The sequence below is a fragment of the Actinomadura nitritigenes genome (genome assembly GCF_017573545.1).
GTDB lineage: Bacteria > Actinomycetota > Actinomycetes > Streptosporangiales > Streptosporangiaceae > Spirillospora > Spirillospora nitritigenes.
Genome location: NZ_JAGEOK010000006.1, coordinates 57,504 through 114,053 on the forward strand (window position 1 = coordinate 57,504; position 56,550 = coordinate 114,053).

Consider the following 56,550-nt stretch of genomic DNA (forward strand, 5'->3'; position numbering starts at 1 on the left):
CGGGTGCTGGCGGCGGCGGATGCCGAGGATGCTGACGAACAGCGACGCGAACATCACCTGGAAGCTCATGACCAGCGCGGTCGCGGACGGCACGACGATGCGCAGCGAGTCGCGCGGGTCCAGCTCACCGAAGCTGTGCCCCCGCCAGTGCAGCAGCGAGGCGACGAGGCCGGCGAGGCCGGCGATGGCCAGCAGCCCGCCGGTCAGCAGGCCGCGCTCCAGGCCCCACCAATCGATGATCTTCTGCACCCGGCGGTCGTGCGGCAGGAACCCCTCCTGCATCGCGTACACCTTCGTGAGCAGCGCGAACAGCACCGCCTGGAAGCCGATCACCAGCGCGGCGGACGCGCCGACGAGGGTGTCGACGTCGAAGGCGATCGCGCCGATCCGCACCGGCCCGGTGGAGATCGCGATGCCGGCCAGCAGGCCGAGGGTCATGAAGACCAGGCCGGGGATGAGGAACAGCCAGCGCGGGCTGTACAGCATGAGGAACCGCAGGTGCCGCCAGCCGTCCCGCCAGGTGTTCAGGTGCGGGGCGCGGGTCCGGCCGTCCGGCGACAGCGTCGTCGGGACCTCGCGGATGTCGTACTTCTGCAGGGTCGCCTTGACGACCATCTCGCTGGCGAACTCCATGCCGCCGGTCTGCAGGCCGAGCCGCAGGATCGCGTCCCGGTCGAACGCGCGCAGCCCGCAGTGGAAGTCGCCGATCTTGCTGCCGAAGAACAGCCGGCCGACGAAGCTGAGCACCGGGTTGCCGAGGTAGCGGTGCAGCGGCGGCATGGCGCCGGGCGCGATCCCGCCCTTGAAGCGGTTGCCCATGACGAGGTCGGCCCCGTCGCGCAGCTCGTCCAGGAACGGGCCGAGCGTGGTGAAGTCGTAGGAGTCGTCGGCGTCGCCCATCGCCACGTACTTGCCGCGCGCGGCCCGGATCCCGCCCATCAGCGCGTTGCCGTAGCCCTTGTCGAGCACCGGCACGACGCGCGCCCCGGCGTCGCGGGCGAGCTGCTGGCTGCCGTCCGTGCTGCCGTTGTCGGCGATGACGACCTCGCCGTCGATACCGCTGTCCTCGAAGAAGCCGATCGTCTTGCGGACACAGGTCTCGACCGTTTCGGCCTCGTTCAGGCATGGCATCACTACGGAGAGTTCCACGCGATCTCCTTCGTTACCCCTGGTGACCGTTGGCGGTGCGGTTGTCTGGTCTCATGGTGTATCCGCCCGGCGGCCCGTCGTCGTTCATGATGCCTGCCGTGGACGGGTGATGGTGGCCGCTCTCCATAAGAGCACCCGTATCGTGTTGCCTACTTGCAACCGAAAAACCCTCTCCGCCGCGAACCGGGCGGCAGGCTAGGACGTCAAGCATACGGGTATGGCGGCCCGGAAAGGGTGGGTCGACTGTGACGCGCGGCGGAGGACGCAGTGCCACAGGTCCGAGGACAGAGCGGCGGAGGGGAGGTGCCGGAGTGGCTGTCGAATCGCCGCGCGGTGCCGAGCTGAAGGGGGCCGCGTCGGACGCGGGCACGGCGGAGACCACCGAGGTCACGGCGGATACCGGGGCCGTCGCGGAGGGGTCGGGAACGGCCCGCGACACGCCCGGCGGAACGGAACCGGAGAACGGTTCCTCGGCGGTCGCGGAGGCGGCCTCCGACGGTGTCGGGAATGGCGCCGCGAATGGGGACGTGAAGGACGTGCCGGCGGACGGCGCGCCGTCCGTCGGCTCCCCCGGAGGCGCGACCGCCGCGTTCGCGGGCGCGTCCACCCGAGTGCCGTCCCTGCGCGGGATCGGCTCGTGGATCGGCGGGCGCGCCGGCGGGACGTGGGCGCGGGTCCGGCGGCACCCGATCTTCAGTGTGATCATTGCCACAGCGGCGCTGCTGCGGGTGGTCGCGATGGTCGGCTACCAGCCGGCGATGTTCTTCAACGACAGCTTCGACTACCTGCACGTGGCGATGGGGCTGTACCCGCACCCGCTGCGGCCGGACGGGTACTCGTTCCTGCTGTGGGCGCTGAAGCCGTTCCACAGCTTCGCGCTGGTCGCCGCCGTCCAGCACCTCATGGGCCTGGCCACAGGCGTGATGATCTACGCGCTGCTGCGCCGCAAGTTCGGGCTGCCCGGCTGGGGCGCCTCGCTCGCGACGGTGCCGGTGCTGTTCGACGCCTACCAGATCCAGCTCGAGCACCTCGTCCTGTCCGACACGACGTTCACCTTCCTGGTGATGGTCGCGGTGACGCTGCTGCTGTGGCACGACCGGCCGTCGTGGAGGATCGCGCTGGCGATCGGGCTGATCGTCGGGTTCTCCTGGCTGACCCGGTCGGTCGGCGCGCCGGTGCTGCTCGGCGTGCTGGCGTTCATGCTGATCCGGCGCATGGGCTGGCGGACGATGGCGATCACCGCGGCGGCGTGCGCGCTGCCGGTGCTGTCCTACATGACCTGGTACAAGGTGGACAGCGGCAAGTTCGCGATCACCGAGAGCAACGGGATCTTCCTGTACGCGCGGGCCTACAAGTTCGCCGACTGCCACAAGATGCACGGGCTGCCGGTCAGCGAGTACCCGCTGTGCACCGAGCCGGCGAACCGGCTGCCGAACTCCCAGGACGGCATCTGGAACGCGGCCTCGCCGCTGAACCGCTTCCCCGGGACCCGGTTCAGCCCCGAGAACAATGCGGCCAGCAACGACTTCGCCAAGCGCGCCATCCTCGCCCAGCCCGGCGACTACCTGAAGGTCGTCGCCCACGACTTCTTCCGCGTGTTCCGCTGGAACCGGACGGTCTTCCCGGACAAGGCGACCTACTCGCAGTACGAGTTCGGCACGAAGGGCAACGCGCTGCCCGACTGGCGGATGGACGCCGACTCGACCGCGTCCGGCGAGGCCCGGGCGTACGAGCACGGCGACGCCCGCACCCGCGTGATCGAGCCGTTCGGCGGCGTCATGCGCGGCTACCAGGACGTGGTCTACCTGCGCGGGACGATGCTCGGCGGCGTGCTGCTGCTCGGGCTCGGCGGCATGGTGGCGCTGTGGCGGCGGTTCGGCGGCGAGGCGCTGCTGCCGTGGACGCTGGCGACCGGGCTGCTCCTCGCTCCCGCCGCGACCGCCGAGTTCGACTACCGGTACGTGCTGCCGGCCGTCCCGCTGGCCGCGCTGGCCGCCGGGATGGCGTTCACTCCGGAGGTCCGGCACCGGCTGGACGGCTGGTGGCGGCGGCTGCGCGGCCGTCCGGGCCCGGCCGGGTCGCTGGACGTCCCGTCCGAGCCCGTCGGGCGGAAGGTCCCGGAGGTCACCGCCGGCTGACGGCCGCCGTCGGGCCCCGACGGCGGTCACCCCGGCCGACGGTCACCCTGGCCGACGGCACCCCGGCCGACGGTCATCAGGGGGCCCGAGGGGCCCGGTCGTGGCCGCTCCCGGTCACCAGGCGTGGATGCGGCGGAGATGGAACACCATCGCCACGTCGCTCCCGTCGCGGACCGGCGGCATATCCCCGGCCTTGCGGGACGCCGCCCACGCCTTGACGTTCCGGCTCTGGCACTTCGGGCACAGGGAGTCCGTCCACGGCGTCGTGCACGGCTGGCCGTCCCGCTCATAGATGGCGGCCTCGTTGCCGTGGCCGTCGCCGCAATGACGGACCTCGAGCACCTCGTCCCAGGTCGTCTCGCAGCACAGGCATTCGTAGACCCACGCCTCACGGCTCGACCATGCGTCCTGCACGGCCCTCACCCCCTCGGTGACGCCATCTCGCGCTACCGGCGGCATCTCGTGCCGTCTTCCGGGCTCGCGCCGGGCTCCGGGCCGCGGGGGTCCCCGTTTCACGGTGGCTCCGCCGGTCCCCGAGTGGTCCAGCGCGGGCCACCGAAGAGCTATTTCCCCGAAATCCGCCTTTGGATCGTTCCGTACGGGGTCACTCTTTCCTGGCGGCGACGACAGCGTCGTAGACGGTCCCGCGTGGTACGCCGTTCTCCTTGGCGACCTCCCGGATCGCCTGGTTGCGGGGGGTTCCGGCGGCCTCCCGGGCGGCGACGGCGGCGACCAGGTCGGCCGGGTCCGACAGCCCGGCGGGCTTCGGCGCGCCGCCGACGACCAGGGTGATCTCGCCGCGCACCTCCCGCTCCGCGGCCCATCCGGCCAGCTCGGCGAGGCCGCCGCGGCGGACCTCCTCGTAGGTCTTGGTCAGCTCCCGGCAGACGGCGGCCGGGCGGTCCGCCCCGAACGCCGCCGCCATGGCGTCCAGCGTGCCCGCCAGCCGGCGCGGGGACTCGAAGAACACCATGGTGCGGGGCTCCGCGGCGAGGGTCTCCAGCCGCCGGGCCTGCTCGCCCTTCTTGCGCGGCGGGAACCCCTCGAAGCAGAACCGGTCCGTCGGCAGCCCCGACACGACCAGCGCGGTGGTGACGGCGGACGGCCCCGGCAGCACCGACACCGGCACGTCCCGCTCCACGGCCGCGCGCACCAGCCGGTACCCCGGGTCGGACACGCCCGGCATCCCCGCATCGGTGATCACCAGGACGTCCCGTCCGGCGAGCAGGTCCTCCAGCAGTTCGGCGGCGCGCGCCTTCTCGTTCTGGTCGTAGTACGACACGACGCGCCCGCCCGGCTCCACGCCGAGGTCGGCGGCGAGCCGGCGCAGCCGCCGGGTGTCCTCGGCCGCGATCACCGGCGCGGCCGCCAGCGCGTCCCGCAGCCGCACCGACGCGTCCTCGGCCCGCCCGATCGGCGCCGCCGCCAGCAGCAAAGTCCCCATCACGGTCTCATCCTCCCAGGGGCGCCGCGCGCCGGGACCCGACCGGGCGGCCGGGAGTCGGCTTTACGATTGCGGGATGGCGACGACGGATCTGGCTCCGGCGAACGCGTCCCGGTGGCGGCCGCCCTCCCCGCGCGAGTGGCTCGCACCCGCGGTCCCGGGCGGCGTCCCGGCGGGCTGGCTGGGCCCCCTGCTGGTGACGCTGTTCGCGGGCTTCCTGCGCTTCTACCGGCTCGGGCAGCCGAAGGCCGTGGTCTTCGACGAGACCTACTACGCCAAGGACGCGCTGGCCCTGCTGAAGTTCGGCTGGGAGCACAACACCATCGACAACGCCGACAAGCTGCTGATCGCCGACCCGCACGCGAACATCTGGGGGCAGGGGCCCTCGTTCGTCGCGCACCCGCCGTTCGGCAAGTGGATGATCGCGATGGGCGAGTGGGCGTTCGGCGCGACCCCGTTCGGCTGGCGGTTCGTGCCCGCGCTGGTCGGCACCCTGTCGGTGCTGATCCTGTGCCGGGTGGCCCGCCGGATGACCGGCTCCACGCTGCTCGGCTGCGCCGCCGGGCTCCTGCTGGCGCTCGACGGCCTGGAGTTCGTGACGAGCCGGGCCGCGCTGCTGGACATCTTCGTGATGTTCTGGGTCCTGGCCGGGTTCGCGTGCCTGGTGAACGACCGGGACCGGTCCCGGTGGAACCTCGCCGACAAGATCGAGGCGGGCCGGACGTCGGTGTACGGGCCGTTCCTCGCGCACGGGTGGCGCTGGGGTGCGGGGATCTGCCTCGGCCTGGCGTGCGCCACCAAGTGGACGGGCGTGTTCTACGTCGCCGCGTTCGGGCTGATGGCGGTGCTCTGGGACTACGGCGCGCGGCGCGCGGCGGGCGTCCGGGACCCGATCGCCGGGACGCTGCTGCTGGACGCGGGGCCGGCGTTCGTCCAGATCGTCGTGGTGGCGCTGGTCTCCTACCTGGCGACCTGGTCCGGCTGGATCTTTAAGCCGGGCGGGTGGGGGCGCGGCCACGCGTCGAGCCACTGGTGGTGGCGGCCGTTCGAGGCGATGCCGCGCCTGTGGGACTACCACCGGCAGATGCTGGACTTCCACAACAACCTGGACGCCAAGCACCCGTACCAGTCGTGGCCGTGGGACTGGCCGGTCCTGCGCCGTCCGGTGGCGTTCTTCTACACCGAGCCGAAGACGTGCGGGGCGCCGCGGTGCTCGCGGGAGATCCTCGGGATCGGGACGCCCGCGCTGTGGTGGGGGGCGCTGGCCGCGCTGGTCGTGGTGCTGTTCATCTGGCTGATCCTGCGCGACTGGCGGGCCGGGGCGATCGTGCTGGGGTTCCTCGCGGGCTGGCTGACCTGGTTCCCGTCGGCGTTCCGCGACCGGACGATGTTCCTGTTCTACGCGACGCCGCTGATCCCGTTCATGGTGCTGGCGGTGGTGCTGGTGCTCGGCTACCTGATAGGGCCGGCGTCCGGGCTGGTGGGCGCGCACGCGGCGGCGTCCGGGCGGCCCGCGGAGGACGGCGTGCGGCCCGCGGACGAGGACGGCGCGCGGCCGGCGTACGAGGACGACGCGTTCCCCGGCGAGATGCACGGGCCGAGCGGCGCGCGGGTCGCGCTGGTCCCCGCGCCGGTGCCGCCGGGGGTGCGGCGCCTCGTCGGCGCGGCCGCCGCGGGCGCGTTCCTGCTGGTGGTGCTGGCGAACTTCGCCTACTTCTATCCGATCCTGGCGGCGGAGACGCTGACCTACGACGACTGGCACGCCCGGATCTGGTTCAAGTCCTGGATCTGACGCCCGGCCCGGCCGGGGACCTCCCTCAGGAGAGGACCTCCGCCGGGACGGGGCGGGCTGCGGCGGGGCGCAGCGTCCGGGTGCCGAGCAGGCACAGGACGAGGGCGAGGACGCCGCCCATCCCGGCGCCGGCGAAAGCGCCCGGCACCCCGGCGAGCTTCTCGCCGAACCCGGCGACCGCGGAGCCGGCGGCGCCGCCCGCGCCGACCGCCGCGACGACCCACGCGAACGCCTCCGTGACGGTGCCGCTCGGCGCGAGCCGGTCGACGAGGGTGAAGCTGCAGGCCAGCACGGGTGCGAGGAACACGCCGCTGACGAACGCCAGCACCGACATCACGGGCAGGCCGGGCGCGAGGACGAGCGGCACGTATCCGGCGGCGAGCGCGGCGAGCAGCCACGGCAGCCGCCGGTGCGGCTCGCCGGTCCACGGCCGCGCGCCGTAGGCGATGCCGCCGGCGAGGGCGCCGGCGGCCATGCAGGCGAGGAGCAGCCCGGAGGCGACGCCGCTGTCGAGGCGCTCGGCGTAGGCGACGACGGCGACCGCGTACACGCCGAGCGCGATGCCGGCGCAGGCGAGGGAGGTCAGCAGGACGCGCAGTCCGGGCGAGCGCAGCGGCCCGGCCCAGTCGGCGGCGCGCGGCTCGCCCGTCCAGCGGCGGGACGGCCCGGACAGCGCGACGACGAGGGTCCCGGCGATGCCGACCAGGCCGGTGAGGACCAGCGCGGTCTCGGTGTCGGCCGCGGCCGCGGCGACGACGAGGAGCGGGCCGACGGAGAAGAGGATCTCCTGGGCGGCGGCGTCGAGGGCGTAGGCGGCGTCGACCTGCTCGGGGCCGTCGAGGACGTCGGGCCACAGCGCCCGGAGCCCGGCCTCCAGCGGCGGCGTCGCGAACCCGGCGAGGACGACGGCGGCGACCGCGAGGGGCAGCGGGCGGGCGCCGACGGCCGCGAGCAGCGTGAACCCGGCGGCGGAGAGGCAGGCGGCGGGCAGCAGGACGCGCGGCTGCCCGTAGCGGTCCATGGCGCGGCCGAGGACGGGCTGGCCGGCGGCCATCGCCAGGCCGAGGACGGCGGCGAGGGTGCCGGCGAGCGGGTAGCCGCCGCCGTCGGCGCGCACGTGCAGGACGACGGCGAGCGCACCCATCCCGTTCGGCAGCCGGCCGAACAGCGTCCCGCCGAGCAGCCGCGCCGCGTGCGGCCGCCTCAGGAAGACGACATAGCCCCGCATTCTGTGCCCCCGTCATGGCCGTCATACGTATTACCCCGTGGGTCATACGTACCACTTCCCGGGTGCCCGGCTCTAGTCTGTTTTCCGTGTCCGATGTCCGCGAGGGAGGCCCAGGTGGCGGTGGCAGGCCGTCCCACCAGTAAGGACGTCGCCCAGGAGGCAGGGGTCTCGCAGTCCACGGTGTCGCTGGTCCTGGGCGGCAAGTGGAGCGGCCGCGTCTCCCCCGCCACCGCGCGCAGCGTCCGGGTCGCCGCCGAGCGGCTCGGCTACCGGCCGAATCCGGCCGCGCGGAACCTGCGGCTCGGCACCACCCGGACCGTCCTGCTGATGGTGCCGACCCTCACCGCGCCCTTCTTCGGCCCCGTCTACACCGGCGCGGCGCGGGTCGCGGCCCGGCACGGGTTCGGCGTGGTGGTGTCCACCTGGCCGGACGACGCGGAGGGCCCGGCCGAGAGCCCGTTCCCCGCGCCGCACGAGGCGATCGACGGGGTGCTGGCGTCGTCGATGCCGGCGGCGGCGCTGGAGCGGTTCCACGGGACGCCCGCGGTGCTGCTCGACAGCGGCCCGGACACTGACGTCCCGACCGTCGACTTCGGCGTGGCCGCCGGGATGCGCGCGATCGCCGGGCACCTGGCGGGGCTCGGGCACCGCCGGTTCGGGCACGTCGCGGCCGGCGTCGACCAGTGGACGTTCCGGGCCCGCGCCGAGGTGCTCGCCGCCGAGGTCGCGGCGCTGCCCGGCGGCGAGCTGGTCCGGTCGGCGTGCGCGATCGACGTCGCCTCGGCGCGGGACGCGGCGCAGCGGCTGCTCGCCCGCCCCGACCCGCCGACCGCGCTGGTCTGCGACGACGACCTGATCGCCGCGGGCGCGTACAAGGCGGCGCGCGCGCTGGGGCTGGACGTGCCGGGCGAGGTGTCGGTCACCGGATTCGACGACGTGCTGCTGGCGACCGCGCTGGAGCCGGAGCTGACGACGGTCCGGTTGCCCGCCGAGGAGATGGGCGCGCAGGGCATGACCGCGCTGCTGGACCTGCTGGACGGCGGCCGTCCGGCGCCCCGGGTGCTGCCCGGCCGGCTCGTGGTGCGCGGCTCGTCGGCGCCCCCGCGCGCGCCCCTGTGACCACGCCTCCGTGATCTCGACCGCGCTCTTTGATCTCGACCGCGCTCTGTGATCTCGACCGCACTCTGTGATCCTCCGGCGACTCGGGTATAAGGGGGCCCATGGCGCATCCCTCCGAAGCCGGTGCCGAGCAGTTCCCGAGCGACCGGGGCGAGGTCCCCACGCCGCGCACGCGCGTGTGGCGCGGGGGCACGCTGGAGACGTACGACTTCCCGGTCGCGCAGGTCAGCGACTACCTGGAGCAGGACGACACGGTCGTGTGGGTCGACCTGTGCGCGCCGCAGAGCGCCGACCTGCGGGTGATCAGCGACGAGCTGGGCCTGGACCCGGTGGCGGTCGAGGACGCGGTGTCCCGGCACGAGCGCGCCAAGATCGACCGCTACGAGGGGTACGCGTTCCTGAACGTCTACGTGCCGCACATCCACGACGGCGAGCTGACGCTCTACGAGGTGTCGGCGTTCCTGGCCGAGCGCGCGCTGGTCACCGTCCGGCAGGGCCCCGGGTTCGACATCGACGCGCTGGTCAAGCGGTGGGACCAGAGCCCGGGCGTGGACATCGCCTCGGCCCGCGCGGGCTACCTGCTCTACGGGCTGCTCGACATGGTCGTGGACCTGCAACTGGAGGCGGTGCAGGCGCTCGACGACGAGGCCGACGAGGTCGAGTCGATGATCTTCGACGAGGCGTTCGCGGTGCGGGAGATCCAGCGGCGCAGCTTCCGGCTCCGCAAGAACCTGGTGGCGCTGCGCCGGGTCGCGCTGCCGATGCGCGAGGTGGTGAACACGCTGCTCCGCCGCGACCTGCGGATGGTCGCCCCGGCGCTCGCGCCCTACCTGCAGGACGTCTACGACCACACGCTCCGCGTCGGCGAGTGGACCGACAGCCTGCGCGATCTCGTCGCGAACCTGCTGGACACCCGGATCGCGCTGCAGGGCAACCGGATGAACGAGGTGATGAAGAAGGTCACCAGCTGGGCGGCGATCATCGCGGTGCCGACGGCGGTCACCGGCTTCTACGGGCAGAACGTGCCGTACCCGGGATTCTCCTCGCATTCGGGATTCATCGTCAGCACGGTCGTCATCGTGGCGGGCAGCGTCGCGCTCTACGCCGTCTTCAAATTCCGCGACTGGCTCTGAGCGGCCGGACCGGCGCCGAGCAGTGCGAATATCGGAATTGATATCGGTAGGCCACTGATATCAATATTGGACACGGCCGCTCGGGCTCTGGTCTGCTCTCTCCATGAGCGAATACCGACACCGCCTCCGCACGACCGCGGCGATCGCCGCGTCCGCCACGGCCCTCACCGGCCTGGCGGCGTGCGGTTCCAACGAATCCCCTGGCGAACGGGCCGCGCCGCAGAGCGCGGTCGCGCCGCTCTCCGCCCCGCCCGCCGCCCGGCCCGCCCCGTCCCAGGCGGCCGTCACCAAGAGGCTGAACGCCCTGGAGAAATCGCGCGGCGACCGTATCGGCGCCTACGCGGTGGACACCGGAACGGGCCGTTTCGCCTCGTACCGGGCGGACGAGCGATTCGCTTTCGCGTCCACTTTCAAGGTGATGGCGTGCGGCGCCGTCCTGCGAAAGGCGCGGCAGACCGACCCGGGCCTGATGAACCGCGTCATCCATTACACGAAGAAGGACCTGGTGGCCAATTCGCCGGTCACCGAGGAACACGTCGAGGACGGAATGACCGTGTCCGCCCTGTGCAAGGCGGCCATCACCCGGAGCGACAACACCGCCGGGAACCTGGTGCTCAGGCAGATCGGCGGCCCGGCGGGCGACACCGCCTTCCTCCGCTCCCTCGGCGACCGGGTCAGCCGCCACGACCGCTGGGAGACCGACCTCAACCTGTGGAAGCCGGGCGAGCTGCGCGACACCACCACGCCCCGCGCCTGGGCCGCCGACCTGCGCGCCCTCACCGCCGGCGGGGCCCTCGTCCGCGCGGACCGCGACCGCCTGACGGGCTGGATGAAGCAGACGGTCACCGGCGACAACCGCATCCGCGCCGGCCTGCCGAAGAGCTGGACGGTCGGCGACAAGACCGGCACCGGCGGCACCTACGGCACCGCCAACGACATGGCGATCGCCTGGCCGCCGTCCGGCGCGCCGGTGATCATCGTGATCACCACGAACCGCCTCACCGCGGACGCCGCGGCGGACGAACCCGCCATCGCCAGGACCGCGAGCATCCTCGCCGCCGCCGTCCACTGACCGTCGAGGTGCGGCGGGTCGCCGTCATGAGCGGCGCCACGACGGCGACCCGCCGCACCCGCACGGGGCTCGGTCAGAGGGAGTTGAGGAAGCCGGCGGCGATCGGGGCGGCGGCCTCGGCTCCGGTGCCGCCGCCCTCGACGATCACCGCGAACGACAGGTCGCCGCGGTAGCCGATGAACCAGGCGTGGGTCGGCGGGTTCGCGCCCGACCCGTACTCGGCCGTCCCGGTCTTACCGGCCGTGCCGGACGGGAAGTTCACGCCGGACGCGGTGCCCTCGCTGACGACCGCCGGCATCAGCGAGTGCAGCGCCGACTTCACCGCGGGCTCCAGCCGGTGCGGCGGCTCGGCCTTGCGGCCGGCCGCGTCCACCGCCTTCGAGACCAGCGACGCGGCCACGAGCCGGGGCGAGCGCCACACGCCGCTCGCCGCCGCGCCGGCGACCGCGGCCATGTTCAGCGGGCTGGTCAGCACCTCGCCCTGCCCGAACGAGGCCGCCGCGAACGCGGTGTCGTCCTTGTTGTCCGGGAACGAGGCGCGGACGGCGGGCAGCCCGGCGACGACCGGGGCGTTGAACCCGAACTGCGCCGCGACCTGCGCGACCCGCTTCTCCCCCAGCTTGTCCACGGCGAGCCGCGCGAAGGTGGTGTTGCAGGAGTGCGCGAACGCCTCGCGGAGCGCGACCGTCCCGAAGTCCTCGTGCTGGTAGTTGTGGAACGAGCGGCCGCCGACCGTCGTGGTGGCGGGGCAGGGCACCTTGGTGGACGGCGACATGCCGCCCGCGACGAGCGCGGCGGCGGTGACCACCTTGAAGGTGGAGCCGGGCGGGTAGCGGCCCATCAGCGCCCGGTTGTAGCCGCCGGGCTTGTTCGCGACGGCGAGGATCTCGCCGGTGGACGGCCGGAGCGCGACCAGCGACGCGGGCTTGGCGGCGGAGCCGAGCGCCTTGCCGGCCGCGGCCTGCACCTTCGGGTCGATCGTGGTCCGCAGCGGCGTGCCGTCCGCGCCGCCGAACCGCTTCAGCGTCTTCACCGGCTTGCCGGCGGCGTCGACGATCTGGACGGCGAGGGCGGGCGTGCCCGCGAGCCGCTTCTCGTACTGCTTCTGCAGGCCGTCGGCGCCGGCGGGGTCGCCCTTGCGGTACGGGGCGCCGAGCTTGCCCGCGGTCTCGGCGGACGCGGGGCCGACCGGCCCGGCGAGCTGCTGGACGGACCCGGACGGCGACCGGGAGAGGCTGCTGCCGTCGGCCGCCGTGATGTCGGCGCGGGCGGGCCACGCGCGGGCGGCGCTCAGCCGCTGCCCCTCCTTCAGCCCCGGGTACATGACGTCGGGCGACCAGGCGACCCGCCACTTGCCGTCGCGTTTGGTGAGCGGGAGCGCGCCCTCGTGGCTCCAGGTGCGGGCGCCCGCGAGGGTCAGCACGGCGGTGTAGGAGCCGCCGGCGGTGTCGCCCTTCGGCTTCCCGACGGAGGCGACGGTGTAGCGCTGCGCGGTGACGCCGAGGGCGTCGTGCATGGCGGTGAACCGGGCGGTGAAGTCGGCGGGCGGGTCGGCGGTGAGCGCGAGCATCGCGGCGTAGTCGCCGCGGCTCCACGCCGCCGCGTAGCGCTTCGCGGCGTCCCCCGGGGACTCCCCGTCCCGCAGGAACCACACCGCTCCCGCCCCCACGAGCACGGCCGCGGTCACCACGGCGGCGACGGCGACCACGCGGGATCGGCGCATGTCAGGTCCTTTCGGTCGTTGGACGCCCAAGAAGACCAGGTCATCGCCCAGATGTCCAAGATTGATATGCGAGGGGCAGCGATATGGATTCTGATATGGTCCCTGCTCGTGAACATCGTCGGCCACCTCGCCTGCTTCGTCGCGGTGGCCGAGGAACTGCACTTCGGACGCGCGGCGGAGCGGCTCGGCATGGCGCAGCCGCCGCTGAGCCAGCGGATCCAGCGGCTGGAACGCGAACTCGGGGTGCGGCTGTTCGACCGGTCCAGCCGGAGGGTCGAGCTGACCGCGCCCGGGCGGCTGCTGCTGGACGAGGCCCGTGACATCCTCACCCGCGTGGATCGCGTCTACTCCGTCGCCGAACGGGCCCGGCTCGGCGAGGTCGGCACCGTGCGCGCCGGGCTGCCGAGCGACCTCGGCGGCCCGATCGTCGCCGCGCTGATCGCCGCGTTCCGGGACCGCCGCCCGGACCTGCGCCTCGACCTGCGCGAGACGGGGACCGCCGAGCAGGTCCGCGCGCTGGCGGAGGGCGCGCTGGACGCCGGGATCGTCCGGCACCCGTGCGACTCGCGCGGCCTCGGGCTCGGCCCGATGCTGGGGCAGTCCGTCGGGGTGCTGCTGCCGGAGGGCGCCGGGCTCGCCGCGTCCCCGGAGGTGCACCTCGCCGACCTCGCCGGCCGCGACCTGGTCGTCTTCCCCCGCGAGGAGGCCCCGGGCGCCTACGACGAGGCGCTGGCCGCGTGCCGCCGGCACGGGTACGCGCCGCCGGCCGTGCACGAGGCGCGGCACCCGCAGTTCGCGCTGGGCCTGGTCCTCGCCGGGACGGCCGTGGCGCTCGTGCCGCGCACCGACGACTCCGCCGGGGTGACGTGGCGGCCGCTCGTCGGCGAGCCGCTGGTGTGGCGGACGTCGTGCGCGTGGCGGCGCACCCGCGACGCCGAGCACGAGCGCGCCATCGCCGACTTCACCGCCGTCGCGACGGCGGTACTGCGCCGCGAGGCCGGGATGGCGCCGCTGGACGCCGTGCCGCCGCGCCGTGTCGTGTCCCGGCCGTCCTCGGGGTTCCTGGCATGACCGGCACGCGGGACGCGGTGGCCGGGGACACCGCCGTACGGATCGAGGACGCGTTCCGGGCCGCGGGCGTCACCGGCTTCCTGCACGCGGCCGACATCGACACCGGGCGGGAGGTCGCGGTCCGCGCCGACGACCCCGTGGTGCTGGCGTCCGTGTTCAAGGTGCCGCTGCTGGTCGCCTTCCACCGGCGCGCCGCCGAGGGGCTGCTCGACCCGGTCGAGCAGGTCACGCTGCCCGCCGGGGACCGCACGTCCGGCCCGACCGGGGTGTCGGCGCTGCTGGACGACGTCCGGATGTCGCTGCGCGACCTCGCCTGCCTGATGATCACGGTGAGCGACAACGCGGCGGCGGACGCCCTGCTGGACCGGGTCGGGCTGGAGGCGGTCAACGCCGCCGCCGCCGGGCTGGGCCTGCGCGGGACCGTGGTGACCGGCGGCGGCCGGCAGCTGTTCGACGACCTGCTCGCCGACGCGGGCGCGTCCGGGTTCCCCGAGGTGTGGGCGCGGCTGGACGAGCCCGGCATGGCGGCCCGGCTGCGCGCCCTCGACCCGGCCCGGACGAGCCGCAGCACGCCCCGCGACATGACCCGGCTGCTCGCCGCGATCTGGCGGGACGAGGCGGCCCCGCCGGACGGGTGCGCGGCGATGCGGCGGCTGTTCGGGCTCCAGGTGTGGCCGCACCGGCTGTCGTCCGGCTTCCCCTACGACGACGTGCTGGTCAGCGGGAAGACGGGGACGCTGCTGATCGTCCGCAACGAGGTCGGGGTCGTGGAGTACCCGGACGGCGGCCGGTACGCGGTCGCGGTGTTCACCCGGTCGCTGCTGCCGATCGCGGTGCTGCCGCAGGCGGACGCGGTGATCGGCACGGCGGCGCGGCTGGCCGTGGAGGCCCTCCGCCGCCCCTGACCGCCGGGTCAGCGGTCGTCGCGCGCGTCGGGCTCGCGCATGTCGAGGTGGTCGCGCATGTCGAGGTCGTCCAGGGCGGCGTGGTCCATCGGGACGAGGGACGCGTTCCTCAGCTTGCCTTCGCGGCGGCCGCGCGGCACGGCGACGGACCCGAGCTCGATGAACACGCCGGAGCAGTCGATCCCGAACCCGCCGCCGCGCTCGAACAGCAGCACCAGCGGCTCGTAGGGGTCGGGCAGCGCGGGCAGCGGCACCTCCGCGTCCTGGAGGGCGGCGAAGTGCAGCGCGGCGGCGCAGGCCCGGGACGTCGGCGACAGGTCGAGGCCGGGCACCGCGTCGAGGACGCCGCGGACGACGGCCGGGTCCGCCCGGACGCCGGGGCGGATCAGGTCCGGCAGCGCCAGGAAGGGCCCGGAGCCCCGGAGCCCCAGGTGCCGCGCCCACCGCTCGCCCCGGTGCAGATGCTCGCGCATGAGGGCGACGCGGGAGCGCCTGTGAAGCTCGTCACCCTCGTACGCCCAGTCGATCGCGCGCAGCCGTGCGGCCAGTTCCGCAACCCGCTCTGGCACGCTCTCACCCCCTCATCTCCGGCGATCCGCGCTGGTCCGCACGGGCGGCACCGGACCGCGTCCGGCCGGTGACCGAACGTGGCCGATCCGATAGCGGCGATCCGGCCGACCGCTAAACCAGCACTCCTTTCGTAAACGTAGGCTGTACCCCTGCTTTGATCTCTCTTGGAGGAACGCGTTGCGGCTGCCGGAGCATCTGGAGCTACTGCTCACCGACGAGCCGGTGCTCGACGTCTACGCGCACGGCCCGTGGCGCGTCCCCGACGGGCTGTTCGAGGAGATCTCGGCGCGGATCGACGCGCTGGCGAACGACCCCCGCGCCGCCGACCTCACCACCGACGAGCACAAGCTGCTGACGCTGCCCGCATCGCTGGTCACCGCGGAGATCTTCGGCATCCTGGCGTTCCTGCCCGGCGGCGGCGCGATCAAGGCGGGATCGTGGTCGCAGCTGCCGGAGCGGCTGCTGCACCGGCACCTCGCCAACCCCGGCACGCTCAGCACCCGGATGACCCGCTGGGACGCGCCGGGCGGCCGGTGGCGCCCGCCGGTGGACTGGCTGATCGAGGCGCCCGACCGGGAGCTCGCGATCGAGCTGGCCCGCGAGTGCCTGGGCGTGCTGGAGGGCATCGAGCCGCTGGAGGAGCGCCGCAGGGCCCTGCTGCGGCTCTACGCCGACCCGCCCCAGTGCGACGTGAACCTGCCCAAGATGGAGCTGCGCGAGCACTGGCACGCGCACGCCGGCGACGACATCGTCGCCGCCGTCCCGGAGCTGCTCGGCCCCGTCGGGTACCTCGACTGGGTGTGCGAGGGGCTCCTCGCCGCGTACGGCGTCCTCGCGGAGGTCGCGCCGCGCGACGAGTCCCCCGAGTCGCACCTGATCCAGCTGCTGCTTCAGGGCAGCATGGAGCACATCCCGGCGGAGCTGGCCGCCGCGCTCGGGGAGGACCGCTACCACGACCTCCAGCAGCGCTTCCCGGCCGAGCGCCGCGGCTTCAAGGCCGACGCCTGGCAGCAGCGCACCCGCGCGTGGCTCGTCCGGGCGCTGGTCGCGGGCGCCGCCGACGCGTGCCGCGCCTGGCTCGACATGGCGATGCGGTTCGTCGCGATCGTCCAGGGCCTGCCCGGCGACCCGTGGTTCCCGAAGGCCGAGTGGATCCCCGTCGGCCAGTTCCAGACCGACCTGCGCCGCCTGTACGCGCCGCGCCGCCGGGTCGTCAACCCGCTCACCGAGACCCTCAAGGCGCCCGCGGCCGGCGAGGAGGGCGAGGGCGGCGGAGCGGGCGCGACGGCCGCCGGCGCGCGCGCCGAGCTGGCCACCGCGCTGGTCGGGCAGCCCGAGCTGACCGCCGCGCTGGAGGAGCTGTCCCGCGGCAAGGAGCCCGTCCGGCTGCTGATCGCGGGCCCGGACGGCACCGGCAAGCGGGACGCGGCGCAGGAGCTCGGCAAGGCGCTCGCGCTCGGCCGCGACCCGCTGTGGGTCACCGACAACCTGTACGCGGGGCAGCGGCTGTCGGACGCCGTCGCCAAGCTGCACGCCGACACCCGCGACTGCGCCGGCGACCGGCTGCTGATCATCGACGGGCTGGACGGCATCGTCGCCGACCCCGGCAACGGCGAGGCCATCGCCGACGAGCTGCACCGGCTGCTGGCGATCCACGCCGACCTGAACCTCGTCGTGCTGTGCGACGCGGACGGCGACGAGCGGATCCGCGACGTCAATCCGGTGCTGCCGGGCCTGTTCCGGATCGCGCGGACCCGGCCGTTCACCGCGCAGGGCCATGCGGAGCTGTTCCGCCGCGCGCTGGACCGGCTCGGCGCGCGCGCCACCCGGCAGGCCGTCGAGGCCGCCGGCGAGCTGCTGGCCGCGACGCCGCCGATGCAGTCGCTGCGCAACGCGCGGCTGGCCCCGTACCTCGCCGACCAGGTCGTCGCGGCGGCCCGGGAGCGGACGGAGGGCGGGGCCGAGATCGTGGTGCGCAAGGGCGACGTCCCGGCCGCCCTCGACACCGCCCAGTCCGCCGGGAACCCGCTGCACGAGCTGCGCGACCTCACCGGGCTCGACACCGTGAAGCACGAGATCGCGCTGCTGGTCGCGGGCACGCACGCGGCGCGCCTGCGCAGCGAGTCCGGGCTGCGGATCACGCCGCCGACGCGGCACATGGTGTTCACCGGCAACCCTGGCACCGGCAAGACGATGGTGGCGCGGCTGCTCGGCCGCATCTACAAGAAGCTCGGCGTGCTGTCGTCCGGCCATCTGGTCGAGGCGTCCCGCGCGCACCTGGTCGGCGAGTACATCGGCCAGACCGCGCCGCGCACCCGTCGGCTCGTCGAGCGGGCGATCGGCGGCGTGCTGTTCATCGACGAGGCGTACACGCTCACCCAGTCGCCGCTGAAGGGCGACTACGGCCACGAGGCCATCGCCGAGCTGGTCAAGCTGATGGAGGACCACCGCGAGGACCTCGTGGTGATCGTCGCCGGCTACCAGCAGGAGATGGCCGAGTTCCTGGCCGCCAACCCCGGCCTGGACTCCCGCTTCCCCAAGCAGATCCACTTCCCCGACTACACCGACGACGAGCTGATCACGGTGTTCGGGCAGCTCGCGGAGGCCGACGGGTTCCGGCTCGCGCCCGGCACCGAGGAGACGCTGCGCTCGATGCTGCGGACCGCGCCGCGCGGCCCGTCGTTCGGCAACGGCCGGCTGATGCGCAACCTGCTGGACGTCGCCGTCGCCAACCAGGCCGACCGGATCGCGTCCGCGGCCGTCGGCGCCGGCGGCGACGGCGCGCCGGTGAAGCCGCCCGCGAAGAAGGACCTGGTCACGCTGACCGCCGAGGACCTGCCGCCGCTGCTGGACCATCCGGAGGAGTTCTTCGGCCTGTACCTGTGACGTCCTGGGTATGACCTAGGCGGCTTCCCCGCCGGCCCGACCGAAGGCGAGGGACCCGTGACCGCCACCCCCTGGGAGGACGACCGGCGCCGCCTGGCGGCGCTGCTGCGCGACATGGCCGCCCACGAGACGGCGCTGCTGCGCGACGGGACGCGGCCGTGGACATGGTGGCTCGACCGGGCCGTCCTGCACGGCCGCCGCCACGGCTACGTCAACACGCTGCTGATCGGCGCCCAGTGGCGCGCGGCGACGGACGTCCGCTCGTACGAGGACTGGCGTGCCGCCGGACGCCAGGTCAGCCGGGGCGAGACGGGCATCCGCGTGCTGTCGCGGACGGGCCGCCCCTACGCCGTCTTCGACATCGCGCAGACGGCGGGCCCGCCGCCGCCTCCCGCTCCCGCCGGGCCGCCCGCGCCGCCCGCCGGGCTCGTCCAGCGGCTGGCGGGCGAGCTGAGCCGGGGCCTGCCGCCGGTGGAGGCCGATTCCGTCGCGTATCTCGTGCTGTCGTGGCTCGGTCTCGAACCGGAGCCGCCGGTGTTCCCGGTGAACGCGTTCTGGGCGGGCGCGGAGGCGGGCGACCGGATCCTGCGGACGGCCCGCCGCGTCCACGATCGCGTCCGCGACCCGTCGGGCGGGGTCCTGCCCGAGGCGCACCGGTACTTCCGCGCCCGCCTCGGGGCGAGCTGGGTGCCCGCCTACCTGGAGGGACGCGGCTTCTCCCCGGCCGTGCAGCGGCGCCGCCAGATCGGCTACGCGCCGGACTCCCCGCACGCCCTCCTCGACCATCTGCGCTCGCTCGGGCACGCCGACGAGGCGATCGTCGCGTCGGGGCTGGCGCGCCAGGGCGCGTCGGGACGCCTGCACGCCATGTTCCGCGACCGGGCGATGTTCCCGATCCGCAGGCCGGACGGCACCCTCGCCGGGTTCCTGGGCCGCCGCGCCGACGGCGGCGAGGGCCCGAAGTACCTCAACGGCCCCGACACCGGCTTCTTCCACAAGGGCGAGCTGCTCTACGGCCTGCACGAGGTCCGGGAGCGGCTGGCGGCGGGCGCGCGTCCCGTCCTGGTCGAGGGCCCGCTCGACGCGATCGCCGTCGAGACGGCGCGGGCGCCGGAGTTCGCGCCGGTCGCGACCTGCGGGCTGTCCCTCACCGCCGCCCACCTGGCGGTCCTCGCGGACGCCGCCGACCTCGGCGCCACGGGCGTCCTGATCGCCCTGGACGACGATCCGGCGGGCCGGTCGGCCGCCGTCCGCGCGTGGGACGTCCTGAGCCGGGTCGCCGGACCGCTCGACCTCGCCTCGCTCCCCGGCGGCGAGGACCCCGCCGGCGTGCTGGCCGGGCAGGGCCGCGACGCCCTCCTCCAGGCGCTGCGCGCGCCGGTCCCGCTGATGGACGCGGTCGTGGACGCGGCGGCGGCCCGCGCGGGCGGCTCGCTCACCACCCCCGAGCAGCGGCTCGCCGCGCTCCGCGCCGCCTGCGGGCCGATCGCGGCCCGTCCCTCCGGGGCCGCCCGCCAGGTCGTCCGCTTGGCGGCGCGCACGTCACTCCCGCCGGCCCTGGTGACCGAGGTGCTCACCGACCACCTCACGGAACGCTGATCACGCCGTCGTTGCCCCTGGGGCGGGCGCCGGTCAGGGGGCGAGGCGTCCGGCGAGGGCGAACAGCAGGTCCTCCCGGCCCGCGCTCGTGACCAGCTGCAGCCCGACGGGGAGCCCGCCGACCGTCCCGGCGGGGACGCTCAGCGCGGGCAGGCCGAGGACGTTCCACGCGCACGTCAGGCTCAGCAGGGTCGGCTGCACCCGGCCCAGCGCGCACTCCTCCCGCCCGATCTCCGGCGCCGTGATCGGGACGGTCGGCAGCGCGAGCACGTCGTGGCGGCGCAGCAGCCCGGCGGCCTCCTCCCTGAACCGCGCCCGCTCGCGCGACGCCCGGACGTACCGCCAGCCGGGCGTCTCCCCGGCGCGGCGCAGCCGGTCGAGGGTGGCGGGCCGGTACAGCTCGGGCGCGTCCGCGACGCGTTCGGCGTGCACCTCGTACGCCTCGCTGTCCTGGATCGCGGCGAAGACGCGCCGCAGTTCCCGCAGCTCGACGCGTTCGGCGGGCGCGCCGGGGAGCAGGCCGCGCACGGCCTCCGCCACCTCGTCCGCGACCGGGGCGCCCTCGATCCACGCCACCCGGAGCCCCTCGTGCCGGGGCAGGGCGTCCTCGGGCTGACGCGTCAGGACCCGGTAGGCCGTCCGGCACCCGGCGGCCGTGGCGGCGAGCACGCCGACGTGGTCGAACGAGACCGACAGCGGGAAGACCCCCTCGACCGGGACCGCGCCGTAGGCGGGCTTGAACCCGGCGATGCCGCAGAGCGCCGCGGGGATCCGGACGGATCCGCCCGTGTCGGTGCCGAGGGCGAGCGGGACCATGCCCGCGGCGACCGCGACCGCGCTGCCGCCGCTGGATCCGCCGGAGATCCGGGACGGGTCGTGCGGGTTGCGGGACGGGCCGTTCACGGCGGTGTCGCCGCTCGCGCCGTAGGCGAACTCGTGCGTGGTGGTCTTCCCCACGATCACCGCGCCTGCCGCGCGGAGGCGGGCGACGCAGGCCGCGTCGCGGTCGGCGACATGCCCGGCGAAGTGCGCCGAGCCCATCCCGGTCGGCAGTCCGGCCACGTCGATGATGTCCTTGATCGCGACGGGCACGCCGTGCAGCGGGCCGCGGTCGCGCCCGGCCGCGCGTTCCTCGTCGGCGGCGCGGGCGGCGGCGGCCGCGCCCTCCGCGTCCACGGTGACGAACGCGTTGAGGGACGGGTCGATCGACTCCAGCGCGCGGTCGAGCAGGCCGGCGGCCGTCGCGGCGCCCGACCGCAGGTCGCGGCGCACGCCGTCGAGCGTCCGTCCGGCGAAGAATCCGGTCATGCGGCCTCCCTGAACCGTGGCCCGAAGGTCTGCCTAGCATGGCGCGCCGTTCCGTACGGGTCACCCCGCCGGCCGCGGGGGGCCGTCCGGCGGCTCTTCGGCCGGAGCGCTCCGCCCGCTCGTCGCAGGAGATCGACCGCTCGACGACGGGACCGGCGGAGTGGTGAACCTACGCGCGGGTACGCGGCAAGCTTCATCGCACCTTGTGGAGGCGTTCCCGCCGGTTCGCTGGGGGGCGGGGCGGAGGCCCGCGGCGGCCACCGCCCCTGTAGCCGGTGCCTTCCACAGCCGGGTGGGGGGACGGGGCCACGGCGGCGCGGTCTTCAGGCGCGCACCCGCCGCCGTGGCCTCCTCCGGCGGCCCGCCGCCCTCACTGCGGCCCGGCCGCCCTGTCAGATCCGCTGACAATGCCCGCCATCTGGGCCTTTCGGCCCACCGCTCCGGCAACTACCGTCAGAGTGTGAACGCGCCGGTGGATCAGCAGGAGATCACCGGTACCGCCGACCGGGCGATGATCTGCACCGCCGACCACCGCGCGTCCTCCGCGGGCCTCGCGATCCTGCGGGCCGGCGGGTCGGCGGCCGACGCGGCGGTGGCGGCGAACGCGGTGCTGGCGGTGGTCGCGCCGCACCGCTGCGGGCTCGGCGGCGACCTGTTCGCGCTGGTCCACGACCGTCCGGGGCCGCCCGCCGCGCTGAACGCCTCCGGCCGGGCCGGGTCGGGCGCCGACGCGGCGGCGCTGCGCGCGGAGGGCCGCCGCCGGATGCCGGTCCGCCACGACCTGCGGTCGGTGACCGTCCCCGGCTGCGTGGACGGCTGGCTCGCGCTGCACGCCCGGCACGGCCGGACGCCGCTCGCGGAGGTGCTGAAGTCGGCGGTGCTGCACGCCGAGCGGGGGTTCACCGCCTCGCCCGGCCTCGTCGCGGCCTGCCGGGACGCGCCGGGCGGCGACGGGCTCGCGTGGCCGTCCCGCCCCGGCGAGCAGGTGCGCCGCCCGGGCATCGCCCGCGCGCTGCGGGCCGTCGTCGCGGAGGGGCGCGCGGGGTTCTACCAGGGCGAGTTCGGCGACGGCCTGCTCCGGGCGGGACGGGGCCTCTACGCGCCGTCCGACCTCGCCGAGCCCTGCGCGGAGTGGGCGCGCCCGCTCGGCGTCCGCGCGTTCGGCCACGACGTGTGGACGCCCCCGCCGAACTCGCCGGGCCACGTGCTGCTCGCCGCGCTCGCGGTCGCCGCGGGCCTCGACCTGCCGGATCCCGCCGACCCCGGCTGGGCGCACCTGCTCGCCGAGTCCGTGCTGGCCGCCTCCGGCGACCACGGGCAGGAGGGGGAGGACGCCGAGGCGCTCGTCTGCCCGGACCGCATCGCCGCGCTCCGCGCCGCGATCGACCCGGCCCGGCACTGGCGGCGCCGCGGAACGGTCCCGTCCGGCGACGCCGCCTGCGTCTGCGCCGTGGACGACCGGGGCATGTCCATCGCGCTGCAGCAGTCGAACGGCACCGGCCTCGGCTCGCTCCTGTTCGAGCCCCGAACCGGCATCAACCTCCACAACCGGGGCGCCGGGTTCACACTGGCGCCCGGCTCGGCCGCCGAGTACGGGCCGCGGCGCCGCCCGCCGCACACGCTCGTCCCGGTCGTCGCGACGCGGCCCGGCGGCACGTTCCGCGCGGTGCTCGGCTGCGCCGGCGGCGGGATCCAGCCGCAGGCCGGCCTGCAGATCCTCGTGCGGCTGCTGCGCGGCGCGCCGCCGGAGGACGCGCTGGCCGCGCCCCGCTGGCGCCTCGCCGGCGGGCTCGGCCCGTTCGACGAACCGCAGGGCAACACCCCGATCCGTCTCGACCTGCAGGCCGGCGCCCCGGACGCCTGGGCACGGGACCTGCCCGGCCGCGGGCACCTCGTCCGGACGGCGGCGGACGACGAGGACTTCGGCGAGGCGCAGCTCATCGAGGCGGGTCCCGGCGGCGGCCTGCGCGGCGACGGCCCCTGCCCCTTCACCCTCCCCCGCGTCCGCTGAGCGGGGGCCCCGCGGCGGATCCGGAGGGACGCGCCGAGGTTCCGGTGCGCGGGGTTGACGGGGGAGATAGCGGGGACGTGATCCTTCCCGGGCGTATGCCGACCACCGAAGGGACCGCGCCATGACCGAGGCCGTCACCGCGTCCACTCCCCTGTCCGACGACGAGGTCCGGCGGATCGACGCGTACTGGAGAGCCGCGAACTACCTTTCGGTCGGGCAGATCTACCTCCTGGGCAACCCCCTGCTGCGCGAGCCGCTGCGGCGGCGCCACATCAAGCCGCGCCTGCTCGGCCACTGGGGCACCTCGCCCGGCCTGAACTTCTGCTACGTGCACCTGAACCGGGCCATCAAGGTCCGCGACCTCGACATGATCTACATCATGGGGCCGGGCCACGGCGGGCCGGCGGCGGTCGCGAACGCGTGGCTGGAGGGCACCTACAGCGAGGTGTACCCGGACGTGTCGCGGGACGGTCCCGGCATGGAGCGGCTGTTCCGGCAGTTCTCGTTCCCCGGCGGCATCCCGAGCCACGTCGCGCCGGAGACGCCGGGGTCGATCCACGAGGGCGGCGAGCTCGGCTACTCCCTCGCGCACGCGTACGGCGCCGCGTTCGACAACCCGGACCTGGTCGTGGCGTGCATCGTCGGCGACGGCGAGGCGGAGACCGGGCCGCTCGCGGCGTCGTGGCACTCCACCAAGTTCGTCGACCCGGTGCGCGACGGGGCCGTCCTGCCGATCCTGCACCTCAACGGCTACAAGATCGCGAACCCGTCGGTGCTGGCGCGGATCTCCGAGGAGGAGCTCGTCCAGCTCATGGACGGCTACGGGCACCGGCCGATCATCGTCAGCGGCGACGAGCCGGAGTCGATGCACCGGAAGATGGCCGTCGCGCTGGAGCGCGCCCTGGACGAGATCGCCGAGATCCAGCGGGCCGCCCGCGAGGGCGGCGAGACCGCGCGGCGCCGCTGGCCGATGATCGTCCTGCGGTCGCCGAAGGGCTGGACGGGGCCGAAGGTGGTCGACGGCCTGCCGGTCGAGAACACCTGGCGCTCCCACCAGGTGCCGCTGGCCGGAGTCCGCGACGACCCCGGGCACCTGGCGCAGCTCGAGGAGTGGCTGCGCTCCTACCGTCCCGAGGAGCTGTTCGACGAGGAGGGGCGCCCGTTCCCCGCGATCACCGGCCTGGCGCCCGAGGGCGAGCGCCGGATGAGCGCGAACCCGCACGCCAACGGCGGGCTCCTGCTGCGCCCGCTGACGCTCCCCGACTTCCGCGACCACGCCGTCCCGGTCGACCGGCCCGGGACGGCGACGTCCGAGGCCACCCGCGTGTTCGGGACGTTCCTGCGGGACGTGGTGAAGGGCAACCCGTCCAACTTCCGGATCATGGGCGCGGACGAGACGGCCTCCAACCGGCTCGGCGACGTCTTCGAGGCCACCGACCGGGTGTTCGAGGGCGAGCGGCTGCCGACCGACGAGTACGAGGTTCCGGCGGAGCCGGGCGGGGGGCACGGTGGGCCGTCCCTCCGCAGGCTGTTCGCCCCGCACGGGCAGGTCATGGAGGTGCTCAGCGAGCACCTGTGCCAGGGCTGGCTGGAGGGCTACCTGCTGACGGGGCGGCACGGCCTGTTCAACAGCTACGAGGCGTTCGTCCACATCGTCGACTCGATGTTCAACCAGCACGCGAAATGGCTGAAGGTGACGCGGCGGCTGCCGTGGCGGCGGCCGATCGCGTCGCTGAACTACCTGCTGTCGTCGCACGTGTGGCGGCAGGACCACAACGGCTTCACCCACCAGGACCCGGGCTTCCTCGACGTGGTCATGAACAAGAAGCCCGAGATCGTCCGGGTGTACCTGCCGCCGGACACCAACACGCTGCTGTCGGTCGGCGACCACTGCCTGCGGTCCCGGGACTACGTCAACGTGATCGTCGCGGGGAAGCAGCCCTCGCTGAACTGGCTGCCGATGGACCAGGCGATCGCGCACTGCACGCGCGGCATCGGCATCTGGGAGTGGGCGTCCACCGACGGCGGCGCCGATCCCGACGTCGTGATGGCGTGCGCGGGCGACATCCCGACGCTGGAGACGCTCGCCGCCGTCGACCTCCTCCGCCAGAACTTCCCGGACCTGCGCGTCCGGGTGGTGAACGTCGTCGACCTGATGCGGCTGGAGCCCGACACCGAGCACCCGCACGGGCTGCCGGACCGCGAGTACGACGCGCTCTTCACCACCGACAAGCCGGTCATCTTCGCGTTCCACGGCTACCCGTACCTGATCCACCGGCTCGCCTACCGCCGCCGCGGCCACCCCCACCTGCACGTCCGCGGCTACAAGGAGGAGGGCACCACGACGACGCCCTTCGACATGGTGATGCTGAACGACCTGGACCGCTTCCACCTGGTCATGGACGTCATCGACCGCGTCCCGTCCCTCGGCGGCCGCGTCGCCCACATCCGGCAGCGCATGGCCGACCAGCGCCTCGCCCTGCGCGCCTACACGCGCGAGCACGGCGAGGACGCGCCCGAGGTCCGCGACTGGACCTGGCCTTACTGAAGCCCGGCCTTGCCGAGCAGAGCCGTACCGAGGGGGCCGCGATGCGCATCCTGACCGTGAACCCGGGGTCGAGCAGCCTGAAGCTGAGCATGATCGACCCGGACGGCACCGTCGTCACCGAGAACGCGGGCGCCCGCCACGAGGTCGCCCCGATGGTCGCGGACATGCCGGCGCCGGACGCGGTCGGCGTCCGGTTCGTGCACGGCGGCACCGACTTCACCGGGCCCGTCGTCGTGGACGCGCGGGTCACCGAACGCCTGGAGGCGCTCGCCGACCTCGCGCCGCTGCACCAGCCCGCGTCGCTGCACGCGCTGTCGGAGATCACCGGCGTGCTGCCCGGCGTGCCCGCCGTCGCCTGCTTCGACACCGCCTTCCACGCCACCCTGCCGGACGCCGCCGCCACCTACGCGCTGCCCGCCGAATGGCGCGAGGGCTTCGGGCTGCGCCGCTACGGCTTCCACGGGCTCTCGTACTCCTACGCCGTCCGCCGGACGCGCGAGATGCTCGGTTCGACGCCCTCGCGGACGGTCGTCTGCCACCTGGGGTCCGGGGCGTCCCTCGCCGCCGTCGCCGACGGCCGCTCCGTCGACACCACGATGGGCTTCACGCCGCTCGAAGGGCTCGTCATGGCGGCCCGCGCCGGCAGCATCGACCCGGGCATCCCGCTGTGGCTGATCAAGCACGGCATCGCGGCGTCCGAGATCGGCGAGGCGCTGGAGAGCCGGTCCGGGCTGCGCGGCCTCACCGGGACGGGCGACATGCGGGAGATCCGCGCGCTCGCCGAGGCCCGCGACGCCGTCGCGCTGGCCGCCCTCGACGTCTACCACCACCGCCTCCGGGCCTGCGCCGCCGCGATGGCCGCCACCCTCGGCGGCCTGGACGCGCTCGTCTTCACCGGCGGCGTCGGCGAGCACGACTCGTTCGTCCGGCACCGCCTGGCCGAGGATCTCGCGTTCCTCGGCGTCTCCATCGACCCCGCCCGCAACGAGGACGCCCACGGCGACGCCGACGTCACCGCCGCCGAATCCGTCGTCCGCGTGCTCGTCGTCACGGCCCGCGAGGACCTCGAGATCGCCGCCGGCGTCCGCGGGTGCCTGCGGTGAGGACGCGCCGGGAACGGGCACGTACCCGGAAGGCAATGAGATCTCCTAACCTGCGGCAATCCCGGTAAAGCGCCAGATATCACGCATACGATGACCGAGATGGAGAGACCGGCAGACGCCCTGGCGGGCCTCACGCGCAAGCTCGAGAACATCCAGGCGATCACCGACGAGGCGTTCGCCCACATGGACGTCGACGAGTTTCTCGACACCCTGCTCGGCCGCGTCCGCGAGATCCTGGACGTGGACACCGCGGTCGTCCTGCTCCTGGACCGGAGCGCGCGGTTCCTGGAGGCGACGGTGGCGAAGGGCATCGAGGAGGAGGTCACGCAGGGCGTGCACGTCCCCATGGGCGAGGGCTTCGCAGGGCGCGTCGCCGCCGAACGGCAGCCGGTCTACATCCCCGACGCGCCCAGCGCGACGATCTTCAACCCGCTGCTGGTCCAGCGCGGCCTGCACTCCCTGCTCGGCGTGCCCCTCATCGGCGGCGGGCGGCTGGTCGGGGTCATGCACGTCGGGACCCTGACGCCGCGCCGGTTCACCGCGGAGGAGACCGAGTTCCTGCAGCTCGCGGCCGCGCGCGTCGCCCTGGCGGTGCGGTCGCTGATGAGCCGGGCCGAACGCGCCGGCGCCATGGAACTGCAGCGCAGCCTCATACCGTCCCGGCTTCCGGAGATCCCCGGCGTCGAGATGGCCGCCCGCTACCGTCCCGGCAGGGAGAGCGTCGGCGGCGACTGGTACGACGTCTTCGATCTCCCGTCCGGCGAGATCGGCATCGTCATGGGGGACGTGGCGGGCCACGGGCTGCCCGCCGCCGTCGTGATGGGCCGGATGCGCAGCGCGCTGCGCTCGTACGCGCTCGAGTCGTCCGACCCCGCCGAGGTGCTGGGCAAGCTCAACCGCAAGATGATGCATTTCGAGCCGGACGCGACGGCGACCGTGCTCTACACGGTGTGCGATCCCGCGCTGGACCGGGTCCGGGTGTCCTCGGCCGGCCACCCTCCTCCGGTCCTCGCCCTGCCGGGCCGTCCGGCGGAGGCCGTCGACATGAAGTTCGACCTCCTGATCGGCCTCGGCGACGACGCGACCCGCAACACCAAGGTGGTGGAGGTTCCTCCCGGGGCGCTGCTGTGCTTCTACACCGACGGGCTCATCGAGCGGCGGGACGACTCGGTCGACAACGGCGTCGCGCGGCTGTGCCGGGCCGTCCACGCGGGCCGGCCCGAGCAGGTCGCGGCCTTCGTGATGTCGGCGCTCATCGGCCGCGAGCCCGCCGAGGACGACGTCGCCCTGCTCCTGGTGCACCGGACCGGGAACGCTCCGGAGACGGGCGAGTCGGTGCCCTAGGCTCTGGACGCATGACGGAGAGCGCGTGCCGGATGTGCGGGAAGGCGCTGCCGCGCCCGGACGGGCGGCGGGGACGGGCATCGGTGTACTGCTCGGCCGCGTGCCGCCAGAAGGCGTACCGGACGCGGCGGACCGGCGGCGCCGACGCCGTCCACGACCTGATCTCCGACATCGAGCGGCGCGTGAAGAGCCTCGCTCCCGAACGTCCCGAGCCGTTCTACGCCGAGGTGCGGGCGCTGTCGTCGACCGTCGGGCGGCTGCGCGGCATCGCGCGCGTGGCGGCCGACGCGACCCGGTCCGCCGCGCCGGGCGCCACGGATTCCGTCACACCGGACCCCGTTACGGATTCCGCCGGTCCCGCGACGGCGGCCGCCGGCCGCGCGACGCATTCCGTCACGCCGGACGACGTGACGAATCCACTCCGGGACGGCGACGAGATCGATTTCGCCGGGCTGGTCGAGCCCCACCGGCGCGAGCTGCAGGTCCACTGCTACCGGATGGTCGGCTCCTACGACGACTCCGAGGACCTCGTCCAGGAGACGCTCCTCAAGGCGTGGCGGAACCGCGACGGGTTCGAGGGGCGCTCCAGCCTGCGCACCTGGCTCTACACGATCGCCACGAACGCGTGCCTGGACTTCCTGCGCCGCAACGAGCGCCGCCCGCAGCGGTACGTCCCGTCCCCCGTCCCGCCCCCGAACGACGTGACCGCGCCGCCGTTCCTGCCCTGGTTGCAGCCGTTCCCGGACGACCCGGAGACGGCGGCGGAGACGGCGGAGACGCTGGAGCTGGTGTTCCTCGCCGCCGTCCAGCACCTGCCGCCGAGGCAGCGCGCCGTCCTGATCATGCGGGACGTGCTCGGCTGGCCCGCCGCCGACACCGCCGAGGCCCTCGACCTGACCGTGGCCTCGGTGAACAGCGCCCTGCAACGGGCCCGGCCCGCCCTGCGCGAGCGCCTCCCCGAACGGCGCGACGCGTGGGCGCGCGGCACCGACCCGTCGAAGGCCGAACGCGCCCTCATCGACCGCTACACGAAGGCCGCCGTCGACGGCGACATGGCCGCGATGACCGCCATGCTGCGCGAGGACGTCCGCATCACCATGCCCCCGAACCCGCTCTGGTTCGGCGGCCGGGACGCGATCATCGGCATGCTGTCCCAGACCTTCGACCCGTCGTCGCCCGTGTACATCGGCCGGTGGCGGCACCTGCCGACCCGCGCGAACGGGCAGCTCGCCCTCGGCGGCTACGTGCAGCGGCCCGGCACCCGCGTCTACCGGGCGCAGGTCATGGACGTCCTGCGGATCGAGGACGGCCTGATCGCCGAGATCACCTCGTTCGAGCCGCACCTGTTCCCCGCCTTCGGGCTGCCGCTGACGCTGACCGATTAGTTTTCCCGGCGCGCGCGTCTCCATAGGCGTCCCACAACAACGCCAGAACGGAACACGGACATGATCCTGGAGAACAAGAACGCGATCATCTACGGCGCCGGCGGCTCGATCGGCGGCGCCGTCGCGAGGACCTTCGCCCGCCGGGGCGCCACCGTCTTCCTCGCCGGCCGGACCCGCGAGCCCCTCGACGCCGTCGCCGCCGACATCACGGCCGCCGGCGGCCGCGCCGAGGTCGCCGTCCTCGACGCGCTGGACGAGAAGGCCGTCGAGGAGCACGCCCGGCACGTCGCCGACGCCGGCGGCATCGACGTCTCCTTCAACCTCGTCACGCGCGGCGACGTGCAGGGCATGCCGCTCACGCAGATGCCCGTGGACGACTTCGTCAGCCCGATCACGACCGGGATCACCGCGAACTTCATCACCGCCCGGACCGCCGCCCGGCACATGTCCGAGCGCGGCTCCGGCGTCGTCCTCACGCTGAACAGCGGCTCGGCGAAGGGCAGCCCGATGATGGGCGGCACCGGCCCGGCGGACGCCGCGCTCGACACCCTCGTCCGCAACCTCGCGCAGGAGTGCGGCCCCTCCGGCGTCCGCGTCGTCGGCATCTGGACGGCGGGACTGCCCGAGACCCTCTCGCCGGAGAAGCTCTCCCGGTTCGGCCCGGCCATGGACGACGCCGCCTTCCAGGCCCTCCTGACCCGCCTGGACGAGATGCGCCTGCTCCGCCGCTCCCCCACCCTCGCCCAGATCGCCGACACCGCCGCGTTTCTCGCCTCGGACGGCGCCGCCGCCATCACCGGCACCTTCGTCAACGCCACCGCCGGCATCTTCACCGACTGACCCGCCTTCACCGACGGTTCCGCCCCGGCCGGTTCCCTCCCCGAGGGAACCGGCCTCAGACCCTCGCCATCCGCGACAGCAAGGACCCCTGTGGGCCCGCGCTTGATCACCCACCTGCACCGTGTGCGTTCCATCGCGGTGATCTCGCGTCCGCTCGCGTGATCGGCCACGATCTGGGCCTCATGCGGCCGTGGACGTCTGCTTCTTGGCCTGGCGCACCGCCCGCAGGGCGCCGGACCAGGCGATCACCTGGTCGAGCATGCCGCTCACGGCGGTGTCGAGGCCCTCTTGGGGGACGAAGGCGCCGGTGTGGAATGAGGGGTGTGTCGCGATGGTGGGCTGGGCGCGGACCGTGGCGACCTGGAGTTCGGCGAGGACGAGCCGCAGCGCCTCGGCGGCCCGGGCCCCGGCGACCCAGCCGCCGTAGCTGATGATCCCGGCGGCCTTGTCGTTCCATTCCCGGTAGACGTAGTCCAAGGCGTTCTTCAGCGCTCCGGGATAGGAGTGGTTGTACTCGGGGACGAGGAACACGTAGCCGTCGAAACCGTCGATGAGTTCGCCCCAGGCGCGGGTGTGGTCGTGCTGGTACCGCTGGAGGTTCGGGTTGCCGGGCTCGTCGAGGTTGCCGAGGTCGTGGTCGGCGAGGTCGATGAGTTCGTAGTCGGCGCCGCCGTGGGCACGGGCGGCCTCCAGCGCCCAGGCGGCGATCTGTTCGCCGCGGCGTCCGGGGCGGGTGCTTCCGAGGATGAGTGCGATGCGGAGCGTCATGGCTTCCCTCCAGGCGAGTTGATACGTCAACTCTAGGCCCGAAGGAGTTGATGCGACAACTCCACTGGTCGCGGCTATCCTCGGCGACATGGCGGAGCCTCGATCGCTGGAACCACAGGAGTGGGAGTTCTGGGATACCTGGATGCGCGCGCAGCGCCTGCTCACCAGCGAGCTGGAGCGTGGTCTGCAGCGTGACTGCGACGTCTCGAAGGCCGAGTTCAGCGTGCTGGTGACGCTGTGGCAGGCCGGCGGCCGGGAGATGCGCGTCGGAGAGCTCTCCGAGTCGCTCGACTGGGACAAGAGCCGCGTCTCCCATCAGCTGACGCGGATGGAGAAGCGCGGCTTCGTCGAACGCACCCGGTACGGGGCCGACGGTCGCCGCGCGGGGATCGGGCTGACCGACGAGGGCCGCCGCGCCGCCCGGAAGGCCGTCCTCGTGCACGGCGACAACATCCGCCGCCACTTCCTCGACTCACTGACCCCCGAGCAGGCATCCGTCATCCGAGCCTGGAGCGAGCAAGCAGTCGAACGCCTCGAGCCGCACCGCAGCGAGACCGTCGGCGACGGCGCGTCCTAGACCGCGCCCGCACCACCCTTCAGAGACGCCGCCGTTCGGCGGACGACCAGTCCGCGGAGGCGTTCGAGCTGGTCGGAGTCGCCATGACGTCAATCACGGCGTGGGGGCTGGGGGCCGGGGGCTCGCGGTCGCGGCGGGCCAGGCGGCGAGGGCGAGTTCGGCCACCGGCCGCAGGTCCGCGGCCGTCGCGCCGTCGGCGGCCCGCTGGGAGAAGCCCTGGAGGACGGTCGCCATGTACTGGGCGAGCGCCCGGGTGTCGGTGGAACCGGGGAGTTCGCCCGCGCGGACGGCCTCGTCGAAGCGTTCGGTGAAGGCGTCGACGTTGGCGTTGCGGATGTCGCGCAGGAACGCCTCGATGTCGGCGTCCTTGAGGGTGACGTTGGTGGCCGAGCGCATGATCAGGCAGCCCGCCGGGTGGGACGGGTCGGTGTAGATCTCGGTGGCCTCGCGCAGAACGCGCGCGAAGACGTCCCGGGCGGTGCGCTCCTCGCGGAGGGCGGCGCCCGCGAAGCCCGCCGGCTCCGACGCCTGGTAGGCGGCGACGGCCTCCTTGAACAGGGCCTTCTTGTCGCCGAAGGCGGCGTACAGGCTCGCGGGCCGGATGCCCATGGCCGCCGTCAGGTCGCCGACGGAGGTGGCCTCGTAGCCGCGCTCCCAGAACATCTCGACGGCCGTGGCGAGCGCCCGGTCGCGGTCGAAGGTGCGGGGACGCCCCCGGCGGCTCTCGGTCATGCCCCAATTCTAGAGCAAGCACTCAACAAACCGTGCTACGTTCTTTCTTGAGCAATCACTCAACAAGTGAGGGGCAGGGTCATGGAACGTCTCGCGGGCAAGGTCGCGCTGGTCACCGGCGGCAGCCGCGGCATCGGACGGGCCGTCGCGCGGCGGCTGGCGGCCGACGGGGCCACCGTCGCGCTGACCTACGGGCGGGACGCCGCCGCCGCGGACGAGACCGTCCGGACCATCGAGAAGGACGGCGGGCGCGCGGTCGCCCTGCACGCCGAGCTGGGCCGGCACGGTGACGCAGCGGCGCTCTGGGAGGCGTTCGACGAGGGGACCGGCAACGCCCGCGTCGACATCGTGGTCAACAACGCGGGCATCGGCCGCAGCGCGGACCTGGCCGGCCTCACCGAGGAAGAGTTCGACGAGGTGTTCGCGGTGAACGTCCGCGCGCCGTTCTTCATCGTCCAGCAGGCGCTGCCCCGGCTCAACGACGGCGGACGGATCGTGAACATCTCCAGCGGCGCGGCCCGCCTCGCGATGCCGGAGGCGATCGCCTACGGCTCGACCAAGGGCGCCCTGGACACCTTCACCCTCAACCTCGCCAAGGCGCTCGGCCCGCGCGGGATCACGGTCAACTCCGTCGCGCCCGGGATCATCGACACCGACGTCAACGCCGGGTGGCTGCGCGGGAACGCCGAGGCGTGGGAGCACGCGTCGTCCCTCTCCGCGCTCGGCCGGGTCGGCACCCCCGAGGACGTCGCGGACGTCGTGGCCTTCCTCGCCTCCGACGACGCCCGCTGGGTGACCGGACGCGTCGTCGACGCCACCGGCGGCTCCGCCCTCTGAACACCATGGCCTGACCGCGCCCCGCTCACCGATCAGGGCCCGGTGAGGGGTTCGGCCTGGTACGCCTCGTGGAGCAGGTCCAGGAAGCGGGGCGCTTCGGGGACGGGCGCCGAACCGAACCGGTGGACGGCGACGCCCGGCGTCCAGGAGTTCATGACCACGGCGCCGGCCAGCCCCGGCACGTCGGCGGGCGTGACCTCCTGGACGCGCTGCGGGACGCCGAGGCCGTCGAGCCGCCGCCGGACGATCCCCATCGTCGTCCCGACCAGCATCGCGGCGTCGGGCCACACCACGGCGTCGCCGTCCCAGAACGCGAGGTTCCAGATCGTGGCCTCGCTGAACCGGCCGCGCCGGTCGACGAACGCGGCGTCGTCGAAGCCGTCCCGGACGGCCCGCCGCATGAAGTAGGTCTTGGCCACCTCGCCGACGTGCTTGACGGCGGGCAGGACCCGTTCGTACTCGACCGTCGCCAGGGCCAGCGGCCCCGGCGGGCCGGACGCGGGCGGCCCGGTGCGGACCAGGACGTCGAGCTCCGCGGCCTCGCCCGCGGCGAACTCCCCCGGGGCCGCGTAGACGGTGGCCGTCAGCGAGACGTCCGGGGGGCTCGCCTCCAGCGCCGTCCGCAGGAAGGACCGCACCCGGTCGTCGGGCAGCGCCCGGCCGAACAGCTCCACCGACGCGAACCGCAGCCGCTCCAGGTGCAGGTCGAGGCCCCGGATCCGTCCTCCGCGCACCTGCATGGCGGTGAAGTGGGCGTAGCCCGCGAAGGCGAGCGGCGCCAAGTCCCCGGCGGTCGCCGCGCGACCGTTGCGGTGGGCGAGTGTCGTCATCGGCGTCTCCAGCGGTGCGGAATGATCGTTCGCGGGGCGACGTTACGGCCTCACACCGGTGAGAAGGTCAAGCAAGGACGGTGACATGCTGATCGGGGAGTTGTCCCGGCGGACCGGGGTCAGCGCGCGGCTGCTGCGGTACTACGAGGAGCAGGGCCTGCTCGCGGCCGGGCGCGACGCGAACGGCTACCGGCGCTACTCCGGCGACTCCGTGGCGACCGTCCGGAAGATCCGCGTCCTGCTGGAGGCGGGCCTGTCCACCGAGGTGATCCGGCAGATGCTCCCCTGCACGCGGGACGCCCGGCCCGAGTTCGACTGGTGCTCCGGCATCCGCGACCTCCTGGACCGGGAGCTGGCGGCCCTGGACGACCGCATCGAGGGACTCCAGCGCAACCGGGGCGCGATCGCCGGATTCCTGGCACAGCCCGGCGAAGGCTAAGCGGACGGGTCAGTCCTTCTTGGCCGTGGTCCTGCGGCGGGCGCGGTAGGCGGCCACGGTGGTCCGGCTGGCGCAGGTGTTGGAGCAGAACCGGCGGCTGCGGTTGCGGGAGTCGTCGACGTAGAAGCGCGCGCAGCCGTCCGCCTGGCACCGGCCCACGGTGACGTCGGGGTCGCCGCAGATCACATGGGCGAGCGCGGCGGCGCAGCTGCGGCCGAGCCACGACGCGGCGTCCTCCCCGTCCTGCGCGAAGTGCAGGTGAGGACCGCCGGCCTCGTCGTGCGTGCTCACGTGTATCGAAGGCGGGAACTCCGCCAGGAGTCGGTTGACCGGGTCGATCGGGCCCGAATCCGCGACGGCCTCGACCGCGTCGCGCACGGCCGGGAGGAGTTCCGCGAGCGCGTCGGCGTCCGGTTCGGCGACGCGGTGCTGGGCGAAGAACTCCCGCCGCAGGTCACTCGGGTCGTCGCCGTTCGCCAGTTCGACGGCCAGCTTCGCCAGATTGCCAATGTAGGCGACATAACGCACTTGACCACCTACCTCCTCGCCCGCATAGTAGGCCGCATGAGCATGAACACCGGCTACATTGCCAGATCCGCGGGGACCGCCGCCGAGTCACTGATGCGTGCGGGGCAGTGGGACCTGGCACTCGACCTGCCCGCCGCCCGCGCGACGGCGCTGCGGGCGGAGATCCTCACCGACCGGTTCTTCTGGCGCCTCGACGATCCGGCCGAGGCGGAGACCGCCGTCGCCGCGCTGTGCGAGGAGGACCCGGCGCACGGCGGGTTCCACGACGCCCAGCTCGCCTACACACGCCTGCTCTTCGGCCTCGACCCGCGCCCCGGCGACGAGGCGCGGGTGCGCGCCGGCTTCGCCGCCGCGTCCGGGGACGAACGGCTCGCGGGCTGGGCCGCCTTCTGGACGGGCATCGTCACCGAGAAGTTCGACGGCGCGCCGGAGCGGGCGAAGGCGTCCTACAGCGAGGCCCTGGACTCGGCGGTGAGGGACGAGGACCTCCTGCTGGAGTCCTACGCGATCCGGCACCTGGGCGCCCTGGCCCTGGAGAGCGGCGACGCGTCCGGACTCGATGACCTGCGCAGGTCGTACCGGCTCCGCGCCGCACTCGGCGCCCGCCCGCAGACGGCCGCCGCCGCGGCCACCTACGCCGCCGAACTGCCCCCGGGCCCCGAGGCCGACGAGCTGAACCGGCTCGCCGCGCTGACGGCCCGCGAGCTCGGCCTCACCTGGCTGGCCGAGGGCCTGTGAGCGCGCCCGTGCGGACCTCCGGTGTCAGCCCTCTGCCCTAACGTGCAGCCGCATGGTCGTTCATCCCCCTGCTTCCCGTGACGAGAACGTTCTGGACATCCCCGATGCCTGGCTGGAGGACCTGGTCCCCCGGCGCGGGGGCCTGGTCGCGGCGCCCGAGACCGTCCCGGACCAGGAGGCGCACGCCGCGGTCCGCGACGGCCTGGGGGCCTCGGAGCCCCTCGTCCGCAAGGTGCTGGAATACCGGGGCACCGTCCCCGAACTCGCCGAGGCGGGGCTCGCCTACCTGAGGGGCGACGCGACCCCGCTGGGGGCGGCGGTCGTCGCGCGCGTGGAGACGATGGCGCGGCTGAGGTCGCGGTTCGCCTGCGACCCCGCCTGGGCCGACCACCTGGCGGCCGAGCACGGGCTCGCCTTCGCCGCCTGCGCGTTCGCCGAGATCGAGGACGTCTCCGTCCTGCCCGGTGGCGGGACACCCCTGCTCGACGAGGGGCCGGCCTACGTGCTGCGCGGCCTGGGCGACCTCGACCACGCGCACTGGGCGGCGGGCCCCGCGGGCCTGCGGATGCGGGCGCTCCTGGCCGCGGCGGGCGAGGACGACCGGTCCGCGGCCGCGCGGGCGCTGGACGGGCGCCGCCAGGGGCCGGTCCAGCGGCTGATCGCGGCCTTCCTGATGCCGGACCGGACGGACTGGGTGGACGAGTGCTGCCAGGAACCGCCGAAGCGCCTCTCGTACTTCACCTCGTTCGGCGCCAAGATGCTGTGGTGGTCGCTGGGCACCGCCGAGCAGGTCGAGCGGCTCGGCGACTGGGCCGTCCTGCAGGCCGGCGAACGGGACCCCGACGTGCTCTGCACCGTGGTCGACGGGCTGGGCGAGGCGGCGGCCCCGGTGCTGGCGCGGTCGCTGGACGGCGACGCAGAACCGAAGGAGCGGCGCCGCATCGCGGACGCGCTGGCGCGCATCCCCGGCGACGAGGCGTTCCGGCTCATGGGCGGCCGCCTCGACGCGGTGAACGTCCTGCCCGCGATGGAGGCGATGATCGAGCGCTTCCCCGTGCGGGCGCTGCGGATCCTGCCGGAGCTGGGCACCGGCACCTCCCGGCGGTCGTCGATGGCGGCGGGGCTGCTGAACGCGCACCTCCAGGCGCGCCCCCGCCTGCTCGCGGCGGCGGCACCGGAACTGGACGCGCGGACCCTGGAGGCGCTCCACGCCCTCCAGGCGGGGCGCGCGGCCGAGGCACCGGACGAGCAGGTGCCCGCGGCCCTGCGGAAGGGCACGCGGAAGAGAGGACCCGCGTGGGCGCGTCCCACCGCGATGCCGCAGATCCTGCTGCGGGGCCGCGAGCACGCCCTGCCCCCGGCGGCGACCGGGCACCTCGTCGCGGCGCTGAGCGAGGCGACCTCGGGGCACCCGCCGGCCCAGGACCTGCGGGCCGCGCTCGACGCGCTCGACCCCGGGTCGCTCGCCGAGTTCGGCTGGAGCCTGTTCGCCCGGTGGCGGGCGTCCGGCCAGGCGGCGCGGACCGGCTGGGCGCTGGCGCAGCTGGGCTGGACCGGCGACGACGAGGCCGCGCGGCGGCTGGGCGGGATGGCCCGTTCCTGGCCCGGCCAGAACGGGATCCAGCTGCCGCTGAAGGCGCTCGACGTCCTCGCCGGGATCGGCACCGACGTGGCGGTCATGCAGCTGCACCTCGTCGCGGAGAAGGCGCGGCCCAAGCGGCTCAAGAAGCGGGCGGGGCAGCTGCTGACCGAGGTCGCCGACGACCGCGGCCTCACGATGGAGCAGCTCGGCGACCGGATCGTCCCCGACTTCGGCCTCGACGCCGACGGCGGCATGACGCTCGGCTACGGGCCCCGGACGTTCACGGTGGGCTTCGACGAGCAGCTGAAGCCGGTCGTGTTCGACGACCGCGGCACGCTCCGCAAGACGCTGCCCAGGCCCGGCGCCAAGGACGACCCGGAGGCGGCGCCCGCCGCGCACCGGGCGTTCACCGGCCTGAAGAAGGACGTCCGCACGGTCGCCGCCGACCAGATCCGCCGGCTGGAGCGGGCCATGGCCGAGCAGCGGCGGTGGACGACCGGCGACTTCCGGCGGCTGTTCGTCCGGCACCCGCTGCTGTGGCACCTCGTCAGGCGCCTGGTCTGGCTGCACGACGGGGACGGGGCCGGTCCCGTCGCGTTCCGGATCGCCGAGGACCGCACGTTCGCCGACGCGGACGACGAGTCCCTGGTGCTCCCGGAGTCCGGCGAGGTCCGGATCGCCCATCCGCTGCACCTGGGCGAGAGCCTGCCGGCCTGGTCCGGGGTGTTCGCCGACTACGAGATCCTCCAGCCGTTCCCGCAGCTCGGCCGTCCCGTCCACGCGTTCACGGCGGAGGAGGCCGCCGGCAGCCGGCTCGACCGGGTCGCGGGCACCGTGGTCGGGGTCGGGAAGGTGCTGGGCCTGGAACGCCGGGGCTGGGAGCGCGGCGCAGCGCAGGACTCGGGCGTGCAGCACTGCCTGACCCGCCGTGCGGCGGGACGCACGGTCATGCTGGACGTGAGCCCCGGCTTCCCGGTCATGTCCCCCGCCGACTGGCCCGAGCAGACGCTCGGCCCCGTCTGGATCGCCGAGTCCGAGGTGTCCGATCCCTACCTGACGGAGGCGACGTTCGGGGAGCTGGACGACGTCGCGGCCTCCGAACTGCTCCTCACCCTGCACGATCTCGCCGCCCAGGCAGCGCCCGCATAGGCGGGGCCCGGCGGCGCCGTCACTCGGGCTGCTCGGCCTTGGTGACGGCGCGGACGGCCGGGCGGAGGATCTCGACGACGCGGTCGGGGTCGGCGTCGGCCAGGTGGTCGAGCGCGAGGAGGTGGCGGCCGAGGGCGATCCCGATCAGCATCGCGTTGACGACGGCCGCGCGCAGGTCGGCGTCCTCGTCGGGGATGGCCTGCCCGATCCCCTCCTTGCGGAGCCGCGCCGCGGACCGGAACGCGCGGGCGGCCTCCGGGTGGGTCAGCATCGACCGCAGGAGGGCCAGCGACTCGACCGGTTCCTCGGCCAGCGAGGTGCGGAGCCGGTCGAGCAGCTGCTCGGCGACCTCGTCGGCCGTGCCGCCGGGCATCCAGCTCGCGCCCGCCTCGATGGCCCGCGCGAAGAGCTTCTCCTTGCTGCCGAAGTAGTGCATGACCAGGCCGGGGTCGACGCCCGCGGCGGTGGCGACCGCACGGATGGTGGTCCGGTCGTAGCCGGCGTCGGCGAAGATCCGACGGGCGTGCTCGAGGATGCGGGCCTGCGTGGCGCGCCGCTGCTCGGCCCGGGACCCGCCCGCTGGAGTGCTCACCTTCTCATTCTATGAGCGTTGACCGGGACGGCCTTTCGTTCTACATTCGTTGAACCAGTCATACAACGCACGTTGAACGAAGGAGCGGCCGTGAGCGCACCGGCGACACCCCTGGAGGTCCTCGAACGGCGGCGGGAGCTGCTGATCACCCGGGACATGGAGGCGTTCGCGGACCTGTTCGCGGCGGACGGCGTGATCGAGCTGCCGTTCGGCGGCCCGGGGCTGCCGGACCGGCTGGAGGGCCGCGAGGAGATCCGCGCGTTCTCCACGAAGGCGGGCCGGCCGGACCTGGAGATCCGCGACCTGCGCGTCCGCGACGTCCACCGCACCGCCGACCCGGAAGTGGTGATCATGGAGCTCACGACCGTCGGCCGGGTCGTCGCGACGGGCGAGCCGTTCGAGGTGCCCTGCATCCAGGTCTTCCGGATCCGCGACGGCCGGATCGTGCTCTTCCGCGACTACGTCGGAGCCGGATCGCTGCCGGCCCTGGCCTGATCGGGCGTTCGCCCGGCACGCGGCGCAGGCGATCCCCTACGCTCTGGTGATCACGGTCGGCCGGTGATGCGGGGGTTCGCGTGGATTCGTTCAGTGACGCGCTGCTGGCGCTGGCGGCGCCGCGGCTGGGAGTCGCGGCGGAGCGGTCGGCGCGGCTCAACCGCGCCCTCGAAGGGACGGCCTTCCGCAGGGACCTGGAGGCGGGCGTCGCGTGGTCGGGCGACCGGCGGATGGCCGCCGGGATCCTCGGCAGCCACGCCGAGGACAACACCTTCCAGTGGAGCTGGGCCGTCCCCGGCTTCGCCGGGACGCCGGCCGCCGCGCACGCCGAGCGGCTCAGGGAGATCGGCGAGCGGCACGGCGTCCCCGAGCTGACCGAGCCGCTCGTCGACCTCGGCGGGTTCTACGATCCGCGGGCCGCCGCCGACGACCTCGCCCTGCTGGCGGTCGCGCTGCTGGAGGCGAGCGCCGCGATCCGGCACGGCCACGGCGGGCGGGCGCTGACGTTCATCGTCGCGGACGCGCCCGAGATGACGTCCGGCGGGCCCGACGCCGAACGGGCCGCGGACTGCCTGCGGCGCGCCGCCGACCTGCTCGGCGACCACGACGCCCGGCGGTACACGGACGCGATGATGCGCGGCTACGCCGAGCACCACGGTCTCGCGGTGCGGGAGTCGGAGATCGAACTGCCGGGCGGGACCCTCCCCTTCCCCACCGGGGACGACGGCCGGTCCGGCCTGCTCCTCGTCAACGAGCTCGACGTGAACGGGCCCGTCCCCCCGTCCGTGCTGGCCACGGCCGCTCCGGCGCTGGCGTGCGCGCTGGCCGGGCAGAACGCGCTGATCGACCGGCTGTCCGAGGACGGCGTGGACTGGCGGACGCCGCCCGCCTGGGACCCCGCCGCCGGGACGCTGCGCTTCGGCGGCGCCGTCACCGTGCGGGCCCGCGAGATCGGCGTCCTCCGGCAGGACGGCACCTGGTCATGGGCGGAGGGCGACGGCACGGCCCGGACGAGGGAGCTGGTCGCCGCCGGCGGCGAGGCGTCGTGGGCCGCCGCCGAGGCCGACCTGAGCGGGCATCCCCGGCCCGCGCACGTCGCGGAGCTGCTGACCTGCACGGCCGCGCGGCTCGGCGGCGGCTGGGGCGCGTGGTCGGTGCCGGGGCCCGGCGGCGAGCGGCGGTTCGCGCTCGTCGATCCCGACCAGCCGGACGTCGGCCCGGACGCCATGCTGGCGGCATTGCACACCGGCGCCAACATCGTCCAGCAGCTCGTCCTGCGCAAGGACCGCTACGAGGTGACGCGTGCGATGGCGCTCGGGCTGTTCGAGCACTGCGGCTACGTCCCCTGGCATGCCGGTGAGCCCGAGTTCCTGATGGGCGTGCAGGGCCTGTACCAGGCGCGCGCCTACGTGAGCGTGGACGGCACCATCTACCGCCTGTCCTCGGGCCTGTTCGGCCAGCCGGGCTGACGGGGCCGGCCGCGTCCCGGTTCGGCCGGGGCGTCCCGCGTCAGGCCAGCAGGGCGGCCACCGCGTCGACGACCAGCCGGCGGCGCCGCTCGGCCGAGCCGTCCTCCATGACGGCCTCGAACTCGGGCATGCTCCCGCTCCACAGGCCCGACAGGTGGATGACCAGGCCGAGCAGTTCGGCGGCCGAGAAGCGGTCGGGGAGCGTGCCGTCGGCCTGCGCCGCCGCGATGGCCCGCACCTTCGCGGTGTTGCTGGCCACGACGGCGGGCAGGAGTTCTGTGGAGCCGGCACGCTCCAGGCGGTACCAGGTCGCGATGCGCTGCACCCAGGGGCGCTTCTCGTAGGAGTCGTGCAGGCGGCCCGCGTACTCGGGGAGGTTCGCGGCGTCGATGGGGACGTCGTCGAGCGTCTCCTGCACCATGGCGTCGAAGACGGCGTCGAACAGGCCGTCCTTGCTGCCGAAGTAGTGGTAGATCTGCGCCTTGTTGCTGCGGGCGGCGGCGGCGATCCGGTCCACGCGGGCACCGGCGATGCCGTGCGCCGAGAACTCCTGCCGTGCCGCGTCCAGCAACCGCCGCCGCGTGGCGTCCGCGTCCCGTGCCATGCACCGCACCCTATATCAACTAACCGTTCAGTTGACATCTCGGTCGAAACAGGGTTCCCTAGAACCTAAACAACCAGTTAGTTAGCAAGCGGAGGTGGCCATGTCCACGCAGAACCCACTGTCCTTCCTGATCAGCGGGGCCTCCCGGGGCCTCGGCAAGGAGATCGCCCGCGCCGCGCTGGAGGCCGGGCACCGCGTCGTCGCCGGAGCGCGCATCCCGTCGGCGCTGGACGACCTCGCCGCCGCATTCGGCGACCGGCTCGTGACCGTGCCGCTGGACGTGACCGACGACCGCGCCGCCGAGGACGCCGTGCGGACCGCGGTGTCGCGGTTCGGCCGGCTGGACGTCCTGGTCAACAACGCCGGGTACGCCAACATGGCCGCGATCGAGGACGCCGACCCCGACGACTTCCGCGCGCAGATCGACACCAACCTGTTCGGCGTCATCCGGCTCACGCGCGCGGCGCTGCCGGTGATGCGCGAGCAGCGCGCCGGGCGGATCGTCCAGATCTCGTCGGTGGGCGGGCGGCTCGCCACCCCGGGCCTCGGCGCGTACCAGACCGCGAAGTGGGCGGTCGGCGGGTTCTCCTCGGTGCTCGCCGCCGAGGTCGCGCCGCTGGGGATCAAGGTCACCGTGGTGGAGCCGGGCGGGATGCGCACCGACTGGGCCGGATCGTCCATGCGGGTCGACCCCGTCCGTCCCGAGTACGCCGAGACCGTCGGGCGGATCTCGGCGATGCACGCCGACGGCAGCGTCACCGCCGCGAGCGATCCCGTCAAGGTCGCGCGCCTCGTCCTCGACGTCGTCGCGCTCGACGAGCCGCCGCTGCGCCTGCTCGCCGGCGCGGACGCCTACACCTACGCCACCGCCGCGGGCCGCGCCCTGCTCGCCGAGGACGAGCGGTGGCGCGAGCTGAGCGAGTCCACCACCGCCGACGACGCCACCGCGGAGCACCTCGACCCGCTCCGGCAGGGCTGAGGTCAGCGGGCGCGGCGCTCCTCGTCCTCCAGGAGCGGGCCCAGCCGGAACGGGACCTGCTCGGTGAGCACGATCGAGGTCGTGCTGCGCCGGACGCCCGGGCACGCGAGGATCGAGTCGATCACCTCGTGCAGCTGCTTGCCGTTCGGGGCGACCGCCCGCACCAGCAGGTCGCCCTGCCCGGTGATGCCGAGGACCTCCAACACGCGCGGGATCGCCGCGAGCGCCTGCGCGGCCTCGCGGAGCCGGCCCTGCGCGACCTCCAGGGTGACGAACGCCGTCAGCTCGAAGCCGAGGGCGCCGAGGTCGACCTCGCGGCCCCGGTGCCCGATGACGCCGTCGCGTTCCAGCCGCTCGACGCGGGCGTGCGCGGTGTTGCGGGCTATGCCGAGCTTGGCGGCCAGCTCGGTGATCCCGATGCGGGGCTGGTCGACCAGCCGCCGCAGGATCTGGATGTCGAGGAGGGTGGCACGCGTCACAACGCTCATCTCCGGCGGGTAACTCGGTTCTGACTTGAGCAATCCGCTCAATTATCGCTCTCCCATCTTGCACTCCGCTCAGACAAAGGTGCTCAATGTGGGCGAACGAGTCCGACCACCGGGAGAGGGGCAGCATCATGACCGGTACCTCGACGTCCGCGCTCCGCGACCGCCTGGAGCTGGAGCGGGGCCGGATCGCGCTGGGCGGCGTCCAGGCGCTGGTCCGGCTGCTGCTGGAGCAGCGCCGCGCCGACGCCCGGCGCGGCTGGACCACCGCCGGGTTCGTGTCCGGCTACCGGGGGTCCCCGCTCGGCGGGCTCGACCAGCAGCTGATCCGCGAGGCGAAGCTGCTGGAAAGCCACGACATCCGGTTCATCCCGGGCGTCAACGAGGAACTGGCCGCGACCGCGGTGTACGGGTCTCAGCTCGTCGACCACCTCCCCGACCCGCGCTACCAGGGCGTCTTCGGCCTCTGGTACGGCAAGGCGCCCGGCGTCGACCGCTCGCTCGACGCGTTCAAGCACGCGAACTGGCTCGGCACCGCCGAGCGCGGCGGCGTGCTCGCGGTCGTGGGCGACGACCCGTCCTGCAAGTCCTCGACGCTGCCGTCCGCGACGGAGGGCGCGCTCGCCGAGGCGTTCATGCCGGTGCTCGCGCCCGGATCGATCACCGACCTGCTGCGGCTCGGCCGGCACGGGTTCGAGATGTCCCGGTTCAGCGGCGCGTGGACCGGGTTCAAGCTCGTCACCGACGTCGCCGACTCGCTGGAGGTCGTGGACGTCGCGCCGGTCCCGGACCCGGTCGTCCCGGAACTGGAGTGGCGCGGCCGCCCCTGGAAGCCGACGCGGCGGCCCGGCGTCGACCTCAAGGACACGACCTCCCTCGAAGCCGAGGTCCTGCACGGACGGCTGCGCGCCGCGGCCGCCTACGCCTCGGCCAACGGCCTCGACGTCATCGAGGGCGCCACCGGCGACGCCGCCATCGGGCTCGTCGCGTCCGGCCGCACCTACCTCGAACTGCGCGAAGCCCTCGACCGGCTCGGCCTCGACGACGCCGCGCTCGCCCGGCGCGGCGTCCGGCTCCTCAGGCTCGCCCTGATCCACCCGCTCGACCCGGTGCGGCTCCGCGCGTTCGCCGCCGGGCTCCGCGAGATCGTGGTCGTCGAGGAGAAGCGCGCGTTCGTCGAGACGCAGATCCGCGACCTGCTGTACGACGCGCCGGAGCGGCCGGCGGTGCTCGGCAAGAACGGCCCGGACGGCGCGCCCCTCGTCCCCGCGGACGGCGGCCTCACCGCCGACCGGATCGTCAAGTCGCTCGCCCGGCTCCTCGCCGACCGCGTCGGCGCGGACCACGTCGACCTGCGCGACCCGGCGCTGCTCCCCCGCAAGCCCGCGATCAACCTGCTCGCGCCCGCCCGCACCCCGTACTTCTGCTCCGGCTGCCCGCACAACCGGTCCACGGTCGTCCCCGACGGGTCGATGGCGGCGAGCGGCATCGGCTGCCACGTCATGACCGTCTTCCAGGACCGCAGCATCGGCACCACCCAGATGGGCGGCGAGGGCGCGATGTGGGTCGGCGCCGCGCCGTTCACCGGTACCGAGCACATGTTCCAGAACCTCGGCGACGGCACCTTCTTCCACTCCGGCAGCCTCGCGGTCCGGCAGGCCGTCGCCGCAGGCACCAACATCACCTTCAAGCTCCTCTACAACGCGGCCGTCGCGATGACCGGCGGGCAGGACGCCGACGGCGGCACCGACCCCGCGTCCGTCACCCGCCTCCTGCACGCCGAGGGCGTCGCGAAGATCGTCGTGGTGGCGGACGACCCGTCCCGCTACCCGCGCGGCACGGACTGGGCGCCCGGCGTCCGCGTCCGGCACCGCGACGACCTCGACGCCGTCCAGCGCGAGCTGCGCGAGATCCCCGGCGTCACCGTGCTCCTCTACGACCAGGCGTGCGCCGCCGAGACCCGCCGCAAGCGCAAGCGCGGCCTCGCCCCCGACCCGCAGACCCGCGTGCTGATCAACGAGGCGGTGTGCGAGGGCTGCGGCGACTGCGGCACCAAGTCCAACTGCCTCAGCGTCGAGCCCGTCCAGACCGAGTTCGGCCGCAAGACGCAGATCAACCAGACGTCCTGCAACAAGGACTACTCCTGCGTCGACGGCGACTGCCCGTCGTTCGTCACCGTGATCCCCGGCGAGCGGAAGGCGTCCGCGCCGCCGCTGCCGAAGATCGGCGAGCTGGCGGAGCCCGCCTCCCGGCCCGGCGCGGCGGACGTCCTGCTCGTCGGCATCGGCGGCACCGGCGTCGTCACCGTCAACCAGGTCCTCGCCACCGCCGCGCTGCTCGACGGCCGGCACGCCCGCGCCCTCGACCAGACCGGGCTCAGCCAGAAGGCCGGCGCGGTCGTCTCCCACCTGCGGATCGGGGACGCCCCGGCCGAGCGCCCCGGAATGATCGGGGACGGCGGCGCCGACGCCTACCTGGTGTTCGACGCGCTCGCCGCCACCTCCGAGGCCAACCTGCGCCGCTGCGCGCCCGGCCGCACCGCCGCCGTCGTGTCCACCAGCGAGGTCCCGACCGGCCGGATGATCACCGACGTGACGGCGTCGCTGCCGCCGAGCGCGTCCCTCGTCCGGCAGATCGCCGCCCGCACCGACGCCGCCCGGCTCGTCGCGCTCGACGCCCTGGAGCTCGCCGAACGCTGGTTCGGCGGCACCACCACCGCGAACTTCGTGGTCGTCGGCGCCGCCTACCAGGCCGGGCTGCTGCCGCTGTCGGCGCGCGCTATCGAGGAGGCGCTCGCGCTCAACGGCGTCCAGGTCGAGGCGAACGTCCAGGCGTTCCGGGCGGGCCGGCGGCTCGTCCTGGAGCCCGGCTGGGCCGAACCGCCCGCCGCCCCCGCCGCCGTCCAGCGCCCCCTGACCGCCGACGCGCCCGCCGCGATGAACCTCGTGGACGCGTCCAGCACCGACGACGAGCTGGCCCGCGTGCTGCGGATCCGCGTCCCCGACCTCGCCGCCTACCAGGACCTCGCCCTCGCCAAGCGGTACCTGGACGCCGTCCTGCGCGTCGCCGCCGCCGAACGCGGCGCCGTCGGGTCCGGGCAGCGGCTGTCCGTCGCCGTCGCCCGCCACCTGCACAAGCTGATGGCCTACAAGGACGAGTACGAGGTCGCGCGCCTCCACCTCGACCCGGCGCTCACCCGCCAGGTCGAGGAGCAGTTCGGCGCGGGCGCCACCGTCCGGTACATGCTGCACCCGCCGCTGCTGCGCGCCGTCGGCCTCGACCGCAAGATCGCGCTCGGCCGGACGGCCCGTCCCGCCTTCCAGGCGCTGCGTGCGATGCGGCGGCTGCGCGGCACCCCGTTCGACCCGTTCGGCGCCACCGCCCAGCGCCGCACCGAGCGCCGCCTCGTCATCGAGTACCTCGCGGTCGTCGACGAACTCGCCGGCGGCCTCGACAAGGACAACCACGACCTCGCCGTCGAGATCGCGGAACTGCCCGACATGATCCGCGGCTACGAGGACATCAAGACCGCCAACATCGCCCGCTACCACGACAAGCTGCGCAACCTCCTCGCCGCCTGGCGCGCCGAGCAGCCGCTCGGCGCGGGCAGCAGATAGGACCGGCCGGCCGCGGCCCCGTACCCCAACGACGTGGTACTGGGCCGCGGCCGGCTTCGCACCCGGCCCGCACGGCGCGGTCGAACCACCGCGGCCCCTGCGGGCGTACTCCCGGACATGGCGCACGGCCGGGGACGTGCCGGCGCCGTTCGACCGGGAGGCGCGATGACCGCCGAGCCAGCGGGAGCCGAATGGCGGTCCGCCCCGCCACGGGCCCGCCACCGGTCGCCCTTCCCGTGGCTCGCGCTCGCCGGCGTCGTCGCGACGGTCGCCGCCGCGACCACCCTCGTCCTCGGGCTCGGCGACACCCTCGCCGGCCCCGACCGCCCGCGCGGACGGCTCCTCCCCCTCCAGGCCGCGTCGCCGACCGTCCAGACGACGCGTCCCGCTCCCCGCAGGGGCCGCGAGACGACCCCCGCCCCGGAGCCCTCCGTCTCCTTCCGCCAGGCCCTGCTACGCCTGCGGTTCGCGGTGGGTCAGGGCGTCGCGGCGGGGGACGTCCGCGCGGACGTGGGCGTCGACCTCACCAACGTCATCCAGGGCATGCTCGCCCACCCGCACCACGGCGGCACCGACGTCGCCGACCTGCAGCACAAGATCTCAACCCGGACCCGCGAGGGCGCCATCACCGCCCGCCGCTCGACCGAGTTCCACAAGATCCTCACCCGCGCGTCCCCACCCTGAGGACCCATCACAGGCCGTCGGCGCGCCCACCGGGATCAGGAGGTCCGGCGGGCGCGCTCCTTGGTCAGCGCTCCTCGCGGTAGAGCACGTGAGCGCGCTCCACCGGGTCGTACTTGCGCAGCACCAGGCGGTCGGGGTCGTTCCTGCGGTTCTTGCGGGTCACGTACGTGTGGCCGCTCCCCGCGGTCGACCGCAGCTTCACCACCGGCCGGACATCGTTTCGTGCCATCGTGGAACCTCCTCTTCAGAACGACATCGATAACCATCTCCACCTCCCGGTTAATCCCGCCGATCACAGGTGCCGGCGGATCGCCAGCGCCAGCCCGTCCCGCCGCGCCTCGTCGAGATCGTCCTCCGGGGGCCCTCCGAGCAGCGCGAACACCCGCGGGCCGCGCAGGTCGGCCGGCAGGTCGTCCGCGCGCGGGACGATGTGGAAGTGCACGTGGGCGAACCCTTCCGCCTCGGCGAACTGCGCGATGTAGGTCTTGCCGCACCCGGTGACCGCGTGCAGCGCCCGCGACAGCCGCACCTGCCAGGCCCCCAGCGCGGCGGCCTCCGCGTCGGTCAGCCCGGCGACGGCCGTGACGTGGCGGCGCGGCGCGAGGACGAGCCAGCCGGGCGTCCCGGTACCGAAGGCGTGCGCCACGCGCCAGTGCTCGTCGAACGCGACGACCTCGCGGGGCGGCAGCGCGTCCATGCGGGCATTGCGATCGCACACGAGGCAGTACTCCGTCATGTGCCGATGCTACGAACGCCCCCGCCGCGGACCAGGGTTCCGGGAACCTGTGGACAACGGGCGGCGGGCGGGGAGGTCCTAGACTCGGCGTGTGGACGGGGTGCCGTGAACGAGCTGAGTCAGGAGGACTTCGCGTCCCTGCTGGCGTTCCGGACGGGTCTGCGCCGCTACCTGCGGTGGAGCGAGACGCGGGTACGGGAGGCGGGGCTGACGCCGGCGCAGCACCAGCTGCTGCTGGCGATCAAGGGGCACGGCCCGCAGGTCGCCCCGACGGTGGGCGACCTCGCCGGGTACCTGCTGCTGCGGCACCACAGCACGGTGGAGCTGATCGACCGGGCGGAGCGGGCCGGGCTGGTGCGGCGGGTCCGCGACGCCGATGACAACCGGGTGATCCGGGTGTCGCTGACGGCGGCGGCCGACCGGGTCCTGTCGGAGCTGACGCGGCTGCATCTGGCCGAACTGCAGAGCCTCGCGCCGATCCTGGACCGGCTGAGCACCGAGCTGAAGATCCTGGAGGACCCGCGGCACGGGTGAGGCCGCACCGGCCGTTCGGCGTGCGGAAGGCGAGCGCGGCGGCCGCCGCGGTGACGTCCTTCCCGTCCTGCGACGCGATGGCCGCCGACCTCGGGTGAGGGCGCGGTGCGGCACCGTCCGCCGTTCGCGGTGTGTTCATCCGCCGGTCGGACCCGGCTCCTACGGTGAGCCGGTGACCAAGATCGACAAAGCCCTCCCGTCCCGGCGGGCGGTCCTGGCCGGCGCGCTCGGCGCCGCCGCCCTCGCCGGGTCCGCCGCTCCCGCCCGCGCCTCGTCCCGCCCCGGCCCTCGCGGCCTCCGGGTGCTGATCGCGACCAACGAGCCGTGGGGCACCTACCACGTCTCCCCGCTGCTCCGCGAGGCCGCGGCGCGCGGCGTCCGGGTGACCCAGCTCGTCCCGGACCCGTCCCGGATCGCACCGGGCGACCCGGTGCCGGTCGCCACGCCGGACACCGCGCCGCGCGCCGACCTGCTGGTCGTCACCGGCGCGGGCGACTGGCCGCTGGAGTGCGCCGCGCGCTTCCGGCACCTCCCCCTCGCCGCCGGCTCGCTGGCCTACCTCGGCCCGGACGAGGCGGCGGGCGCGGAGCGGCTGCGCCCGCGGCTGCGGACCGTCACCTCGTCGTCCAGCGCCGAGGCACGGTCGTTCGCGAGCTACCTCGGCACGCACCGCCGCGTCCGCGTCGTCGGGTCACCGCAGACCGACGACCTGCCGCGCCGCGCGCCGGAGAGCGGCCTGGTGCTGGTCGTCACCAGCGTCACCCACCCGGACGGGACGGGCGGCGCCGCGCCGGGCACCGAACTGCTGCTCGCGTCGGCGGCGCGGCTGAAGGCCGCCGGCAGGCGCGTCCTCGTCGGCCTGCACCCGCGCGAGGACCCGGAGCTGTGGCGGCAGTACGAGATCAGCGCGGTGCCGACGCTCCAGGCGTCCGCGCGGGCCGAGGCCGCGATCGGGATCCCCGGCACGGTGTTCCCGCTGATCGCGGCGGTCGGCACGCCCCTGGTCGGATGCACCGACCCGGCGCTGGACGTGCCCGGCTACCTGCTGTCGGTGTGCTCGTCCACGATCGGGGACGCGGCGGACGCCGTCGCCGCCGTGTCCGGCGCGCACCTGCCGGACGCGTCCGTGCTCGCCGACGCGGTCGGGCCGATCGGCGGGTCCGCGGCGCGGCTGCTGGACGCGTGGCGCCGGACTCCCGGCGTCCACCCGCGCTGATCCCCGCGCGCGCACGGAAAGCACGACGGGCATCCCGTCCGGATCGGGATGCCCATCATGTGGTGGGGCGGCGGGCGGACCGGGCCGTCATTGGTCCGGGTCAAGGTTCCGTCCGCGCCCGCGTTCTGTGTCAAGCAGGGGGTTCAAGTGCCGGCGACCACTTCCTTCTCGGGTTCGGGGACGGGGGTGACGGGCCGGTGGCGGCGCGGGGTCATGCCGAGGGCCGCGATCGCGGCGACGACCATGAACGCGCCGACCATCAGCCAGGCGTGCACGTAGGCGCGGTGAGCGTCCACGTAGCCGTGGGGGGAGCCGAGGACGGCGACGGCGAGGCTGACGCCGAGGACGCTGCCGATCTGCCGGCTCATGTTGACGACGGCGCTTCCCGTCGCGAACCGGTGGTCGGGCAGGTCCGCGGCGGCGGCGGACAGGATGGTGGGAAGCGCGAGGCCGACGCCGACGCCGCCGACGAGCCAGCCGGGCAGCATCTCGGAGGCGTAGGCGGGAGCGGCGTCGAGTGAGAACGCGACCATGACGACGCCGAACGCGCAGAGCATGCAGCCAACGGCGGTGATCAGGCCGACGGGGACGCGCCGCGCGGCCATCTTCCCCGCGATCAGCGCCATGACCGGGACCATCAGGGGTCCGGGCGCGACGCCGAGGCCGGTGCGCACCGGCGAGTAGTGCCAGACCTGCTGCATCCACAGCACGCCCAGCAGCAGCTCGGCGGCGAACGCGACGGTGAACAGCAGGACCGCGGCGTTCGACCAGGCGAAGGTGCGGACGGACAGCAGCGAGGGCTCGATCACGGGCGCCGGGTGCCTCCGGGAGCGTCCCCAGAAGAAGGCGAGGGCGATCACCGAGGCGCCCACCACGATCGCGGTGCGCTGCCCCGGCCAGTCGTTGACCTTCACCAGGCCGAGCGCGAGCAGGGCGATCGCGCCGGTCAGCACGGCCGCGCCGGGCAGGTCGGGGACGCGGGCCGAGGCGCCGTCGCGGCTGTCGGGCACGAACCGCAGCGCCAGGGCCGTCGCGAGGAGCCCGATCGGCACGTTCACCTCGAACACCCAGCGCCAGGACGAGTCGACCAGGACCCCGCCGACCGCGGGCCCGGCGGCGGCGGCGAGCGCGGACGCCGACGACCAGATCCGGACGGCGCCGGCGCGGCGTCCGGGCGGGAACACCGACAGCAGCAGGCCGAGGCTGGTGGGGATGAGCGCGGCGGCGCCGGCGGCCTGGACGACGCGGAACGCGACGAGCCACCACAGCGAGGGCGCGAGCGCGCACGCCTGGGAGGCGAGGGTGAAGACGGTGAGGCCGAGGACGAGGCCTGCCTTGCGGCCGTAGCGGTCGGCGAGCCGGCCGAGCGGGACGAGCAGCGCCGCGAACACGATCGCGTAGCCGTTCAGCACCCAGGACAGGTCGGCCAGGGACGTCCCGGCGAAGTCGCGGCCGATGTCGTCGAACGCGACGTTGACGATGAACAGGTCGAGGCCCGCCATGAAGGAGGCGACGGACAGCACCGCGAGCGACGTCCCCGGGCGCACCTGACTTTGTTTCACCATAGTCAGGGACGCTAACCCGGCCACCTGACTTTGGTCAAGCGAAGTCAGCAGGTTTATAGTGGTTCCCGTGACGATCGCACTTGAGGGGCATTTCGCCGACCGCGACACCTGGTCGATGCAGAACTGCCCGGTCGCGCGGACGCTCGCCGCGCTCGGCCCGCCGTCGGCGGTGCTGGTGCTCAGCGAGGCGTACTTCGGGACGAACCGGTTCGGCGACTTCGTGAAGAACCTCGAGATGACCGAGTCCGCCGTCACCGCCCGCCTCCGCCACCTGGTGAAGGCGGGGCTGCTCGTCCGCGAGCCCTACCAGGAGCCCGGGCAGCGCACCCGCTACGAGTACCACCTGACCAAGATGGGGCTGGACCTCGCGCCGACCCTCGTCAGCCTCATGGAGTGGGGCGAGACGTACCTGCCCGGCGAGGAGGGGCGGCAGGTCGCACTCCGGCACGCCGGCTGCGGCGAGGCCGTGACCGCCCAGGTCCGCTGCGCGGACGGGCACGACGTCGCCGTCGACGAGATCGTGATGGGTTCGCCGTCGCCCGCGGCCGACGGCGAACCCGCCTGACCGCTTCTCGACCCCGCCCACGGCGGCGAACCCGCCCGGCGTCCCCTCGACGCCGGCGGCGGGTCCGCCGCCTCCCGGCGGGCTAGCCCTCCGCGCGGGCCGGGGCGGGCCAGGGCCGCGGCCCCGGCTCGGACGGGGGCCGGGAGGCCGCCGCGCCCGCGATCCGCAGCGCGTGCTCCACCAGCGCGACCAGCACCTCCTTCGCCGACCCGTTCCGCCGCGCGTCGCACAGCAGCACCGGCACGTGCGGGTCGATGTCCAGCGCCGTCCGGATCTCCGGCGGCTCGTAGCGGTCGGCGTCGTCGAAGCAGTTGACCGCCACCACGAACGGCGTGCCCTTCTGCTCGAAGTAGTCGATGGACGCGAAGCTCGCCATCAGCCGCCGCGTGTCGGCCAGCACGACCGCGCCGAGCGCGCCGCGGGACAGCTCGTTCCACATGAACCAGAACCGCTCCTGCCCGGGCGTGCCGAACAGGTAGATCGCGACGCCGTCGCGCAGCGTGATGCGGCCGAAGTCCATCGCCACGGTCGTGGTCGTCTTGGCGGCGACGCCGTCCAGGTCGTCCACGGCGGCGCCGAGGTCGGTGAGCGCCTCCTCGGTGCGCAGCGGCCGGATCTCGCTGACCGCGCCGACCAGGGTCGTCTTGCCGACCCCGAACCCGCCGGCGACCAGGATCTTCAGCGCGACCCGCGGCCCGTCGAGCCGCTCGTCGTGCTCGCCGGGCGGGACGTGGTCGGGCGGGGGATCAGAGCGCGCGGAGTTCATCGAGCACCCTCCTGAGCAGGTTCGGGTCGTTGTGCGGCTGGACGGACGGGGTGGCGGGGGCCCAGCGCTGGACGCTCACCAGGCCGGAGTCGACCAGGTCGCCGGCCAGCACCCGGATCACGCCGAACGGCAGGTCCAGGTCGGAGGCCAGGTCGGCCAGGGCGTGCGGGCGGCGGCACAGCGCGAGCAGCCGGCGCTGGTGCCGCGAGAGGCGGCCGGGCTCGGCGGGCGCCCGGCCCGTCGCGACGAGGATCGCCACGATGTCGAGCGGCTCGCCGCGCGGCCGGGTCCGGCCGCGGGTCACCGCGTAGGGGCGGACGATCGGCCCGGCGGCGGCGTCGATCCACCGCTCCCGCGCCGGAGCGAACGGACCGCCGCTGCCGCCGGGCTCGCCGAACGCGCCGGGCTCGCCGAACGCGCCGGGCTCCCCGTATCCGGCGGGGTCGCCGTATCCCGCCGGATCGCCGAAACCGCCGGGGTCGCCGGCACCGGGCGGGGGCCCGCCGGAGACGCCTGGCACACCGGACGCGCCGGGACCGCCGGACGCGTTCGGACGGCCGGGGACGCCTGGAGCACCGGGCCCGCCGGGGCCCGGGGGTCCGCCGGTCCCGGGAGCACCGGGACCGGCGGGTCCCCGGGGGGCGCCGGGTGCGCTGGGGGTCATGGCGGCTCACCCGGATCCGGGCCCCGGGCCCGGCTGTCTCAGGCCGGTCGACAGCTGCTTGCCGACCCGTTTGACCAGCATCGTCATCTCGTAGGCGACCAGTCCCGCGTTCGCGCCGACCTCGCTGAGCAGCGCCAGGCAGCTGTTGGCGCCGGCCGGGACGACGAAGAACAGGCCGCGCTCCATCTCGATCATCGTCTGCCGGACCTCGCCGGAGTCCAGCTGCGGCCGGGCGCCGATGGCCAGGCTGTGGAAGCCGGCGGCGAGCGCGGCGAGGTACTCGGAGTCCTCCCGCCCGACGCCCCGCGACATGCCCATCACCAGGCCGTCCCGCGACAGCACGACGACCTTGCGGATCTGCGGGACCCGGTCGACGAGGTCGTCCAGCAGCCAGTTCAGCTCGTTGGTCGTTCCCTGCCCGCTCATGCCCGCTCCCTGCCGTCCGGTGCCTCGTCCTCGTCACGTCCCCGCAGCCAGCCCGCCTGGAGTGCGGCGAACAGGTCGCGGGACGCCTCCGCCGACCGCTCCTCCCACGCGACGAGCGCGTCGTCGGGGTGGGCCGGTGCCGTGCGCGGCGTCGCCCGCGGGTCGTCCCGCAGCTGCGGCGCCAGGTTGCCGCCGCGGACCCGCCGCGGCAGCGGCGCGCGCCCGCCGCCCGCCTGGACCTCGCCGAACGAGGCGGGCGTCTCGAACGCCCGCGTCTCGGCGGGTCCCGCGTCGAGGTGCGGCGTCTCCAGCCGCCACGCCTCGTGGAAGGGCTGGGTCGCGTGCGGGGACGGCTGGGTCGCCTCCGGGGACGGCATGGTGCCGTCCGGTTCCGGGAAGTCCGGTGCCGGCGGCGCCTCGACGTCGAACGGGGTCGGCGCGTTCAGCATCGCGGTCCCGTTCGCCGGCCCCGACCCGGCCACGCCGGAAGGCCAGGGACGCAGCGAGCCGTTCGCCGTGCCGTTCGCCGTGCCGTTCGCCATGCCGTTCGCCGCGCCGTTCCCGGGCGGTGGCGCCGGGGCGGCCGCCTGGTGCGCGATCGGCGCGTCGTCCTCGTCGTCGGGCCCTTCGGCCTCCACGATCAGCCGGCGCGGGATCAGCACCACGGCGCTGACGCCGCCGTACAGCGACGGCTGCAGGGCGACCCGGATGCCGTGCCGGTGGGCGAGCCGCCCGACGACGAACAGCCCGAGCCGGTCGGTGACGGCGAGGTCGAACTCCGGGGGCTGCGACAGCCGCAGGTTCAGCGCGTCCAGCTCGGACTGGTCGAGGCCGATGCCGCGGTCGATGACGTCGACCGCGAACCCGTTGGCGCCCATCTCGCCGCGCACCAGCACCTCGGTCGGCGACGGCGAGAACACCGTGGCGTTCTCGATCAGCTCGGCGAGCAGGTGCACGATGTCGGCGACGGCCTCGCCGATCACCGCGGCCCGGCCGGACACCACCACGACCTCGACCCGGGTGTAGTCCTCGACCTCCGAGATCGCCGACCGCAGCACGTCCTCGACGTGCACGGGCCTGCTCCAGCCCCGGCCCGGCGCCGTCCCGGACAGGATGACCAGGCCCTCGGCGTGCCGGCGCATGCGGGTGGTGAGGTGGTCGAGCCGGAACAGGTCCTCCAGCGCCTTCGGGTCGGACGCGCCGCGCTCCATCTCGTCCAGCATCCGCAGCTGGCGGTGCAGCAGCGACTGGCTGCGCCACGCCACGTTCAGGAACACCCGGCTGATGCCCTGCCGCAGGTACGACTCGCGGACGGCGGTCTCGATCGCGGTGTGCTGGACGCGGGTGAAGGCGTCCCCGACCCGGGACACCTCCCGGCTCTTGCCGATGACCAGGGGCGGCGCCTCCGCGTCCACGTCCACCTCCTCGCCGCGGCGCAGCCGCGCCACCACCCGCGGCAGCCGGTTCGAGGCGAGGTCGAGGGCGGCGCGCTGCAGCCCGCGCAGCTCGCGGGAGAGGCTGCGCGCGGCCAGCAGCGACAGGACGATCGACGCGATCACGGCGAGCAGCCCGAACCCGCCCGCGACGACCAGCCGCATGATGATCCGGTTGCCGATCGGCTTGGCCATGTCGTCCAGCGCCAGGCTCGCCTGGGTGACCCGCTGGTCCCACGCCTGCCCGAGCAGCTGCGTGGTGGCCGTCCAGTCGCCCGCCTCGGCGGGCAGCCGGTCGCCGCGCGCGTTCACGATCGCCGACTCGGCCGCGCGGTACCGCTGGAAACCGGCGGACTGGGCGAGCTGCTGCAGCGGGGCCCGGATGCTCGCGTTGAGGTCGGCGAGCCCGGCCTCGAACGCCTGCCGGCCCTGCGCCGCGAACTGGACGAACGCGACGTGCTCGGCCGGGGTGAAGCGGCCCCCGCGCGCCATCGCGGAGATGACCAGCGAGTCCTCCTTCAGCATGGAGGCGCGGGCGTTGCCGAGGCTGATCAGCGCGCGGCCCTGGGTGAGGATGTTGACGTCGTCGACGGCGACGAAGCCGTTGAACACCGAGACGAGGTCGTCGAGGACGGTGCTGTAGGAGTTGATGAGGTCGAGCGGCTCGGTGCGTCCGGCGTCGACCCGGGCGCGCAGCTGCGGCAGCTTCGCCAGTTCCCGGACGGCGACGGTGAGCCGCTGCTTGGTCTCGGGCTTCGCGGCGTCCTGCGCCTTCTTGGACAGCGCCGACCTCTTGAAGGCGGCCTCGAGGCCGTCGACCCGGGCGCGCTGCTGCCCGAGCCTCTGCTTGTACTGGGGCTGCCGCGTGACCAGCGCGGCGACGCTCAGGGAACGTTCCGCCTGGAGCTGGCTCACCAGCGTGATGCCGGGCAGCCCGATCTTCTCGTAGGTGGTGGAGAAGTCGTACTTGTCGAACGCGTCGCCGAGCGTGATGTTCGCGGCGAACGCCCACAGGGCTATCAGGGAGACCAGGGGGACGAGGAGCAGCGCGGTGATGCGCATGCGGATCGGCCGCCGTTTCCGGGGCCGGGCGCTCTCCTCGCCGGTGCGTCTCGTGCGTCGCGTGCGTTCCGCGGCGAAGTCGCCGCCGCCGGGATCCTCCCGGGCCGGGG

Annotated in this window: 49 protein-coding genes (1 of these 49 cut by a window edge); 28 read left to right on the plus strand and 21 right to left on the minus strand. The window is 74.3% G+C overall.

The genetic code is table 11. The features are described from left to right. Positions 1-1,149, minus strand: the 5' portion of a protein-coding gene (locus J4557_RS10210) for a glycosyltransferase family 2 protein (protein WP_307799604.1). The gene continues 189 nt to the left of window position 1, outside the view; 1,149 of the gene's 1,338 nt are visible here — the first part of the coding sequence; its start codon is at positions 1,147-1,149; its stop codon lies beyond the left edge, outside the window. Between the two features lie 311 nt (positions 1,150-1,460). On the opposite strand from J4557_RS10210, the gene J4557_RS10215 reads away from it, so the two are divergent. Further along, the gene (locus J4557_RS10215; RefSeq protein ID WP_307799607.1) at positions 1,461-3,287 is read left to right on the plus strand and encodes a glycosyltransferase family protein; all 1,827 of its coding nucleotides are present in this window, start codon (positions 1,461-1,463) and stop codon (positions 3,285-3,287) included. 114 nt (positions 3,288-3,401) lie between these two features. On the opposite strand, the gene J4557_RS10220 is transcribed toward J4557_RS10215, so the two are convergent. Further along, positions 3,402-3,701, minus strand: a complete 300-nt coding sequence (locus J4557_RS10220) for a hypothetical protein (protein WP_208266243.1) — start codon at positions 3,699-3,701, stop codon at positions 3,402-3,404. 190 nt (positions 3,702-3,891) lie between these two features. Beyond that, positions 3,892-4,731, minus strand: coding sequence for a 16S rRNA (cytidine(1402)-2'-O)-methyltransferase (gene rsmI / locus J4557_RS10225; protein ID WP_208266244.1), 840 nt, complete (start codon positions 4,729-4,731; stop codon positions 3,892-3,894). A gap of 76 nt (positions 4,732-4,807) precedes the next feature. On the opposite strand from rsmI, the gene J4557_RS10230 reads away from it, so the two are divergent. Beyond that, positions 4,808-6,523 carry a dolichyl-phosphate-mannose--protein mannosyltransferase gene (locus tag J4557_RS10230; protein ID WP_208266245.1) on the plus strand — a complete coding sequence of 572 codons (1,716 nt, stop codon included), beginning with the start codon at positions 4,808-4,810 and terminating at the stop codon, positions 6,521-6,523. 25 nt (positions 6,524-6,548) lie between these two features. Here the strand turns inward: J4557_RS10230 and J4557_RS10235 are convergent, their stop codons facing one another. Then, entirely contained in the window at positions 6,549-7,751 is a 1,203-nt protein-coding gene (locus J4557_RS10235) for an MFS transporter (protein WP_208266246.1), read from the minus strand. Between the two features lie 114 nt (positions 7,752-7,865). Here J4557_RS10235 and J4557_RS10240 point away from each other — a divergent pair, with 114 nt between their 5' ends. From J4557_RS10240 to bla, 3 genes are all read left to right on the plus strand, one after another. Next, positions 7,866-8,870, plus strand: coding sequence for a LacI family DNA-binding transcriptional regulator (locus J4557_RS10240; protein ID WP_307799609.1), 1,005 nt, complete (start codon positions 7,866-7,868; stop codon positions 8,868-8,870). 101 nt (positions 8,871-8,971) lie between these two features. Then, a complete protein-coding gene (locus tag J4557_RS10245; RefSeq protein WP_208266248.1) occupies positions 8,972-10,003 on the plus strand; it encodes a magnesium transporter CorA family protein in 1,032 nt (343 codons plus the stop codon). 103 nt (positions 10,004-10,106) lie between these two features. Then, positions 10,107-11,075: a class A beta-lactamase gene (gene bla / locus J4557_RS10250; protein WP_208266249.1), complete on the plus strand. Its 969-nt coding sequence runs from the start codon at positions 10,107-10,109 to the stop codon at positions 11,073-11,075. Between the two features lie 73 nt (positions 11,076-11,148). Here the strand turns inward: bla and J4557_RS10255 are convergent, their stop codons facing one another. Further along, positions 11,149-12,798: a penicillin-binding transpeptidase domain-containing protein gene (locus J4557_RS10255; RefSeq protein ID WP_208266250.1), complete on the minus strand. Its 1,650-nt coding sequence runs from the start codon at positions 12,796-12,798 to the stop codon at positions 11,149-11,151. 108 nt (positions 12,799-12,906) lie between these two features. Here J4557_RS10255 and J4557_RS10260 point away from each other — a divergent pair, with 108 nt between their 5' ends. Both J4557_RS10260 and J4557_RS10265 read left to right on the plus strand, forming a co-directional pair. Further along, positions 12,907-13,869, plus strand: a complete 963-nt coding sequence (locus J4557_RS10260; RefSeq protein WP_208266251.1) for a LysR family transcriptional regulator — start codon at positions 12,907-12,909, stop codon at positions 13,867-13,869. Further along, a complete protein-coding gene (locus J4557_RS10265; RefSeq protein ID WP_208266252.1) occupies positions 13,866-14,774 on the plus strand; it encodes a serine hydrolase in 909 nt (302 codons plus the stop codon). Before J4557_RS10260 ends, J4557_RS10265 begins: the two co-directional genes overlap by 4 nt. Positions 14,775-14,782: 8 nt before the next feature. On the opposite strand, the gene J4557_RS10270 is transcribed toward J4557_RS10265, so the two are convergent. Then, positions 14,783-15,343 (minus strand): hypothetical protein, encoded by a 561-nt coding sequence (locus J4557_RS10270; protein WP_208266253.1) that lies wholly within the window; start codon positions 15,341-15,343, stop codon positions 14,783-14,785. 178 nt (positions 15,344-15,521) lie between these two features. On the opposite strand from J4557_RS10270, the gene J4557_RS10275 reads away from it, so the two are divergent. Both J4557_RS10275 and J4557_RS10280 read left to right on the plus strand, forming a co-directional pair. Continuing rightward, positions 15,522-18,230: an AAA family ATPase gene (locus tag J4557_RS10275; RefSeq protein ID WP_208266254.1), complete on the plus strand. Its 2,709-nt coding sequence runs from the start codon at positions 15,522-15,524 to the stop codon at positions 18,228-18,230. Between the two features lie 57 nt (positions 18,231-18,287). Then, positions 18,288-19,829 (plus strand): toprim domain-containing protein, encoded by a 1,542-nt coding sequence (locus J4557_RS10280; protein ID WP_208266255.1) that lies wholly within the window; start codon positions 18,288-18,290, stop codon positions 19,827-19,829. A gap of 33 nt (positions 19,830-19,862) precedes the next feature. Here the strand turns inward: J4557_RS10280 and J4557_RS10285 are convergent, their stop codons facing one another. Further along, on the minus strand, positions 19,863-21,137 hold the full coding sequence (locus J4557_RS10285) for an amidase (RefSeq protein WP_208266256.1): 1,275 nt from the start codon (positions 21,135-21,137) through the stop codon (positions 19,863-19,865). 460 nt (positions 21,138-21,597) lie between these two features. On the opposite strand from J4557_RS10285, the gene J4557_RS10290 reads away from it, so the two are divergent. The 6 genes from J4557_RS10290 (at position 21,598) to J4557_RS10315 (ending at position 30,368) form a co-directional block, all read left to right on the plus strand. Beyond that, positions 21,598-23,148: a gamma-glutamyltransferase gene (locus J4557_RS10290; protein ID WP_307799612.1), complete on the plus strand. Its 1,551-nt coding sequence runs from the start codon at positions 21,598-21,600 to the stop codon at positions 23,146-23,148. A 121-nt stretch (positions 23,149-23,269) separates the two neighbouring features. Then, a complete protein-coding gene (locus J4557_RS10295; protein WP_208266257.1) occupies positions 23,270-25,696 on the plus strand; it encodes a phosphoketolase family protein in 2,427 nt (808 codons plus the stop codon). A 41-nt stretch (positions 25,697-25,737) separates the two neighbouring features. After that, positions 25,738-26,799: an acetate/propionate family kinase gene (locus tag J4557_RS10300; protein ID WP_208266258.1), complete on the plus strand. Its 1,062-nt coding sequence runs from the start codon at positions 25,738-25,740 to the stop codon at positions 26,797-26,799. Between the two features lie 99 nt (positions 26,800-26,898). Beyond that, complete coding sequence (locus tag J4557_RS10305; protein WP_208266259.1) at positions 26,899-28,143, plus strand: PP2C family protein-serine/threonine phosphatase; 1,245 nt, start codon at positions 26,899-26,901, stop codon at positions 28,141-28,143. Between the two features lie 11 nt (positions 28,144-28,154). Beyond that, on the plus strand, positions 28,155-29,528 hold the full coding sequence (locus J4557_RS10310; protein ID WP_243775558.1) for a sigma-70 family RNA polymerase sigma factor: 1,374 nt from the start codon (positions 28,155-28,157) through the stop codon (positions 29,526-29,528). Between the two features lie 60 nt (positions 29,529-29,588). Next, on the plus strand, positions 29,589-30,368 hold the full coding sequence (locus J4557_RS10315) for an SDR family NAD(P)-dependent oxidoreductase (protein WP_208266260.1): 780 nt from the start codon (positions 29,589-29,591) through the stop codon (positions 30,366-30,368). Between the two features lie 180 nt (positions 30,369-30,548). Here J4557_RS10315 and J4557_RS10320 read toward each other — a convergent pair whose 3' ends face one another. Next, positions 30,549-31,136 carry an NADPH-dependent FMN reductase gene (locus J4557_RS10320; protein ID WP_208266261.1) on the minus strand — a complete coding sequence of 196 codons (588 nt, stop codon included), beginning with the start codon at positions 31,134-31,136 and terminating at the stop codon, positions 30,549-30,551. Positions 31,137-31,224: 88 nt separating this feature from the next. Here J4557_RS10320 and J4557_RS10325 point away from each other — a divergent pair, with 88 nt between their 5' ends. Further along, positions 31,225-31,713: a MarR family winged helix-turn-helix transcriptional regulator gene (locus J4557_RS10325; RefSeq protein WP_243775559.1), complete on the plus strand. Its 489-nt coding sequence runs from the start codon at positions 31,225-31,227 to the stop codon at positions 31,711-31,713. Positions 31,714-31,806: 93 nt separating this feature from the next. Here J4557_RS10325 and J4557_RS10330 read toward each other — a convergent pair whose 3' ends face one another. Next, the gene (locus J4557_RS10330) at positions 31,807-32,445 is read right to left on the minus strand and encodes a TetR/AcrR family transcriptional regulator (RefSeq protein ID WP_208266262.1); all 639 of its coding nucleotides are present in this window, start codon (positions 32,443-32,445) and stop codon (positions 31,807-31,809) included. Between the two features lie 81 nt (positions 32,446-32,526). Between J4557_RS10330 and J4557_RS10335 the strand changes: the two genes are divergently transcribed. Beyond that, a complete protein-coding gene (locus tag J4557_RS10335) occupies positions 32,527-33,282 on the plus strand; it encodes an SDR family NAD(P)-dependent oxidoreductase (RefSeq protein ID WP_208266263.1) in 756 nt (251 codons plus the stop codon). 32 nt (positions 33,283-33,314) lie between these two features. Here J4557_RS10335 and J4557_RS10340 read toward each other — a convergent pair whose 3' ends face one another. Continuing rightward, on the minus strand, positions 33,315-34,112 hold the full coding sequence (locus J4557_RS10340) for an aminotransferase class IV family protein (protein WP_208266264.1): 798 nt from the start codon (positions 34,110-34,112) through the stop codon (positions 33,315-33,317). Between the two features lie 85 nt (positions 34,113-34,197). On the opposite strand from J4557_RS10340, the gene J4557_RS10345 reads away from it, so the two are divergent. Further along, positions 34,198-34,551 carry a MerR family transcriptional regulator gene (locus tag J4557_RS10345; RefSeq protein ID WP_208266265.1) on the plus strand — a complete coding sequence of 118 codons (354 nt, stop codon included), beginning with the start codon at positions 34,198-34,200 and terminating at the stop codon, positions 34,549-34,551. Between the two features lie 9 nt (positions 34,552-34,560). Here J4557_RS10345 and J4557_RS10350 read toward each other — a convergent pair whose 3' ends face one another. Further along, positions 34,561-35,079, minus strand: coding sequence for a CGNR zinc finger domain-containing protein (locus J4557_RS10350; protein ID WP_307799616.1), 519 nt, complete (start codon positions 35,077-35,079; stop codon positions 34,561-34,563). 36 nt (positions 35,080-35,115) lie between these two features. Here J4557_RS10350 and J4557_RS10355 point away from each other — a divergent pair, with 36 nt between their 5' ends. Then, a complete protein-coding gene (locus tag J4557_RS10355; RefSeq protein ID WP_208266266.1) occupies positions 35,116-35,817 on the plus strand; it encodes a hypothetical protein in 702 nt (233 codons plus the stop codon). A gap of 52 nt (positions 35,818-35,869) precedes the next feature. Further along, positions 35,870-38,548, plus strand: coding sequence for a DUF4132 domain-containing protein (locus J4557_RS10360; RefSeq protein ID WP_208266267.1), 2,679 nt, complete (start codon positions 35,870-35,872; stop codon positions 38,546-38,548). A 19-nt stretch (positions 38,549-38,567) separates the two neighbouring features. On the opposite strand, the gene J4557_RS51600 is transcribed toward J4557_RS10360, so the two are convergent. Continuing rightward, positions 38,568-39,140 carry a TetR/AcrR family transcriptional regulator gene (locus J4557_RS51600; RefSeq protein WP_208266268.1) on the minus strand — a complete coding sequence of 191 codons (573 nt, stop codon included), beginning with the start codon at positions 39,138-39,140 and terminating at the stop codon, positions 38,568-38,570. Positions 39,141-39,230: 90 nt separating this feature from the next. Between J4557_RS51600 and J4557_RS10370 the strand changes: the two genes are divergently transcribed. Together J4557_RS10370 and J4557_RS10375 are read left to right on the plus strand one after the other, a co-directional pair. Next, positions 39,231-39,635, plus strand: coding sequence for a nuclear transport factor 2 family protein (locus J4557_RS10370; RefSeq protein ID WP_208266269.1), 405 nt, complete (start codon positions 39,231-39,233; stop codon positions 39,633-39,635). Positions 39,636-39,715: 80 nt separating this feature from the next. Beyond that, entirely contained in the window at positions 39,716-41,104 is a 1,389-nt protein-coding gene (locus tag J4557_RS10375; RefSeq protein WP_208266270.1) for a DUF6882 domain-containing protein, read from the plus strand. 40 nt (positions 41,105-41,144) lie between these two features. Here J4557_RS10375 and J4557_RS10380 read toward each other — a convergent pair whose 3' ends face one another. Beyond that, entirely contained in the window at positions 41,145-41,708 is a 564-nt protein-coding gene (locus J4557_RS10380) for a TetR/AcrR family transcriptional regulator (protein ID WP_208266271.1), read from the minus strand. Between the two features lie 100 nt (positions 41,709-41,808). Here J4557_RS10380 and J4557_RS10385 point away from each other — a divergent pair, with 100 nt between their 5' ends. After that, on the plus strand, positions 41,809-42,687 hold the full coding sequence (locus J4557_RS10385; RefSeq protein WP_208266272.1) for an SDR family NAD(P)-dependent oxidoreductase: 879 nt from the start codon (positions 41,809-41,811) through the stop codon (positions 42,685-42,687). 2 nt (positions 42,688-42,689) lie between these two features. Here the strand turns inward: J4557_RS10385 and J4557_RS10390 are convergent, their stop codons facing one another. Next, positions 42,690-43,175: an Lrp/AsnC family transcriptional regulator gene (locus J4557_RS10390; protein WP_151540661.1), complete on the minus strand. Its 486-nt coding sequence runs from the start codon at positions 43,173-43,175 to the stop codon at positions 42,690-42,692. 128 nt (positions 43,176-43,303) lie between these two features. Here J4557_RS10390 and J4557_RS10395 point away from each other — a divergent pair, with 128 nt between their 5' ends. Both J4557_RS10395 and J4557_RS10400 read left to right on the plus strand, forming a co-directional pair. Continuing rightward, positions 43,304-46,789, plus strand: a complete 3,486-nt coding sequence (locus tag J4557_RS10395) for an indolepyruvate ferredoxin oxidoreductase family protein (RefSeq protein ID WP_208266273.1) — start codon at positions 43,304-43,306, stop codon at positions 46,787-46,789. 165 nt (positions 46,790-46,954) lie between these two features. Next, positions 46,955-47,473, plus strand: coding sequence for a hypothetical protein (locus J4557_RS10400; RefSeq protein ID WP_208266274.1), 519 nt, complete (start codon positions 46,955-46,957; stop codon positions 47,471-47,473). A 64-nt stretch (positions 47,474-47,537) separates the two neighbouring features. On the opposite strand, the gene rpmG is transcribed toward J4557_RS10400, so the two are convergent. Both rpmG and J4557_RS10410 read right to left on the minus strand, forming a co-directional pair. After that, positions 47,538-47,702: a 50S ribosomal protein L33 gene (gene rpmG / locus J4557_RS10405; protein WP_190854668.1), complete on the minus strand. Its 165-nt coding sequence runs from the start codon at positions 47,700-47,702 to the stop codon at positions 47,538-47,540. 63 nt (positions 47,703-47,765) lie between these two features. Next, the gene (locus J4557_RS10410) at positions 47,766-48,209 is read right to left on the minus strand and encodes an HIT family protein (protein WP_243775560.1); all 444 of its coding nucleotides are present in this window, start codon (positions 48,207-48,209) and stop codon (positions 47,766-47,768) included. 105 nt (positions 48,210-48,314) lie between these two features. Here J4557_RS10410 and J4557_RS10415 point away from each other — a divergent pair, with 105 nt between their 5' ends. Both J4557_RS10415 and J4557_RS10420 read left to right on the plus strand, forming a co-directional pair. Then, positions 48,315-48,743 carry a MarR family winged helix-turn-helix transcriptional regulator gene (locus J4557_RS10415; protein ID WP_208266275.1) on the plus strand — a complete coding sequence of 143 codons (429 nt, stop codon included), beginning with the start codon at positions 48,315-48,317 and terminating at the stop codon, positions 48,741-48,743. 172 nt (positions 48,744-48,915) lie between these two features. After that, positions 48,916-49,959: a hypothetical protein gene (locus J4557_RS10420; protein ID WP_208266276.1), complete on the plus strand. Its 1,044-nt coding sequence runs from the start codon at positions 48,916-48,918 to the stop codon at positions 49,957-49,959. A 143-nt stretch (positions 49,960-50,102) separates the two neighbouring features. Here J4557_RS10420 and J4557_RS10425 read toward each other — a convergent pair whose 3' ends face one another. Then, positions 50,103-51,524, minus strand: coding sequence for an MFS transporter (locus J4557_RS10425; RefSeq protein WP_208266277.1), 1,422 nt, complete (start codon positions 51,522-51,524; stop codon positions 50,103-50,105). Between the two features lie 67 nt (positions 51,525-51,591). Between J4557_RS10425 and J4557_RS10430 the strand changes: the two genes are divergently transcribed. Then, positions 51,592-52,089 (plus strand): winged helix-turn-helix transcriptional regulator, encoded by a 498-nt coding sequence (locus tag J4557_RS10430; RefSeq protein ID WP_208266278.1) that lies wholly within the window; start codon positions 51,592-51,594, stop codon positions 52,087-52,089. A gap of 82 nt (positions 52,090-52,171) precedes the next feature. On the opposite strand, the gene J4557_RS10435 is transcribed toward J4557_RS10430, so the two are convergent. The 4 genes from J4557_RS10435 to J4557_RS10450 all read right to left on the minus strand — a co-directional run bounded on the left by J4557_RS10435 (position 52,172) and on the right by J4557_RS10450 (position 56,440). Further along, entirely contained in the window at positions 52,172-52,855 is a 684-nt protein-coding gene (locus tag J4557_RS10435; RefSeq protein WP_208266279.1) for a GTP-binding protein, read from the minus strand. Then, complete coding sequence (locus J4557_RS50810) at positions 52,836-53,375, minus strand: DUF742 domain-containing protein (RefSeq protein WP_307799620.1); 540 nt, start codon at positions 53,373-53,375, stop codon at positions 52,836-52,838. Before J4557_RS50810 ends, J4557_RS10435 begins: the two co-directional genes overlap by 20 nt. Before the next feature lie 150 nt (positions 53,376-53,525). After that, a complete protein-coding gene (locus J4557_RS10445; protein ID WP_208266280.1) occupies positions 53,526-53,945 on the minus strand; it encodes a roadblock/LC7 domain-containing protein in 420 nt (139 codons plus the stop codon). Beyond that, positions 53,942-56,440: a sensor histidine kinase gene (locus J4557_RS10450; protein WP_208266281.1), complete on the minus strand. Its 2,499-nt coding sequence runs from the start codon at positions 56,438-56,440 to the stop codon at positions 53,942-53,944. The genes J4557_RS10445 and J4557_RS10450 overlap by 4 nt, the downstream gene beginning before the upstream one ends. Positions 56,441-56,550: the final 110 nt, after the last annotated feature.

What these genes read in the sequence shown, in the direction of transcription:
- J4557_RS10335 (WP_208266263.1), top strand. Translation starts at nt 32,527, where the DNA reads ATGGAACGTCTCGCGGGCAAGGTCGCGCTGGTCACCGGCGGCAGCCGC.
- J4557_RS10300 (WP_208266258.1), top strand. Translation starts at nt 25,738, where the DNA reads ATGCGCATCCTGACCGTGAACCCGGGGTCGAGCAGCCTGAAGCTGAGC.
- J4557_RS10345 (WP_208266265.1), top strand. Translation starts at nt 34,198, where the DNA reads ATGCTGATCGGGGAGTTGTCCCGGCGGACCGGGGTCAGCGCGCGGCTG.
- J4557_RS10295 (WP_208266257.1), top strand. Translation starts at nt 23,270, where the DNA reads ATGACCGAGGCCGTCACCGCGTCCACTCCCCTGTCCGACGACGAGGTC.
- J4557_RS10380 (WP_208266271.1), bottom strand. Translation starts at nt 41,708, where the DNA reads ATGGCACGGGACGCGGACGCCACGCGGCGGCGGTTGCTGGACGCGGCA.
- J4557_RS10285 (WP_208266256.1), bottom strand. Translation starts at nt 21,137, where the DNA reads ATGACCGGATTCTTCGCCGGACGGACGCTCGACGGCGTGCGCCGCGAC.
- J4557_RS10330 (WP_208266262.1), bottom strand. Translation starts at nt 32,445, where the DNA reads ATGACCGAGAGCCGCCGGGGGCGTCCCCGCACCTTCGACCGCGACCGG.
- J4557_RS10230 (WP_208266245.1), top strand. Translation starts at nt 4,808, where the DNA reads ATGGCGACGACGGATCTGGCTCCGGCGAACGCGTCCCGGTGGCGGCCG.
- J4557_RS10385 (WP_208266272.1), top strand. Translation starts at nt 41,809, where the DNA reads ATGTCCACGCAGAACCCACTGTCCTTCCTGATCAGCGGGGCCTCCCGG.
- J4557_RS10340 (WP_208266264.1), bottom strand. Translation starts at nt 34,112, where the DNA reads ATGACGACACTCGCCCACCGCAACGGTCGCGCGGCGACCGCCGGGGAC.
- J4557_RS10425 (WP_208266277.1), bottom strand. Translation starts at nt 51,524, where the DNA reads ATGGTGAAACAAAGTCAGGTGCGCCCGGGGACGTCGCTCGCGGTGCTG.
- J4557_RS10320 (WP_208266261.1), bottom strand. Translation starts at nt 31,136, where the DNA reads ATGACGCTCCGCATCGCACTCATCCTCGGAAGCACCCGCCCCGGACGC.
- J4557_RS10435 (WP_208266279.1), bottom strand. Translation starts at nt 52,855, where the DNA reads ATGAACTCCGCGCGCTCTGATCCCCCGCCCGACCACGTCCCGCCCGGC.
- J4557_RS10360 (WP_208266267.1), top strand. Translation starts at nt 35,870, where the DNA reads ATGGTCGTTCATCCCCCTGCTTCCCGTGACGAGAACGTTCTGGACATC.
- bla (WP_208266249.1), top strand. Translation starts at nt 10,107, where the DNA reads ATGAGCGAATACCGACACCGCCTCCGCACGACCGCGGCGATCGCCGCG.
- J4557_RS10265 (WP_208266252.1), top strand. Translation starts at nt 13,866, where the DNA reads ATGACCGGCACGCGGGACGCGGTGGCCGGGGACACCGCCGTACGGATC.
- rsmI (WP_208266244.1), bottom strand. Translation starts at nt 4,731, where the DNA reads ATGGGGACTTTGCTGCTGGCGGCGGCGCCGATCGGGCGGGCCGAGGAC.
- J4557_RS10395 (WP_208266273.1), top strand. Translation starts at nt 43,304, where the DNA reads ATGACCGGTACCTCGACGTCCGCGCTCCGCGACCGCCTGGAGCTGGAG.
- J4557_RS10410 (WP_243775560.1), bottom strand. Translation starts at nt 48,209, where the DNA reads ATGACGGAGTACTGCCTCGTGTGCGATCGCAATGCCCGCATGGACGCG.
- J4557_RS10235 (WP_208266246.1), bottom strand. Translation starts at nt 7,751, where the DNA reads ATGCGGGGCTATGTCGTCTTCCTGAGGCGGCCGCACGCGGCGCGGCTG.
- J4557_RS10305 (WP_208266259.1), top strand. Translation starts at nt 26,899, where the DNA reads ATGGAGAGACCGGCAGACGCCCTGGCGGGCCTCACGCGCAAGCTCGAG.
- J4557_RS10355 (WP_208266266.1), top strand. Translation starts at nt 35,116, where the DNA reads ATGAGCATGAACACCGGCTACATTGCCAGATCCGCGGGGACCGCCGCC.
- J4557_RS10325 (WP_243775559.1), top strand. Translation starts at nt 31,225, where the DNA reads ATGGCGGAGCCTCGATCGCTGGAACCACAGGAGTGGGAGTTCTGGGAT.
- J4557_RS10390 (WP_151540661.1), bottom strand. Translation starts at nt 43,175, where the DNA reads ATGAGCGTTGTGACGCGTGCCACCCTCCTCGACATCCAGATCCTGCGG.
- J4557_RS10445 (WP_208266280.1), bottom strand. Translation starts at nt 53,945, where the DNA reads ATGAGCGGGCAGGGAACGACCAACGAGCTGAACTGGCTGCTGGACGAC.
- J4557_RS10450 (WP_208266281.1), bottom strand. Translation starts at nt 56,440, where the DNA reads ATGCGCATCACCGCGCTGCTCCTCGTCCCCCTGGTCTCCCTGATAGCC.
- J4557_RS10400 (WP_208266274.1), top strand. Translation starts at nt 46,955, where the DNA reads ATGACCGCCGAGCCAGCGGGAGCCGAATGGCGGTCCGCCCCGCCACGG.
- J4557_RS10245 (WP_208266248.1), top strand. Translation starts at nt 8,972, where the DNA reads ATGGCGCATCCCTCCGAAGCCGGTGCCGAGCAGTTCCCGAGCGACCGG.
- J4557_RS10310 (WP_243775558.1), top strand. Translation starts at nt 28,155, where the DNA reads ATGACGGAGAGCGCGTGCCGGATGTGCGGGAAGGCGCTGCCGCGCCCG.
- J4557_RS10315 (WP_208266260.1), top strand. Translation starts at nt 29,589, where the DNA reads ATGATCCTGGAGAACAAGAACGCGATCATCTACGGCGCCGGCGGCTCG.
- rpmG (WP_190854668.1), bottom strand. Translation starts at nt 47,702, where the DNA reads ATGGCACGAAACGATGTCCGGCCGGTGGTGAAGCTGCGGTCGACCGCG.
- J4557_RS10255 (WP_208266250.1), bottom strand. Translation starts at nt 12,798, where the DNA reads ATGCGCCGATCCCGCGTGGTCGCCGTCGCCGCCGTGGTGACCGCGGCC.